Annotated in this window: 62 protein-coding genes and 1 pseudogene (1 of these 63 cut by a window edge); 27 read left to right on the forward strand and 36 right to left on the reverse strand. The window is 58.7% G+C overall.

Annotated features, from left to right (window positions below; genetic code table 11):
- The coding region (locus ASC90_RS29705; RefSeq protein ID WP_244480338.1) for a transposase domain-containing protein at positions 1–231 on the forward strand (231 nt) is incomplete at its 5' end.
- 382 nt (positions 232–613) lie between these two features.
- On the opposite strand, the gene ASC90_RS07215 is transcribed toward ASC90_RS29705, so the two are convergent.
- The 4 genes from ASC90_RS07215 to ASC90_RS07230 form a co-directional block, all read right to left on the reverse strand.
- On the reverse strand, positions 614–4,195 hold the full coding sequence (locus tag ASC90_RS07215; RefSeq protein WP_056537527.1) for an ATP-binding protein: 3,582 nt from the start codon (positions 4,193–4,195) through the stop codon (positions 614–616).
- A gap of 9 nt (positions 4,196–4,204) precedes the next feature.
- Positions 4,205–5,413, reverse strand: a complete 1,209-nt coding sequence (locus ASC90_RS07220) for a trypsin-like peptidase domain-containing protein (RefSeq protein WP_056537530.1) — start codon at positions 5,411–5,413, stop codon at positions 4,205–4,207.
- Positions 5,414–5,562: 149 nt separating this feature from the next.
- A complete protein-coding gene (locus ASC90_RS07225; protein ID WP_056537533.1) occupies positions 5,563–5,916 on the reverse strand; it encodes a hypothetical protein in 354 nt (117 codons plus the stop codon).
- Positions 5,917–5,931: 15 nt separating this feature from the next.
- Positions 5,932–7,653: a restriction endonuclease gene (locus tag ASC90_RS07230; RefSeq protein ID WP_200950862.1), complete on the reverse strand. Its 1,722-nt coding sequence runs from the start codon at positions 7,651–7,653 to the stop codon at positions 5,932–5,934.
- Positions 7,654–7,909: 256 nt separating this feature from the next.
- On the opposite strand from ASC90_RS07230, the gene ASC90_RS07235 reads away from it, so the two are divergent.
- The 4 genes from ASC90_RS07235 (at position 7,910) to ASC90_RS30240 (ending at position 11,317) form a co-directional block, all read left to right on the forward strand.
- Complete coding sequence (locus tag ASC90_RS07235; protein WP_056537536.1) at positions 7,910–8,815, forward strand: hypothetical protein; 906 nt, start codon at positions 7,910–7,912, stop codon at positions 8,813–8,815.
- Positions 8,816–9,045: 230 nt separating this feature from the next.
- Positions 9,046–10,149, forward strand: a complete 1,104-nt coding sequence (locus ASC90_RS07240; protein WP_056537539.1) for a hypothetical protein — start codon at positions 9,046–9,048, stop codon at positions 10,147–10,149.
- A gap of 212 nt (positions 10,150–10,361) precedes the next feature.
- On the forward strand, positions 10,362–10,928 hold the full coding sequence (locus ASC90_RS29710) for a site-specific DNA-methyltransferase (RefSeq protein WP_244480339.1): 567 nt from the start codon (positions 10,362–10,364) through the stop codon (positions 10,926–10,928).
- On the forward strand, positions 10,925–11,317 hold the full coding sequence (locus ASC90_RS30240) for a site-specific DNA-methyltransferase (protein ID WP_280138314.1): 393 nt from the start codon (positions 10,925–10,927) through the stop codon (positions 11,315–11,317). The genes ASC90_RS29710 and ASC90_RS30240 overlap by 4 nt, the downstream gene beginning before the upstream one ends.
- Here the strand turns inward: ASC90_RS30240 and ASC90_RS07250 are convergent.
- From ASC90_RS07250 to ASC90_RS07270, 5 genes are all read right to left on the reverse strand, one after another.
- A complete protein-coding gene (locus ASC90_RS07250) occupies positions 11,224–11,988 on the reverse strand; it encodes a metallophosphoesterase (protein ID WP_056537542.1) in 765 nt (254 codons plus the stop codon). The genes ASC90_RS30240 and ASC90_RS07250 overlap by 94 nt on opposite strands.
- 89 nt (positions 11,989–12,077) lie before the next feature.
- Positions 12,078–13,061 (reverse strand): hypothetical protein, encoded by a 984-nt coding sequence (locus ASC90_RS07255; RefSeq protein ID WP_056537545.1) that lies wholly within the window; start codon positions 13,059–13,061, stop codon positions 12,078–12,080.
- A 50-nt stretch (positions 13,062–13,111) separates the two neighbouring features.
- Positions 13,112–13,882, reverse strand: a complete 771-nt coding sequence (locus tag ASC90_RS07260; RefSeq protein WP_056537548.1) for a metallophosphoesterase — start codon at positions 13,880–13,882, stop codon at positions 13,112–13,114.
- Positions 13,882–15,816, reverse strand: coding sequence for an AAA family ATPase (locus tag ASC90_RS07265; RefSeq protein ID WP_056537551.1), 1,935 nt, complete (start codon positions 15,814–15,816; stop codon positions 13,882–13,884). Before ASC90_RS07265 ends, ASC90_RS07260 begins: the two co-directional genes overlap by 1 nt.
- A gap of 115 nt (positions 15,817–15,931) precedes the next feature.
- Positions 15,932–16,246, reverse strand: coding sequence for a DUF6634 family protein (locus tag ASC90_RS07270; protein ID WP_056537554.1), 315 nt, complete (start codon positions 16,244–16,246; stop codon positions 15,932–15,934).
- Positions 16,247–16,406: 160 nt separating this feature from the next.
- On the opposite strand from ASC90_RS07270, the gene ASC90_RS07275 reads away from it, so the two are divergent.
- From ASC90_RS07275 to ASC90_RS07290, 4 genes are all read left to right on the forward strand, one after another.
- Entirely contained in the window at positions 16,407–16,688 is a 282-nt protein-coding gene (locus tag ASC90_RS07275; RefSeq protein WP_056537558.1) for a helix-turn-helix transcriptional regulator, read from the forward strand.
- Positions 16,689–17,133: 445 nt separating this feature from the next.
- The gene (locus ASC90_RS07280) at positions 17,134–17,928 is read left to right on the forward strand and encodes a potassium channel family protein (RefSeq protein ID WP_056537561.1); all 795 of its coding nucleotides are present in this window, start codon (positions 17,134–17,136) and stop codon (positions 17,926–17,928) included.
- Between the two features lie 99 nt (positions 17,929–18,027).
- Positions 18,028–18,249 carry a hypothetical protein gene (locus tag ASC90_RS07285; protein ID WP_056537564.1) on the forward strand — a complete coding sequence of 74 codons (222 nt, stop codon included), beginning with the start codon at positions 18,028–18,030 and terminating at the stop codon, positions 18,247–18,249.
- Positions 18,250–18,403: 154 nt separating this feature from the next.
- Positions 18,404–20,617 (forward strand): adenylate/guanylate cyclase domain-containing protein, encoded by a 2,214-nt coding sequence (locus tag ASC90_RS07290; protein WP_056537567.1) that lies wholly within the window; start codon positions 18,404–18,406, stop codon positions 20,615–20,617.
- Positions 20,618–20,621: 4 nt separating this feature from the next.
- On the opposite strand, the gene ASC90_RS07295 is transcribed toward ASC90_RS07290, so the two are convergent.
- From ASC90_RS07295 to ASC90_RS29265, 8 genes and pseudogenes are all read right to left on the reverse strand, one after another.
- Positions 20,622–21,134 carry a YHS domain-containing (seleno)protein gene (locus ASC90_RS07295; protein ID WP_056537571.1) on the reverse strand — a complete coding sequence of 171 codons (513 nt, stop codon included), beginning with the start codon at positions 21,132–21,134 and terminating at the stop codon, positions 20,622–20,624.
- Positions 21,135–21,169: 35 nt separating this feature from the next.
- Complete coding sequence (locus tag ASC90_RS07300; RefSeq protein WP_056537574.1) at positions 21,170–21,760, reverse strand: ankyrin repeat domain-containing protein; 591 nt, start codon at positions 21,758–21,760, stop codon at positions 21,170–21,172.
- Between the two features lie 321 nt (positions 21,761–22,081).
- Entirely contained in the window at positions 22,082–22,393 is a 312-nt protein-coding gene (locus tag ASC90_RS07305; protein WP_056537577.1) for a hypothetical protein, read from the reverse strand.
- 105 nt (positions 22,394–22,498) lie between these two features.
- The gene (locus ASC90_RS07310; RefSeq protein ID WP_056537580.1) at positions 22,499–22,843 is read right to left on the reverse strand and encodes a response regulator; all 345 of its coding nucleotides are present in this window, start codon (positions 22,841–22,843) and stop codon (positions 22,499–22,501) included.
- Entirely contained in the window at positions 22,843–24,348 is a 1,506-nt protein-coding gene (locus tag ASC90_RS07315; protein WP_056537583.1) for an HWE histidine kinase domain-containing protein, read from the reverse strand. Before ASC90_RS07315 ends, ASC90_RS07310 begins: the two co-directional genes overlap by 1 nt.
- A gap of 233 nt (positions 24,349–24,581) precedes the next feature.
- A pseudogene (locus ASC90_RS28700) lies at positions 24,582–24,704 on the reverse strand (regulator); the annotation flags it as partial.
- A gap of 170 nt (positions 24,705–24,874) precedes the next feature.
- A complete protein-coding gene (locus ASC90_RS07325; RefSeq protein ID WP_244480340.1) occupies positions 24,875–25,255 on the reverse strand; it encodes a GFA family protein in 381 nt (126 codons plus the stop codon).
- A gap of 373 nt (positions 25,256–25,628) precedes the next feature.
- Positions 25,629–25,805, reverse strand: coding sequence for a hypothetical protein (locus ASC90_RS29265; RefSeq protein ID WP_200950863.1), 177 nt, complete (start codon positions 25,803–25,805; stop codon positions 25,629–25,631).
- 207 nt (positions 25,806–26,012) lie between these two features.
- Between ASC90_RS29265 and ASC90_RS07330 the strand changes: the two genes are divergently transcribed.
- Both ASC90_RS07330 and ASC90_RS07335 read left to right on the forward strand, forming a co-directional pair.
- Entirely contained in the window at positions 26,013–26,258 is a 246-nt protein-coding gene (locus ASC90_RS07330) for a DUF2188 domain-containing protein (RefSeq protein WP_056537820.1), read from the forward strand.
- Between the two features lie 12 nt (positions 26,259–26,270).
- Positions 26,271–26,597: a hypothetical protein gene (locus ASC90_RS07335; RefSeq protein WP_056537591.1), complete on the forward strand. Its 327-nt coding sequence runs from the start codon at positions 26,271–26,273 to the stop codon at positions 26,595–26,597.
- A gap of 187 nt (positions 26,598–26,784) precedes the next feature.
- Here ASC90_RS07335 and ASC90_RS29525 read toward each other — a convergent pair whose 3' ends face one another.
- The 3 genes from ASC90_RS29525 to ftsZ form a co-directional block, all read right to left on the reverse strand.
- Positions 26,785–26,973, reverse strand: coding sequence for a hypothetical protein (locus ASC90_RS29525; RefSeq protein WP_056537595.1), 189 nt, complete (start codon positions 26,971–26,973; stop codon positions 26,785–26,787).
- Positions 26,973–27,173: a hypothetical protein gene (locus tag ASC90_RS07345; protein ID WP_056537598.1), complete on the reverse strand. Its 201-nt coding sequence runs from the start codon at positions 27,171–27,173 to the stop codon at positions 26,973–26,975. The genes ASC90_RS29525 and ASC90_RS07345 overlap by 1 nt, the downstream gene beginning before the upstream one ends.
- A 238-nt stretch (positions 27,174–27,411) precedes the next feature.
- The gene (ftsZ, locus tag ASC90_RS07350; RefSeq protein WP_056537601.1) at positions 27,412–28,443 is read right to left on the reverse strand and encodes a cell division protein FtsZ; all 1,032 of its coding nucleotides are present in this window, start codon (positions 28,441–28,443) and stop codon (positions 27,412–27,414) included.
- A gap of 199 nt (positions 28,444–28,642) precedes the next feature.
- Between ftsZ and ASC90_RS07355 the strand changes: the two genes are divergently transcribed.
- Complete coding sequence (locus ASC90_RS07355) at positions 28,643–28,855, forward strand: hypothetical protein (RefSeq protein WP_056537604.1); 213 nt, start codon at positions 28,643–28,645, stop codon at positions 28,853–28,855.
- 71 nt (positions 28,856–28,926) lie between these two features.
- Entirely contained in the window at positions 28,927–29,925 is a 999-nt protein-coding gene (locus ASC90_RS07360; RefSeq protein ID WP_056537607.1) for a 2-dehydropantoate 2-reductase, read from the forward strand.
- A 95-nt stretch (positions 29,926–30,020) separates the two neighbouring features.
- Here ASC90_RS07360 and ASC90_RS07365 read toward each other — a convergent pair whose 3' ends face one another.
- A complete protein-coding gene (locus tag ASC90_RS07365; RefSeq protein ID WP_056537610.1) occupies positions 30,021–31,178 on the reverse strand; it encodes an aminotransferase class I/II-fold pyridoxal phosphate-dependent enzyme in 1,158 nt (385 codons plus the stop codon).
- Between the two features lie 210 nt (positions 31,179–31,388).
- Between ASC90_RS07365 and ASC90_RS07370 the strand changes: the two genes are divergently transcribed.
- From ASC90_RS07370 to aat, 5 genes are all read left to right on the forward strand, one after another.
- Positions 31,389–32,147, forward strand: coding sequence for a DsbA family protein (locus ASC90_RS07370; protein ID WP_056537613.1), 759 nt, complete (start codon positions 31,389–31,391; stop codon positions 32,145–32,147).
- Between the two features lie 143 nt (positions 32,148–32,290).
- Entirely contained in the window at positions 32,291–32,728 is a 438-nt protein-coding gene (aroQ, locus tag ASC90_RS07375; RefSeq protein ID WP_056537616.1) for a type II 3-dehydroquinate dehydratase, read from the forward strand.
- A 22-nt stretch (positions 32,729–32,750) separates the two neighbouring features.
- Positions 32,751–33,218, forward strand: a complete 468-nt coding sequence (gene accB / locus ASC90_RS07380) for an acetyl-CoA carboxylase biotin carboxyl carrier protein (RefSeq protein WP_056537619.1) — start codon at positions 32,751–32,753, stop codon at positions 33,216–33,218.
- A 10-nt stretch (positions 33,219–33,228) separates the two neighbouring features.
- Positions 33,229–34,575, forward strand: a complete 1,347-nt coding sequence (gene accC, locus ASC90_RS07385; protein ID WP_056537622.1) for an acetyl-CoA carboxylase biotin carboxylase subunit — start codon at positions 33,229–33,231, stop codon at positions 34,573–34,575.
- A gap of 6 nt (positions 34,576–34,581) precedes the next feature.
- Complete coding sequence (aat, locus tag ASC90_RS07390; RefSeq protein ID WP_056537625.1) at positions 34,582–35,214, forward strand: leucyl/phenylalanyl-tRNA--protein transferase; 633 nt, start codon at positions 34,582–34,584, stop codon at positions 35,212–35,214.
- Between the two features lie 48 nt (positions 35,215–35,262).
- On the opposite strand, the gene ASC90_RS07395 is transcribed toward aat, so the two are convergent.
- The 5 genes from ASC90_RS07395 to gatB all read right to left on the reverse strand — a co-directional run bounded on the left by ASC90_RS07395 (position 35,263) and on the right by gatB (position 38,782).
- Positions 35,263–35,688 carry a DUF2155 domain-containing protein gene (locus ASC90_RS07395; RefSeq protein WP_056537628.1) on the reverse strand — a complete coding sequence of 142 codons (426 nt, stop codon included), beginning with the start codon at positions 35,686–35,688 and terminating at the stop codon, positions 35,263–35,265.
- 102 nt (positions 35,689–35,790) lie between these two features.
- Positions 35,791–36,189, reverse strand: coding sequence for an NADH:ubiquinone oxidoreductase subunit NDUFA12 (locus ASC90_RS07400; protein WP_056537631.1), 399 nt, complete (start codon positions 36,187–36,189; stop codon positions 35,791–35,793).
- A 104-nt stretch (positions 36,190–36,293) separates the two neighbouring features.
- Positions 36,294–36,761, reverse strand: a complete 468-nt coding sequence (locus ASC90_RS07405; protein WP_056537634.1) for a GNAT family N-acetyltransferase — start codon at positions 36,759–36,761, stop codon at positions 36,294–36,296.
- Between the two features lie 9 nt (positions 36,762–36,770).
- Positions 36,771–37,274, reverse strand: coding sequence for a GNAT family N-acetyltransferase (locus tag ASC90_RS07410; RefSeq protein WP_056537637.1), 504 nt, complete (start codon positions 37,272–37,274; stop codon positions 36,771–36,773).
- 5 nt (positions 37,275–37,279) lie between these two features.
- The gene (gene gatB, locus ASC90_RS07415) at positions 37,280–38,782 is read right to left on the reverse strand and encodes an Asp-tRNA(Asn)/Glu-tRNA(Gln) amidotransferase subunit GatB (RefSeq protein ID WP_056537640.1); all 1,503 of its coding nucleotides are present in this window, start codon (positions 38,780–38,782) and stop codon (positions 37,280–37,282) included.
- 145 nt (positions 38,783–38,927) lie between these two features.
- Here gatB and ASC90_RS07420 point away from each other — a divergent pair, with 145 nt between their 5' ends.
- Positions 38,928–39,233 carry a DUF1294 domain-containing protein gene (locus tag ASC90_RS07420; RefSeq protein WP_056537642.1) on the forward strand — a complete coding sequence of 102 codons (306 nt, stop codon included), beginning with the start codon at positions 38,928–38,930 and terminating at the stop codon, positions 39,231–39,233.
- Here ASC90_RS07420 and ASC90_RS07425 read toward each other — a convergent pair.
- Complete coding sequence (locus ASC90_RS07425; protein WP_056537645.1) at positions 39,230–39,736, reverse strand: GNAT family N-acetyltransferase; 507 nt, start codon at positions 39,734–39,736, stop codon at positions 39,230–39,232. The two genes, ASC90_RS07420 and ASC90_RS07425, sit on opposite strands and share 4 nt — an antisense overlap.
- A gap of 291 nt (positions 39,737–40,027) precedes the next feature.
- On the opposite strand from ASC90_RS07425, the gene ASC90_RS07430 reads away from it, so the two are divergent.
- Entirely contained in the window at positions 40,028–40,285 is a 258-nt protein-coding gene (locus ASC90_RS07430) for a YjhX family toxin (protein WP_056537648.1), read from the forward strand.
- A 48-nt stretch (positions 40,286–40,333) separates the two neighbouring features.
- Here ASC90_RS07430 and gatA read toward each other — a convergent pair whose 3' ends face one another.
- The 4 genes from gatA to ASC90_RS07450 form a co-directional block, all read right to left on the reverse strand.
- The gene (gene gatA / locus ASC90_RS07435; protein ID WP_056537823.1) at positions 40,334–41,815 is read right to left on the reverse strand and encodes an Asp-tRNA(Asn)/Glu-tRNA(Gln) amidotransferase subunit GatA; all 1,482 of its coding nucleotides are present in this window, start codon (positions 41,813–41,815) and stop codon (positions 40,334–40,336) included.
- Between the two features lie 54 nt (positions 41,816–41,869).
- On the reverse strand, positions 41,870–42,157 hold the full coding sequence (gatC, locus tag ASC90_RS07440) for an Asp-tRNA(Asn)/Glu-tRNA(Gln) amidotransferase subunit GatC (protein WP_056537651.1): 288 nt from the start codon (positions 42,155–42,157) through the stop codon (positions 41,870–41,872).
- 65 nt (positions 42,158–42,222) lie between these two features.
- A complete protein-coding gene (locus tag ASC90_RS07445; RefSeq protein WP_156392872.1) occupies positions 42,223–42,489 on the reverse strand; it encodes a hypothetical protein in 267 nt (88 codons plus the stop codon).
- Positions 42,490–42,760: 271 nt separating this feature from the next.
- Entirely contained in the window at positions 42,761–43,465 is a 705-nt protein-coding gene (locus ASC90_RS07450) for a metal-dependent hydrolase (RefSeq protein WP_056537656.1), read from the reverse strand.
- 119 nt (positions 43,466–43,584) lie between these two features.
- Between ASC90_RS07450 and ruvX the strand changes: the two genes are divergently transcribed.
- Positions 43,585–44,079 (forward strand): Holliday junction resolvase RuvX, encoded by a 495-nt coding sequence (ruvX, locus tag ASC90_RS07455; RefSeq protein ID WP_056537658.1) that lies wholly within the window; start codon positions 43,585–43,587, stop codon positions 44,077–44,079.
- On the opposite strand, the gene ASC90_RS07460 is transcribed toward ruvX, so the two are convergent.
- From ASC90_RS07460 to ASC90_RS07475, 4 genes are all read right to left on the reverse strand, one after another.
- Positions 44,016–44,348: a DUF6105 family protein gene (locus tag ASC90_RS07460; protein ID WP_056537661.1), complete on the reverse strand. Its 333-nt coding sequence runs from the start codon at positions 44,346–44,348 to the stop codon at positions 44,016–44,018. The genes ruvX and ASC90_RS07460 overlap by 64 nt on opposite strands.
- A gap of 293 nt (positions 44,349–44,641) precedes the next feature.
- Entirely contained in the window at positions 44,642–45,304 is a 663-nt protein-coding gene (locus tag ASC90_RS07465) for a TetR/AcrR family transcriptional regulator (protein ID WP_056537665.1), read from the reverse strand.
- A gap of 119 nt (positions 45,305–45,423) precedes the next feature.
- Positions 45,424–46,071 carry a GNAT family N-acetyltransferase gene (locus tag ASC90_RS07470; protein ID WP_056537668.1) on the reverse strand — a complete coding sequence of 216 codons (648 nt, stop codon included), beginning with the start codon at positions 46,069–46,071 and terminating at the stop codon, positions 45,424–45,426.
- Entirely contained in the window at positions 46,071–47,720 is a 1,650-nt protein-coding gene (locus tag ASC90_RS07475; protein ID WP_056537671.1) for an acyl-CoA dehydrogenase family protein, read from the reverse strand. The genes ASC90_RS07470 and ASC90_RS07475 overlap by 1 nt, the downstream gene beginning before the upstream one ends.
- Before the next feature lie 181 nt (positions 47,721–47,901).
- Between ASC90_RS07475 and ASC90_RS07480 the strand changes: the two genes are divergently transcribed.
- From ASC90_RS07480 to dprA, 4 genes are read left to right on the forward strand one after another with little or no spacing between them, the layout of a single operon-like run.
- A complete protein-coding gene (locus tag ASC90_RS07480; RefSeq protein WP_056537674.1) occupies positions 47,902–48,858 on the forward strand; it encodes an aspartate carbamoyltransferase catalytic subunit in 957 nt (318 codons plus the stop codon).
- Positions 48,855–50,144 (forward strand): dihydroorotase, encoded by a 1,290-nt coding sequence (locus ASC90_RS07485; protein ID WP_056537685.1) that lies wholly within the window; start codon positions 48,855–48,857, stop codon positions 50,142–50,144. Before ASC90_RS07480 ends, ASC90_RS07485 begins: the two co-directional genes overlap by 4 nt.
- 28 nt (positions 50,145–50,172) lie before the next feature.
- The gene (plsY, locus tag ASC90_RS07490; RefSeq protein ID WP_056537687.1) at positions 50,173–50,793 is read left to right on the forward strand and encodes a glycerol-3-phosphate 1-O-acyltransferase PlsY; all 621 of its coding nucleotides are present in this window, start codon (positions 50,173–50,175) and stop codon (positions 50,791–50,793) included.
- 1 nt (position 50,794) lies between these two features.
- Positions 50,795–51,940: a DNA-processing protein DprA gene (dprA, locus tag ASC90_RS07495; RefSeq protein WP_056537690.1), complete on the forward strand. Its 1,146-nt coding sequence runs from the start codon at positions 50,795–50,797 to the stop codon at positions 51,938–51,940.
- Between the two features lie 5 nt (positions 51,941–51,945).
- Here dprA and ASC90_RS07500 read toward each other — a convergent pair whose 3' ends face one another.
- Positions 51,946–52,125, reverse strand: a complete 180-nt coding sequence (locus ASC90_RS07500; protein WP_056537692.1) for a hypothetical protein — start codon at positions 52,123–52,125, stop codon at positions 51,946–51,948.
- A gap of 256 nt (positions 52,126–52,381) precedes the next feature.
- On the opposite strand from ASC90_RS07500, the gene topA reads away from it, so the two are divergent.
- Both topA and rnr read left to right on the forward strand, forming a co-directional pair.
- Complete coding sequence (topA, locus tag ASC90_RS07505) at positions 52,382–55,030, forward strand: type I DNA topoisomerase (RefSeq protein WP_056537695.1); 2,649 nt, start codon at positions 52,382–52,384, stop codon at positions 55,028–55,030.
- 2 nt (positions 55,031–55,032) lie between these two features.
- Positions 55,033–55,553, forward strand: the 5' portion of a protein-coding gene (rnr, locus tag ASC90_RS07510; protein WP_056537698.1) for a ribonuclease R. The gene runs 1,852 nt beyond the window's last position; 521 of the gene's 2,373 nt are visible here — the first part of the coding sequence; it begins with the start codon at positions 55,033–55,035; the stop codon falls past the right edge of the window.

Here is a 55,553-nt window from a genome sequence, read left to right on the forward strand (position 1 = left end):
CGTGACATCAGAGTTTTTGCGACCGGAAGAAAATCGTGGCTGTTCAGTGATACCGCCGACGGAGCCAGGGCCAGCGCCGTGATCTACAGCCTGATGCTRACTTGCCGCGCCTGCGGCGTCGATCCACTCACCTGGCTGCGCCACGTGCTCACTGAGTTGCCTCAGCGCGAAGAAGCCGACGACATCGGCAACCTKTTGCCGTTCAACTTCTCCAAACCCTCCGCCGACTGATAGAGCCGGATATCGCTTCGCAAAAACAGCCGTTTCGGAGATGCCGCCAACGTCAATGTGCATGGAAAATCGCGCTTACGAAGAACTCGCGCTTTTCTCTCGATGTCGACGATCAAGACCTTCCCGGCAATATCGAGACATGTGTCGACGAGCGGTTGCTGACCTCCATCCGCAATGACGGTGTTTCACTTGTCTTTTCGGAATTTGAAAAACTGACTTTTCACTTTGGTGCGTTGCTTCCAAATGGCGCTGTTTAGCCACAGCTACTTTTCCAACCTGAAGCCCATTAGAAACGCTATCAGGGCCCTAGTCTGCTTTCAGCATCACCCACGAGAAAGACTTCGGTGGATGGAATGCACGAGCCCACGCCAGAAACTGCAGCTCAGAGTAGCCTGTCGAGAGACTGGAAAACGCCCGCCTGCTTCCAGAGCTCGCGATTTCCGACCACATAAAGTGACTCCTTCGCCCTTGTTACTGCAACGTTCAACAAATTGGGCCTGCCCCCTGCCCACCCTCGCGCACCGCGATGGGCGGCTTCCGGCGCGCCTAGCACGAAGATAACTGCCTCCGCTTCTCTGCCCTGGACCGTGTGTACGGTGCCAATTCGCTCGCGAACCCAGCTATAAGGATCGTTGACCCAGCCTTCCAACATTCCGTCGCGCCGCAGCAGCTCGCGCAGCCGATCCTGAACCACGACGAACGGCGTCACGATGTAGAGATTGGGAACGGATCCCGATGCCCTCAAGCGCCTCAAGCAGTCGACGACGACATCTCCCTCAGCTTGGCACCACTTGTCTTGCCCCCGGCCTTGCACGTCGATCCAACGTGACGGCCCGAGGCAATCACGGATAGCGGATGTACCTTCTGGTTTCGCCTGAACCATGAGGTTCTCGTAGGCGATCGAATTTGAGATCGCGAACATCGGGTCGCTGCATCGGCGGTGTACAAGCAAAGGCACGCCCACTTCTCGCGCCCCATACTTTGTCTCGAATGTGCCGAAATATTCGGTGGCGCTGTCGGCAAGCGTTTGCGCGGACGCGGCCGGGGCATTGAATAGGGACGGATCGATTCCGAATCTAAGGCAGACGGCATCGGTTAGCCGATCGGGGAGCACAACAACCGGTTCGATCTGGATGGGATCGCCGACAACGACGGCTCGTTTGGTCCTCATAAGCGCGCCGACGGCGGCCTGTGGAAGGGCCTGCCCCGCCTCGTCAATGAGTAGCCACCCGAACTCCGCGGGACCGACTTTGCTGAACATCCGCGCGACCGAGGCAAAAGTCGTGGAAACCGCGGGAACGACTAGAAACAAGGTCGACCACAGATGCGGTATGAGCGCGTCCCGCTCCGGGCTTCCAAGCGACCGCGTTCCGAACCCGTCCATCAGTACGTTAAGATTGTGCCGTATTGGCTTTGATGCCGCGGCGGCAAAGGCCTTGTGAACGGCCATCGCGGCCTCGAAAAGGTCGCTTCGAAGTCGCGCCGTCTCCTCGTTAAGCCACGGTGACGCTTTTTGTCGTTCGGCATGCCCTCGGGCAAAAAAGTCTGAAGTCACAAATGTCCCGCCGAACTCGGCCTGGAGAGACCGAAGGTCTTCCCTGCCCTGATCCAAGGCGGCCCGCTTTGTGGCCACGGTCGTCTGGATATTCCCAAAGGTGGCTACGGCTCCCGAGTAGGCGTCCTTCTTCGCGCTCGCTTCCTGATCTGCGCGAGCCAGATACTCCCTGGAACTCGCGAGTTCGGCTTGCGCAATGTCATTCGTGGCCTGCCAACTTCGCGCCTCTGCGCTGTTGAAAACCCGGCTCAAAATCCCTGGGCGACGGTCCATCGCGTTCTTCAGACGTCGCGCCGCCGCCCCCGATTGCTCGGCGGCGGTCCCCAACGCGGACTTCGCCCGATCGCTTTCAGCCTCTGCCATCTGTAGCGCGACCAGACTTGCCTGCAGCGCGGTTGCCAAGGCTTCTATTTCTGTTTCCAACTTGGGAATTAGGGCCAGCAAATCGCTCGCTCTCTGGAGAGCGGCGAGCTTCACTTTCACGTCGGAACTGATTTTTCGAAACCGCGACCGAGCTGTTTTCCATCTCTTGACAGCCTCGTCATGGTCGGACGGTGGCCGCTCCTCGACGATGATTTTTGGAAGGCGCTGGGTTGTCGTGCCGTCTTCTGCCTTCTCGATTATAACTTGGGAATTCCCACTAGCCTGTTGGAAATAGCGATGCATTCCCAACTCCTCATCCCACCAGAACTTCTGGCGGAATTCGCTACGGTTACGGGCATTGCCCAACACCGCGGCAACCATGCCCCATGTGTCGCGCCCGAGGACATTGTCGGAAACGGATTTGAAATAGCCGGGCGTCGCCACCCCGTCGGCTACCGCCTCGACGCCGGGCAACTCCGCGCTGACGTTCTCGACGGCCTTGTTGTTTGACGACGAAACAACGATCTCATGTCCGCGCAGCGTCTCGCTGACACGGTAAAGGTGAACGAAGGCCTGCCCCTTCTTGATCCGCTGGCCGGAATTCTTGAACGCGTCTTCCGGATCATCGAAGCGGATCATTGCTTCCGCCCGCTTCGTAACGACGCTAGCGATCACATCACGCAGCAGCGTAGTCTTGCCAGTGCCCGGCGGACCGTTGACGGCAAGAATGCCCTCGTGCTCGAGGTCACGATGGGCGAGATTTACCGCACACTGCTGGAGCAAAGCCAACGGATGGCGTCCTGGCGCTGGCCACGAAGACATCGGAAAGAGCTTGGGTTGAAGCGCCTCTGCCAACGCCCCTTGGTCGAACATCAGGTTTTTACGATAGCGAGGCTTGGCGATCTGAAGATATCGCTCGAGCGCGTGCGGTGCATCGCCGGTGCCTACAAGAGCCCCGGCTGTTGCGAGATCACCGAGGAAAAACGAGTTCAGCAGCACCGCTTCAGGCGGGTCAGGAAATTTGTAGTACTGATATGAGCGCAAGACGATCGAAGGCGGCTTGGCGAACTCCGCGCCAAGACCTATCCGTTGCGTCAACCACTGATACCCGGAGGCCATGACTTCACGTGTCAGCGGAAGCGGGTTTCCATCCTTGTCTTCCCTCGAGAGCTTCGCCAGAAGGCCCTCAAGGAGACCGCGCTCGACCTCCGGCCATCTCTTCAAGTCCCCGAGCTTGCCCGAAAGAGCCACGGGGACACCCCACCCGAAGCTTGAGATAGCGATCGGATCAGCATCGACCAGCCTTCCTTCGCGATCGACCATGATCGTTGCCAACACGGCCGCTCCGGAAGCCGCGGGCCTCTCATCCCGAGTGTCGGTGTAGGCCGCGAGCAGCGCGCCGACAGCTTTTTCCATGTCAACCGTCCCAAGAATGACCTGGTAATAGAGCCGTTGATTGGGCCGGCTCTTTTCGCCGCCATTCTCCCAGGGAAGCGGTTTGTCAACGATGCTGGCAACTCTAACGCGCTCGCCACCCACCATATCCTCGGGCCGCCGGAAGGTCGGCGGCGACAATACCTCCATCGCCGTCCAAGCGGACAGGACGCTTTGGGGATCATTCGAAATCGGAATGTTGTCGCCGCGGTCAAACAGGGACGCCGCTGTCGCTACGACGTCGTTCTCGACCATATCCGCGTGCGCGCCCCCGGCCTCACCGGAGGTGAATGGGTCATCGATGCGATCCTCGCGCGTTGCTGGCGGGACGACAATTGGACTGGGATCATTTGATGGGGCAGCGTCAGGCACCGCTTCCGCGGATTCGGAACGCACCTTGGGTGGCTCGGGCTTTCTTGACGTCGTTGGTCTGCCCTTTGGCAGAGCACCGAGACTGGCCACGGCGCGAGCTTGAAGGGCTTTTGCTCGCTGGGTCTCGCGCTTCTTCAGCTCGGCAACCAGTGTGTTGAGGAACGTACGATCGTCGCGCTTCTCGTCGAATAGTCGTTCGAGTTCCGCGATGCTCGAATTGAAATACGGCCTCCTGTTCATAGCTAAAGTCTACTTCACACCCAATTCGACGCCCTTTGCAGCGCGCGGTTTCCCAAGTGCGTCCTTCAACCAGCATTCTGACTTCTTTGGAACGTATGAAAACGCCTTGCAGGAGTTGTCCCCAATGCATGCTGTGAAGCACTGCAGATAGTTGCTACCCCTCAGACGCTTGTAGTCTCCACCTGGCAGGTCCATCCCGGAATAGCTGGTGAAGTCAGACACTATGACGTCGGCCGCCTTGCTCGATGCATACGACGCGACGGCGTCACCGTTCCTGATCAAGGCGACGACATTGTTCTTGAGGAAGCAGACGCCGTATTTGGTGTTGTAGGTGATAGCCTTGCACTGACCGTCGCCTTCGCAGGTCACATGGCATTCCGAGAACGACACGTCTTTCACCGCGCGGTAGTCGAAACCGATCGCGTCATAGCCACGAGCGTCTATCAAGGAAGCAGTAATCGACGGTTGGGGCGAACTCGTGGGCATCTCCGCGGGTTTGACCGAGGCTTCGGCATCTGGCTTCCCGTAACAAAGAACCTGGAAGACCGAGGGAGTGATCTTGTCGGCCAAATCCGCCGTTGTCAGCGCCGGCTGTTCCTTGTCGACGTCGCCCGACTGGGCCGAGATGCCCTGGGACTGCAAAAAGAGGTCAGCGACCGATGCTCGAATGGCGAAATTCACGTTTTGAGCCGTGATCCCGATCGCATCAGCGGTTTGCTTAGAAAGGGTGGCACTGGTGATACCCATTAGAAATCCTGCCCGATCCACGACAGGGCCACCCGAATTACCCGGCTGGATCGGCGTCGAAATCTGGAGATACCTAGTGTCATTCCGTAGCCCAGCGAGCGCATTGACGTTGCCCGTCGTGACCTTCACGGAATCTGCGAGCAGTGTCGCAAGCGGATACCCGATGGCGACGAGGTCTTCGCCGAGCCGCGTCGGGGCGCGACGGAACACGATCGGTTTCAAAGGTTCCGGGCTTGCGATCTTCAGCAAGGCAAGATCGTTGGTCTCGTCAACACGAGGATCGGAGGCATCCCCTTTTCCTTTGACTTCAATCCTCTGGCACCCCTCGACCACATGGGCATTGGTCATAAGCCACCCATCGGGCGTCACGGCAAAACCCGTGCCCGAAGACGTGGGGCTCTCTGCGAGGCAATTGAAACCGAAGGATGCCGAGAAAACGGCGGCGAGAAGGACGCGAGACGCTGCTGACATTGGATTTTCCCCAGATGCCAGACAGTAAAACCCTTACGCAAAACTGCGCAACCCAGTATTGAAACTAGCGTTAAATTCCGACGGTTATTCAAAACGTGCAATGACGGGATCACGCCATTGGTCGCCCGCCGGCACCCGTCATCTCTAAGCTATCGTCGGCTCTTTCCACGTCGTCGATCCAAATCCTCGATCGCCGTTGCAATCCGAGGATCATCCAGTGGTCGCAGGTCGGCGAAAGCCGCCCAGTCAGGCGGGCTGACCGATCTCCAGGTCTTGTAGGTGCCAGGCGCTGGAACAGCAGCGAGCACGTCTTTGGGCGCGCCGTCGTGACCGTAGACGTCCATCAGCATCGACGGATTTCCGAAGTAGGGAGGCGCGGCGGTGAACGCCCCTGCCCCGACCACCCGTGCTACGGTGTTTCCCCAAGTCGTGCGCCGAATCCAAAAACCCGGGCCGCCAGCCTCCTTGTACATCTCGAACACGTTCGAAGGACCGTCAGCCACAACGATCGCCCTCTCCTAGTTGAACTCTCGGAGGTTCAGGTCCTTGCGGGCTTCGCGCAAATCGATCTTCGCCTGGATGCCATGCTTCGCAAGAAGATGAAGCAGGTTTGCTCCGGAAATGAGAGTAATCGGCTTGCCCGAGGCGAACTTGTGAGCGTCCGGGCCATAATCGGCCGTCGTTACGAGAAGCCCCTTCGAGGCACCTTCATTCAGGACGGTCCCGTAGAGATCGCGGACCGCTGAAACGCCGACGGTTCGCGTGTAGCGTTTGGCCTGGATCACGATTTTGCCACCGCTGATCGGATCGGGATCGAAAGCGATCGCATCCACGCCGCCATCGTTGCTCGCCTGCGTGACGCGAACCTCGCCTCCCCGCGATGCAAATTCCTTTTCGAAAAGTTCGCGAACCAGGTGCTCGAAATCCTCCCAGCTCATGGAAGCCAGGTTTGTTTCGTTGCTGACCGCATCGACCGTCGCTCGGCCCTCCACGAAGCGCCTGTCGTTTCGATCCATCTGCATTACCGGAGGGATGGGTGCGAGCGCCGACAATGTGGAAGCTGAGACGCCCTTCAGGCTCTTGAAGCAGCTCTTGGGATCGACGCGTGAGAGATCGATAGCCATGAATTCGCCTCTACCCACGAGCACGGACATGATGCAAGCGCGGACGTCCTTCCCTGTGCTGCGGTCGACATATGTCGAGAAGCCGTTGAATAGTACGCGCTCGATGTTTCCGAATTCGTCGGCTTCGAGGAGTTCGTGGATCGTACGTAGACATATCTGGTAGCAGGCGGAATCGAAATTTGCCTTCTGCTCCTTCTCGGTGATGCAGGTTTCCTTCATCTCCCCTGTTGCCTGAATGAAGCGGACTGCTTTGAGCCGCGGCATGTTATCCGGCGACGGCAGTTCGTACTCCACCATCAACGTCTTGTCGGCAGTCAGGTAGTCTATGGAAAACGACTGCTCGAAAAGGTCGCCGTAATCCGAATTGTCGAGGACCAGGGACGCATGCTCGATAACGGCTTGCTGATCGCCGGCTGGCACTGCCTTGGAAAGAGCGTCCACCTTGGCGTTCGCGAATGCCTGATTGTCGATGAAGTCCTGCTTGAGTTGGGCCTGCTGCCGCTCGAAAACACGCTTTCTGTCACCCCACTCGATCAACCGACGATCAACGCTCTCTTGGTCAGCGATATCCTTGGCCTTCCATTCCGCGTGAGTTCGCTCGAAAGCCTCGTAGGCGTCAGCGAGGATGATCTTCTTACGCCCGAAAAGCCCTTGGAAAAATCCGATCCGAGGAGGCTGGAAGACCGGCTCGTCGTAGCGCATCCGATCAGGCTTGTTCTCCGTGAACCATTTCGTCTGCTTCCATTCCGAGAAATCCTTGAGGCTTTCCCAGTTGACGCGGTCGTCCACACGAAGGGTATGGGCCAAGATCGTCGACAACGCATCGATCTTGAGCCCCGCGTCGATAGTGGCTTGGTCCGCGGCGTCCTTGCCTGCGAGTAAAGCGGACTTTCTCAGGTGTTCTGCGTAACGCTTGTCCCAGTCGGACATCAACGCGTCGACCTTGCTCTGGAGCATGAAGAGCTCCGCCGCGCTGACCTCCTTGTGGAGATCAAGGACCTTGTGCCTGAAGTCGATGGAATACCGAAGGATACGTTGTCCGTTGGCGCTGTATTTGGCACGGAGCTCGCCCCCCGCGATAGTCTTTAGGTTCGTAGAAGAATAATTGATTGTCACGTCCGCCTCCAGCCTCACTCGCAAACTGCTACACCTGAGATTGCGGCGCAAGCGTCGTCCAGCGGCAATTTTTGGTATCGGCCGAACTAGCGACAGATTTCTACAGATGGAAAAGGCAAGGCAAATTCGTCGGCAAACTTTCGTGAGAAGAGTGGCCACCTCACGCGCGTCCAGCGGAGAGACAAACAGTTACGGCAATGACTTGATCAAGGCGGCTTCCAATGCTCAAAAGCTTCGAGCACGCCGGGGGAAATTCATGCACCGCTATATCTTTCTCGCTCTCATGGGCTGGGCGCTCCCGACTTCGGCCGCCGATGTCGTTCGACAGCCGGGTCAAAACGGGATCGACATCGTTTCCGTTCGGGGAACCTTCAACGAAGGCGACGACGCGCTATTCAGGAAGTTGGCTGCGACCATCGACCGGGCCTTGGTCGTCTTGGATAGCGGCGGCGGCAATCTTCGAGCTGGCCTCGAAATCGGCAGAGCTATCAGACTCCGTGGCTTCGCGACGGCAGTCCCGCCGACCACGCTCTGCGCTTCCGCCTGTGCTCTCGCCTGGCTTGCGGGATCACCCCGTCTCCTCGACCCGACATCCAAGCTCGGGTTCCATGCGGCCTACCGAATTGTGGACGGCAAGGCCTCCGAGTCCGGATCGGCGAATGCGGTCGTCGGGGCTTACCTCAATCAGCTCGGGATGAGCGAGAAAGCCGTCATCTACGTAACGTCCGCTCCACCCGAAGGCATTGAATGGCTGACTTCGGACACGGCTGATCAAGTCGGCATATCGTTCGAAGCCAATAATGCACAAGCGCCCGCCATCCAGCAGCAATCGACGCCGGAACCGCACGACCCGATGTCGGCTGTCGCGACATTCTACTCCTCACTAGCAAGCGCCGACGGCGAAGCGGCGGCCTCACTCGTTGTCCCCGAGAAACGCGGAAAAGGCCCGTTCAACGAAGCCTCGATCCATGCGTTCTTTGGTTCGATGTCGGCTCCGCTGAAGTTGACGGGGACTACGCTACGCGGCGACAATCAGGTCCGAGTCTCCTACACCTACGAGACCGACAAGGGCCGCCGATGCCAAGGACGCGCAGACGTCGAAACGGTCTATCTCTACGGCCGCACGCTGATTTCGCGTATCAAGGCCTTGGACGGCTGCTGAGGAACGCGCCGGCGCGCTTTCCATGGCGGATAGAACTTTGCCAAGTCTAAGAGGGTCGCTCTGCGCGATCAGCAAAATCGCCCGTAGCGATTTTCACCCCTTGCAGCCAGTCGAAATCCACGGAACACTTTATCCAGAAGCCGCTCGCGGCAATCACCCGATCAATCACGATCCGAATGGCCAGTAGCACTGGCCAGAACGGTATCGCATGCTCAACTGGATATCAATTCATGGCCGATTACGACCTATACCGCCTCTCGCGCTACAGCAAACCGGACTTCAAATTGGAGGAACGCAAAAACACCAACCCCGATCCTGCTCGCCGCGCTTTTATTGCACCCAACCTATCCGCTCGCCCGGTCTTCGTGGGACCGGATGCGGCGATCGAAATCCAAGGCGACGCTGTCCGGGGGTATATCAACGGTGATCCATCCGCGGCCGGAGGCCAGCTGGCTCAGCTGATCGACCGCTATAGGGAGCGGATCGTTGGCGCGGCCTCGACCTATATCGATAACAGCGCGTTGAAGATCGTGATTGCCGGCACATGGCATCACATCGACTTCAGTTCGGCCCCGAGGTTCGAGGGCTGTTTGACACACATCGTCGCAAACGACGGCTCGGTGACAACGAAGCTGTATGACGAGCGCGTGTTCGAATGGGACGAGACGCCCTACCGAGCTGGTCATGGCTTCATCACCTCGACGTTTGGCGAACTGGCCGATTTCGCCGAAGACCTGCACGAGATCGCCGATTATAAAGTCTGCCAAGCGCGGGGGCGATACATTGGCACTAGCGGCCTCCCCGCTGTAGGCGGAATGATATGGGTCACCGATGATGATACGCAGACCCCGGTCCTCTATTCTGCAGCGACGTGCACCTCCGAGGTCGAGTTCGAGGCTGACTATGAAGAAGAGGAGTATCTCGCCGGCCAGCCGATCATCGGCGACGGCACACTGGCGACAGCCGTCGCCTCGAAGCTGAATGACCTCGAGACCGAACTAGGCTGGTTCCGAGGACAGGACGTAGACAGGTCCTCCCACCGACCGCGGAAACTCAAACTTCGGGAAGCTCCGGAGGCGATCGAGGCGATCGGCTATTGGGTTCAGGTCCGCTCCGGCGAAGACGAACCCAGGTCCGAATTTCGCCTGTTTGGCGGCGTTTCGGAGTGGAAGCACGAGGTGCTGGAAAAGACCGCCGACGCCGATGCGGACGAATACCTCGGCAACCTTTATGCGAGCGACTGGATTTACGACCCCACACACCAGGAGCCGGATCGCGAAGTACGTCTTCTGGCATTGGGGCCGCTTCCCGCTCTTTCCTCTCAGCCTCTCTAAAGCCGACAACCGCGGAGACCCTCGCCGTCCGCCTTCGGCGGCGGCGAGGCTATCCCCTACCGGGAAGACCGCATCTCGCTGTCCTACGCCACCGCCCCAAACTATTTTGCGAAATCCCTTCCGAAGGCCTTGAGCGTCGCAAAAATTCAGATGACCATGGATCTATCAACTCGTTGGGACGAGCGTCCCAACTCAAGGAAAATCAGATATCCATGCATTTCCAACCTGTTCGCGGGAACGCGGAGGCTATCGGTCTGTGCGAAATCCACACGGCCGACTGTGTCGAAGTACTGCCCGAGATTCCGGATGGATCGATCGACCTTATCGTCACGAGTCCGCCCTACAATGTCGGCAAACCCTATGAACCGCGCTCGGCGCTAGACACCTACGTCGACTTTCAGGCGACGGTCATCAACGAATGCTTTCGCGTCCTCAGCGCGAACGGTTCGATCTGTTGGCAAGTGGGAAACTGGGTCGATGCCGCTGAAATCATACCGCTCGACAGCATCTTCATTCCCATCTTCCGCCGCCTCGGCATGAAAATCAGAAGCAGGATAGTCTGGACGTTTGGTCACGGGCTGCATTGCACAAAACGGTTTTCCGGACGACACGAAACCGTTATTTGGGCCACCAAGTCCGACGACTACCACTTCGATTTGGACAGCATTCGCGTTCCGCAGAAATATCCCAACAAGCGCCATTTCAAGGGCCCCAAGAAAGGTGAACTCAGCGGAAACCCGCTTGGGAAGAACCCGACGTGTGGGACATTTCCAATGTGAAGAACCGGCATCCCGAAAAAACAAGCCATCCTTGTCAGTTCCCGGAAGACCTCGTCGAGCGCCTTGTCATTGGTATGTCCAAGCCAGGTCAGACGGTTCTCGATCCATTCGCGGGATCGGGGACTGTCGGCGCGGTGTGCAATCGGCTTGAACGGAGATCGGTTCTCATCGAGCGTGCCCCGGAATACGTCTATATCATTCGCAATCGGCTCGGCGGAGCAAACCCGCAAACTCGCACGCAGGTAAACGAGGAAATCACTCTGGATCCGTCTATCAACGATGTGTTCTCGGTCGATCAAACATCGACGGTAAATCCGGGATCGAACCCCGTCCCCTCGCCTGGATATCCTCGGGCGTTCGAGACTATCCTCGTCGAGCCGACCTTGTAGTCGCTTCGACGGTGAATGTGCCCGTGCACCCACAATGTCGGTGCCGTCTCGCAAATGAGGTCTTCTAAATCTGACGCATAGCAGGCCGAAAGCGGATCGTGCCGAAACCAGTCGGCGACGGAACGTGGCGAAGGCGCGTGGTGCGTTACGACGACAGTCTTTTGACCAGCGCGTCTCCGGAGTTCTGCCGCGATGAAATCCCTCGTTTCGGCGTGCTTGCGATAGGCGTCAATCGGCTTGAACTTCTGAAACGGCACCTTCGACAATTTGATCTTCTTGTAGTCGTTCATCCCGCTTCGCGCATACGACATCGCGACTTCAGGATCGCGGCCGAACAGCCGAAAATCGGACCATAAGGTCCCACCGACGAAGACCACGCCTCCGATCTCCACCGTGTTGTTTTCGAGAAAATGAAAGCTTTGAAAGCCGGCCGCCCGCTCGAGCTCGCGCAAACTTTCGTTGATGGACGAACTGTAGAACTCGTGGTTGCCCGCCACGAACACGACCGGAATTCTCCGAGCGACGTTCTCGGTGAACCACTTTATGCTGGGGGTAATACCTCGCGTCAGAACATCGCCCGCGCACACCACCACGTCAACGTCCTTCGGCGGATCGGCTTTAAACGGAACACCGAATTCAAGATGCAGGTCGGAAAACACCCAAATTTTCATTCTGTCACCATGGGATCACGCGTGTGAAGCAGGCGACGCACGAGCCGGCTGCCTGAGTTCTGGCCACTACCGCAAGGAACGGACGTCCTTCAGTCCCTGACGTCACATCCGAGCTCCTGAGGAATGACAATTCTGCCAAATTCCATGCTCATCTGGATCGAAAGAGGTTCTAGCTCGAGAAACAGCGCGCGTCTGCTTTCCTCCGCGGAAAGCCATCCGTCTCCCAGCCGCCATCGTTTTGCGAACAGTTCAGACAACAAGCGGCGACTTCGGTCTTGCAGGAACACCAAGGCTTCATGTCTCGTCGCATTGGGGTGTACGTTCCGCCTTGCGAAGCCCACCAGCCCAGCGGCCTCATTTGCGGGCATCGCCGCGATGTCCCTGATTTTCGCCGCGATATCCTCGGGAACGCTCGATATCGCAGCATCGAGCGCCTCGATGAAACGCTCGTCCTCCGCGAAATTCATTCCGGCCTCGAAAGGGTTATCGCGCCATAGGATCGTTTCAGCGGCAGCTGTCCAACTACGATACGAAATCAGTCCCAGACTCTGGAAGGCCGGAAACGCCTCCGCCCCCAGGTGGGCCGGAGGGCATCCGTATCCAGCCCGTATGTTGGCTTTTGGACGCCGTACCGATCTTTTCTTGCCTGTTCTCCCACGTCGCCGATATCTCAGCAGTCCGGACTGGCCCGCCGCCCAGACCACAGCCGTGGCTATGTCGTCCCATCGCGGAAGTGTCGCTGGCAATGTGGGATCGGAGAGCGGCCTCGCACCGCCGTCTATAACGGTGGCCTGACCCAGCATCGCCATAGCTTGGCAAGCGACCTCGTAAGCAGCGATAAAGAGATGTTCCCAGTCGCCGTTCGGGGCGCGCGGTAGCGTGAACCGGAAGAACTCAATCACGGAAACCGCCCAGTCGGTCGAAGTCCTGGGATGCCTTTCGGTCTGCTTGACAACAACGATCCGGCGACCTAGCGGCTGAAACCCGATCTCGTCGAGTGCCTCCCCCAGAGAACCCGGCAAGGCAGTCTGTATTTTCTCGCCTTCCGATGAAGACCGCGAGCGTTTTGCCATGATATCCGCCCTTCCCTACAACGATGCGGTGGAGCCAGGTTTCCCACGGGTCAGACTTCGGTGACGAAACCTCGGTCGAATTGCCGATAGCACTCCTCCCCGGGATACCCTCTCGGATTGGCAATCACTCGCGTGTCGTTGACGGTGTAATCGACGAAATGGTGGACGTGCCCATGTATCCAGAGAGCCGGGCCGCCCGGAGCCATCAAGTCATCGAGGTTCGATGCGAACGCGGTCGTCGGCAGATCGGTCCGATATTTTTCCTCGACCGACAACATGCTCGGAGCATGATGTGTCACGAAGACAACTTTTTGATCTCGATAGTTCGCGAGGACACCTTCCAGAAAACGTCGGCTTTCCTGGTGGATTTTCAGCGAATGTATAGGCTTGAATCGCTGCGACGGTTCATCACCGAAGGCGATCAGCCGGAAATCGTTCATCGCTTCGGCGGCATTTTGCATCCCCTTTTGCGACCACTCCGGTCCAAACAGGTCGAAATCCGTCCAGAGCGTTGCGCCGGCGAAAACAACCCCGTCGATCTCCACGCAGCCGTTCTCGAGATAGTAGAGCTCTCCCCTTGCATCGTAGCGGGTCGCGGCAATGTGACCCTGCACGATCTCGCCGTGATAGAACTCGTGGTTGCCGGCGACGAAAACGACCGGCATGTGGGCGGTGATGCGGTCGTCGAGCCAACGGAGGCTCGGAACGACACCCCGAGTGAAAACATCGCCAGCGACGACGCAGACGTCGGCCTCTGGAATATCGAGTTTGGCAAGCTCGCTCATGTCGAGGTGGAGATCGGACAGAATCCATAGCTTCATCAGTTTACCCTCTCCAGTCGTGGTTGCCGCGCACTTGTGTCGTCGCGGTTTTCTTCTGCGAATTCCGTCGCGGCGGCGACCACGTAGGCTGCCGACTTCAGGAACTCCGAGACCTCCGTCCCGGTCATCGTTTTTCGAACGGTGAGCTCGGCCGCGAGCGCCTCGATCGCCGACCTATTTTCAGCGACGATCCTTCGCGTTTCACGCATCCGGGATGCAAGCAATCGGTCCACGCGCGCCCATAAGTGTGGGCTTCTCAGTCGTAGCCTTGAAAGCTCGTCGTAATCGAAGCGGCTGTGCTCGACGACAAGCGTCTCACCGAAACCGAGGACGCCCTCGACGAGGGTGGCCAGATATGTTGCCTTGTTAATATCCGCATCTGGATGGCCGGACGCGCCATCGCCGTGCTCGCCCAAGAGCTCGATCTCTGCAGCCACTCCTGCCAAAGCGACACATATGTCCCCGTGATAGGATCGGGCGGTGCGGCGGGGGCCGGCGTTTTCAAGGCGGACGGTTCCCAAGTCGAAGCCTTGACCTGAGTCCAATCGATAGCGGTCCGCGATCCTGATGCTTTCGATAGTCCGGCCGAAAGCAAGGGCAACGATTGCATGCCCGACCTCGTGAATTGAAAGTATTGCCAGTCGGTCTGGAGGGACGACCTGCGTCTCCGGCAGACATGCGAGCACATCGTCGGCAACAACTGCCCGGTTCAAGCCTCGTGCGCGACGGCGGGTTTCCCGTGCCAGCTGCTCGAGCTCCGCGCCGGACATCCCTCCCGTCTCGTCTGTCAATCGCGTCTCTTGCGAACTCGGGATGACCGCCGGGATGTACTGTCGCAAGATGGCAAGCCGGGCCGTTGCGTCCGGAAGAGTAAGTGCGATGTGCCGATCAAACCTCCCTGGTCGAAGGACCGCGGGGTCTATCATTTCGGGATGGTTCGTGGTGCCGATGACGATAACACCTGATCTCTGGGCCGCTCCGTCCAGGCACTCGAGGAAGCCGTTCACGACCTGGCGGGTATAGGTGCGCGAGTGAGTATCCCCGATCGTGCGCGACTCGAAGCTGTCGAGCTCATCGACGAGCAAGATAGCCGGTGCGGCGGCCTTCGCCATTTCGAAGGCTTCGCGCATCGCGGCAAGCATTTCCCCTTGATGCCCTGCGCTTTGCCATCGTGCGTAGGAGCCGTGGATCAGCGGCACGCCACAAGTGGTCGCAAGAGCCTCGGCGAACCTCGTCTTCCCGACACCGGATGGACCGGACAGCAACAGTCCTGGCTCGACGTCCGTCCACGCGATCTCCCCACGTCGATAGCGAGCGAGGTCGCGGGCTAATTCAAGACCCCAAAGCTTGGCCTGCCCGTAACCATGGAGTTCCTCCAGACGGATCGACTTCGTTCTCCTTGCCGCGGCTTGTCGCTTCTCATCCATTTCCGTCAACAGTCGCAGCGACCGCTCGACCGGCCGCCCGCTCCGAAACGCCACCAAGAAATCGTCGAGCGGTTGTTTGGCGATGAATTGTGCGTCTCTAAACGAGACCTTGGTCGCAAACGCTTGGTAGATCGCGGCCTTCACCACGCGTGGGTCAAGCTCGTCGATGACGTGGTACACGTCGGCGAATTCTCGAATTTGATAGGGGACCTGCTTCTCGTCCCTGAATATCAGTACGAGCGCTTTGGGCTCTTGAGCACGGGCCAACAGGGCTCGTTGCTTTTTCGGTTCCGTGATCTGCTCCACGACCGCATTGCGTCCGCCAGGGAAATTCCCGGTTCTCGAGTCACCGTGCAGGAAGACTTCGCAAGCCGCCTCGATAGCGTCCGCCAATCCTTCAATTGCGACAACGATGGTAGCCAGGAACTTGGCATCCGCCTGATCGCTGAACGGTCTGAGAAGTCGGTTGACGATGCAGAGCGCCAAAGCGTGCTTTAATGTCGGCAAGCGTTCAACTCCTTTGAAACACGGCAATGCATCCCGAGACGCATCGGTTGCTGAGAGGTAATCCAACGATCGAAATTAAGGACCCCGCACCGAAAGGCGGCCGGGCAAAGGATCGCTATATTTGCGGATTGGAAGGTGTGCCGAGGCGATACCATCGCGAGATTGTTCGAGCGATCCCGCGTTCGGGATCGAAGTAGAAAAGCTCAGACGAAATCGACGCGTGGCCGTCGATGATTTTGGGATGGCCAAATGCGTTTCCCAAAAGACACGGCACTTCCCGCCTGCTGACTTTGTATTTGTCGATCATGACTGGAATGCTCGAAGGCTGCGGAAAGTTAGGTGCCGACAGATCGATTACCAGAGACTCCAGCTTCTCGAGCAACGCCCGACGATCGTCGCCGAGGTAGATACCGTTCTGGGTCGCCCTCATGTGTGTCTCCGTAATCCAGCATCTGAAGCTATTAAGAATCGGCAGTCGATCCCGACCTGTCGATGCCTTTGATTACATCTTTATTAACGTATTTCAAGTCATTTAAAACGTATTTTACGTCTTTTTTGACTTGCCTCGCGATAACCCGTTTTTGCAGGTAATGACGACTTTGTTGACAGGCGATCTGATACGGGCCGCGCGAGCGCTCATTGGGATGAGTCAAGTGGATCTCGCCAAGAAGGCGGGTATCACCCAGAAGGCGTTGAGCGATTTCGAATTAGGAAAACAGCAGATCACGGCAAGAGCAAACGAGAAGCTCCGCCGGGTTTTCGATGAACAGAAAATTCAGTTTATTGCGGCGAACGTCGAATCCAGCCACCTCGAAGGGGCCGGCGTCCGGTGGAAACCGTCGCAGCCGAATTCCGGGATCAAGACTCTATAGTACGCGAGCGCGCAATCCGGCTGACTGATCGCCGATCGAGGCCATCGCGCATGGAACAACGGTATCCGCGTCACTACGTTGCCTTACCGGACGAGTTTTTCAGGCTGCGAGGCCCCAGGTCAAAGATGGCCCAGATCCGCCTGAGCGAGGAGTAACTTTTAGGAGTAAGAAAGGCTAAGAGGCTGATTTCGCTTCCTTCTAGGAAAGGTTTTTTTCCTCCTTCGGCGCGACGAGCGGTTGCTCGTGACTATAACTGGCCGAACAGCAGCAGCAGCCGGCGGATTTCTCGCTGCTGCTGCAACAAACTGGCCAGCGTGGTTCTGAACTCAAACAACTAGGCAGAGGCCGTGACCGTTGGCCGTCCGCTGTTGGCGAATCGTCGGTTTTCGCGCAGCCGCGCTGGCCCTGCCCTTGATGAGCGACGCGAGCGATCTAACTCGACTGCATGGATATTCTCGGAACAAGCGACGGTGCAGGTGTAAAAGGCCTGCGGCACGGGTTACAACAACTGGAAAGGGCCGAGAGCAGACGCAGCTTCTTGCTCCAAGCATTGTTTGCGATCGTTGACGTTGCCATCCTCGCCTTCTTCGTTCTTGGTCCATACCTGCGCTCGGGGCCGTCCTATTTGATCATCGACTATGCGATCGCGCTCTGGATTGCCGTGGAGATGGTAGGGCGCGCGATTGCGGCACCGTCATTCCGCCGCTGGATGGTGCGCCCGATGACGTTGATCGATCTGGTCGTGCTCGGGACGCTGCTGTTCCCCAACGCGTTGTTCAACTTCGCCTTCCTACGGGTGATGAGGCTGTGGGCGATCGGCCGCAGTCCCCTGTTGACAGAGGGGCTTCGACGCATGAGTTGCACACAGCATCTCGACGTTGTCCGGGCCGTGCTCAACTTCCTCGTCTTCCTCTTTCTGATAACCGGGTTCGTCTACACAGCTTTCTTCTACGGCCGGAATGGCAGCGAAGGCTTCGTCGACGCTCTGTATTTTACCGTGGCGACCGTGACGACGACTGGGTTCGGCGATATCACGCTTCCCGGAACACTGGGAAAGCTGACATCCGTCGTGACAATGATCGTCGGAATCTCGCTGTTCGTGCGGCTCGCACAGACAGTGGTTCGCCCGCACAAAGTGACCTTCCCCTGCCACCGCTGCGGCCTGCAGCGCCATGACGCCGACGCGGTCCATTGCAAAGCCTGCGGGGAAATTCTGAACATCCCCGACGAGGGGTCGTAAAGAGGCCGCTGGAGAATTGCCCCGCCTCTGTCTCGATATCCAGCCGAAGCCCAGCCCACGTATTCCGGCAATCTGCGCGCCGAAAGGACGCCGCTTTCCGTGCACGACTATTTTGCCAAATCGCAAACCTGCGTTGCTGATCGACGAGGCATGACCAACGCCAAGGTCGTTGTTGGTTTTCCGACGACCCCGGCAGGTGAACTGCGATCCATCGCCCGGCCAAGGCCCTTTAATGCGGCGCTCGGCTCGAGGCTGACGCACGTTCCATCCGGCTGGTCGATTTGCATCGATCTTTTAATGTTTGAACACGATCCCGAATGAGAGCATCATTCTCCATCGCCACGGGTGATGGCGATGAAAACTCTCGATATTTCCGGGGAGCTTAAGGCGACCGAATGTCTCGAAGTCGCCATCGTATTTTCGACATCCGGTCATTTTTTAGAAACGTCACCGGTAGAGTTTGCGTGGGGAAGGCATGGAGCGCCGTCTTGCAGCCATTCTGATCGCTGACGTCGCTGGCTATAGCCGCCTGAGCCAGATCGACGAGGAGGCAACTCGTCGCGCGTTCCAGGTTGATATGGACGAGGTCATCCGGCCAAAGATCGCTGATCACCACGGGCGTTTGGTCAAGACCATGGGTGACGGTGTGCTCGTGGAATTTCACAGCGTGGTGAACGCCCTTCAGTGTGCAACGGAAATACAGCGCGAGAAGGCTGCCCGCAAACCATCCGCTCCCCCCAACGGTCGACTTGAGTTCCGCATCGGCGTCAATCTCGGCGACGTCATCGTTGAAGACGACGACATCAACGGCGATGGTGTCAATATCGCCCATCGCATACAGACGCTGGCGCAGCCGGGCGGCATTGCGATTTCGGGCACTACCTATGACCAAGTGAAATCGAAACTGAACGTGGGCTACGTCTCGCTCGGCAAACAGAAGGTGCGAAGCATCGCCGAGCCCATACGCGTCTACCGCGTCGTTATCGATCCGGCCGTCGCCCGATCGAGCTCACGCCGGTTTAAGATTTCATCTCGCAAGGTCGCGGCCATTGCCGCCATCCTGTTGATTTTCATAGGGTCGGCGATCGCCTACCGATGGCGCGTCTGGGACTTTGCTCAGACACAGAAAGCCGTTGAGCGCTTTGCCTATCCCCTTCCCGAGAAGCCGTCGGTGGCGGTCCTGCCGTTCATCAACGTCAGTGGAGACTCGGAACAGGATCATCTGGCTGAAGGGTTGACCGACGACCTTATCACTGAACTATCCAAAGTTTCTGGCCTCTTTGTCATTGCCAGACACACTGTCTTCGCCATGAAAAACGGTGCGGCCAAAATACAGGACGTAGCCGCTGAATTGGGCGTGCACTATGTGCTCGAAGGCACTCTGCAGCGGGCTGGGCCAAGATTGCGCATCAACGTCAAGCTCATCGATGCGCTGACGGGGCTTTCCATGTGGGCCGAGCGTTATGACCGCCAGTTTGCGGATCTGTTCGCTGTTCAGGACGATGTGACTGGAAAGATCATCTCCGCGCTCGAGGTGGAACTCAGCGACGGTGAACGCAGCCAGATCGAGCGGATACCCAGCGACAATCTTGAAGCCTACGACTACTACATGAGGGCCGAACACGAGGGGCTGATTTACGGCGATGTCGATACCTATCGCCGAACGCTGTCGTATTACCAGAAGGCGATCGACCTCGATCCGAACTTTGCCGATGCGCATGCGGGTATCGCGCGCGTCGCAGTCGACGTCTGGCGCAACGACTACAACTTCCTTTGGTCGGCGGCAGTTGCCCGCAAAATCGCGTATGACGCCGCCGGGCAAGCGCTCAAGCTGGATCCGGACAATGCGCGTGCCCACACCGTCCTTGCCCTTCTTCAACTTGTCGATGGCCGGGACGCGGAAGCACGCGAATCGGCGAAGCGCGCGGTGGAAGTGCAACCGAACAGTGCGGAGGCCGCCGGCAATCTAGCATTGATTCTCGCCCAAACGGGAGATCATGAGAATGCGATTAGCGAGATAGAAAGGGCGTTGCGGCTCGACCCGTCGCCGTCGCCGAGCTTTCGGTTGCTCGCAGGCATTGTGTTCTACACGGCGCAGGACAACGAGCGGGCCATCCCCCTGATACAGGTGGCCAGTGACGCGCTTCCGAACGCCGAGGCCGCGCAGGAATACCTTACGGCAGCCTATAGCTTCCAAGGCGATAGCGTTCGTGCAGGGCAAGCGAAGGCAAGGCTATTGGCGCAATTCCCGGAAAGCAACCTGACGTATTATGGCTATCTCTACGATTACTGGCGCAAGGTTGACCTGGAGCGCCATCTGACAGGATTGAGATCGGCAGGCGTTCCCGAGTGGCCGTTCGGCTTCGTGGGCGAGAAGGCCGATCAGATTGTCGGCGACGCCCTGCGCGATCTCATCAATGACAAGAGCTGGGTGGGAAAGCACAAGAACGGGACCGCCTTCGTCCAGTTCTTTGACCAGGCGGGAAACACCGCCTACCGGAGCGCAAACACGAACATCACCGGGACCGTCGAAGTGCAGGGAGACAGCCTGTGCGAGAGGTTTGGCGGGTACTTCCTAGATCGGATGGTCTGCGGACGCGTCTACAAGAACCGGGACACAGACTATCCCGATTCCCAATATGTCCACGTTACCCCGCAGGCGCTGAAGTTCTTCTCCCCTGCCCCCTGACGGCCTACTCGGCCGGCACGTGCTGCCAATCCTTGTGCACTTTATCGGAGATCAGCGTGCTCTGAACCTCCGACCAGTGCTTCTGCGAATCAACGACCTTGGTCGGCTTCTTCTCAAAACCATCAGCAGCGCCGGGATCATAGCTGAGATAGAGCTTCCCATCGATGATCCGCCAGGCTTGGGGATCGATATTGGTCGTGACCGTTCCGAACGAAACGCCATCGGCACAATAGCCACCATACTGAGGGGCATACTTACCGGGATCGGCAATAAAGAGGTCGCGGTTTTTTGCGCTGGTGAAATGCCACTCCGCACCCAGCCACCGGTGTGTGAATGTTGGCGATCCCTCGATAGCCTTGCTATCGGTGAAATACGCCACGGGATCATAGCCCTTTATCGCGACGTCCCCGAAATATCCGGTATTCACGGTTTCCTCAGCTGATCCCTGCGGAGCGACCGCGAAAGCAGCGACGGCGATGATACAGGCACCAAGCCCTGCCCTCGTTTTGTAAAACATGATCTCCTACCTTTCCTGCCAGACGGCGGGCAGCCTTACTTCCGTTTGGTGCATTCGCCGTATAGCCAGTCGCCAACCAGGGCGGCTTCCTGACAAACAGCGCCCGCTTTCAGCATCAATTCCGCAGCATCCCAGTGAGAGCGCCAGCCGGCTTGTGTCAGCGGCGTGTAGCCATTGCGCTCCTTTGCTTCGATATCCGCCTTGTTTGCCAGCAGGAAGGCGACTACGTCGGCGTGGCCTTCCTCGGCCGCGGCGTGCAACGGCGACATATGGTAAAAATTCTTGTCGTCGTTCACGAGCGCCCCTTTCGCGACCAGCATCTCGACAATATCGAGATGACCGCCGTAGGCAGCTGCATGCAACGCGGTCAGTCCGCCCTTGTTCCGAAGGTTGATATCTCCACCGTCCTCAAGCAGAAGCAGAACGACATCCTTGTGGCCTGCAAGAGCCGCGATGATCAACGCCGGTTCACCAGCATCATTTAGCTCGCCGATATTGGCATGCGACGCAACAGCCTGCTTTGCACCCTCAACGTCTCCGCTTTTGGCCGCATCATGCAGTGGCCCCGCCGCAGCGGCGGAGATTCCGAATACAAGTCCGAGAAAAACTGTGCTGGCAATTCTCATCGCATGCCCCGGCGCATCTCAGCGGCCATATCAGCGCGAAACTATATTTAAGTTATCACGAATATTCTCACTTCATCAAGAAGAAGTGGAGCCGCCATCCACGTTTAACGGGAAAAGGGCAGCGGGACAGCATCCGGCAGCGTGTAAATTGGCAATTCAACGTCAAAGCCGGTGAAGCGGGATCGCAGCTACCGGCCTGGCGCCGGATACCTCCCTACCAAACGTGAACCAACTGATAGGTTCCGGCTGGTTGTGTACAAACACAAGAGCGGCAAACCGTTGCGGGTATCGGATCCCCGCAACCGAGCCTGCCTGCTGGCTTCACCTCCCCAGCCAACGGTATTCCTCGATGGAGGCACGGCCAGTCTTCTTGTCATAGAGGCACATGAGGTTGACGTTGTTGACTTTCGCCTTCCCTTTTCCGAGGGACCCCCGCAACAGTACCGCAATCTTGCCGGTCGCATCATCGAACACGATCGGTGCCGAGGCCTCGGGAGTGTCCATTCCAGACTGACCAATGCAGGTACCGTTCACTTTGGCGAAGAGCGCATCCCACGACTTGCCGCTGGAGGCCTCGACACTGACAGCTGACGCCAATACCAGCGATGTCGCGAAGGCAAATTTCCTGATCATAAGAATTCCTGTGTTTGTATGAAATGAATCACCGCTTTTATGCGCCGTCCGGTTTTGGTGTGGCAGAAGGGCCGAAAGATGGCGGGATGGAGGTGGCTTCGATCACTAGCGTCGCAGGTCTCGCAACGCCCTGGCCAATTGATCCGGCGAGAACGGCTTTTGCAAAATTGGGCTGTCACGGTAGCGATCAACTAGCCCTGCAACGCCGTAACCGCTGGCAAACAGAAAGGGGATTCCGCGCTCGCTGAGGCGATCGGCGACGGGAAATGATTGCTTGCCGGCCAGGTTGATGTCCAAGATCGCGAAATCGAAATCTTCGCGTTCGACAGTGCTCAATGCCGTCTCGAGACGCATTGCCGGGCCGACGACGACGTGGCCAAGATCGCTGATCGCGTCTTCGATGAGCATCGCTACAAGCATTTCGTCTTCGACCACGAGTATACGGGCCATCACGCGCCGTCTACTTTCGGCCGATCACTGATCGCCTCCAGAGAAGTTGAAAGAGTGAACACCGCACCGGTTGGCGGGTATTCGATATTGGCCGTTCCCTGAAGCTCCCGAGGGAGCACCTCCAGGATCAGCCGAGACCCAAAACCCCTGCGATCTTTCGCCGCGACGGTTGGCCCCCCCTCTTCGGCCCATCGAAGCGTGAAGACGCCGTCAGGCTCGATCGACCAGCGAACATCCACAATTCCCGTCGGACTTGAGAGAGCGCCATATTTGGCTGCATTGGTCGCAAGCTCGTGCATCGCGAGAGCAACCGACAGAGCGGCGTGCGGGCCAACGCGAAGCTTCGGCCCCATGATCTGGATCGCCTTTCGACCAGCATGCTGGAATGCGTCGAGGGAGTTCTCCACCATGGTGCGAAGGTCTGCTCCATCCCAATTTTCGTTGGTGAGCACATTGTGTGCGCGAGAGAGTGCCAGGATTCGGTCGGTGATGGCAGCCGAGGCTTCTTCCTTGGTTTGAACGCCTCGCAAAGTCTGGCTGACAATCGACTGGATCGACGCAAGCGTGTTCTTCACACGATGATTGAGTTCGTTGACCAGAAGCTTTTGGTGGTTCTCCGCCCTCACCCGCTCGGTCACATCCGATCCCTGAACGAAGATATGCGTGACGATTCCCCGCTCGTCGCGGATGGGTTGATAGACGAAATCGACAAACCGCTCTTCCATCGAGCCGTCTTCGGCCCTCTTTAGTAACAGGCGCTCGGACATCTTCTTCACCGGCTCTCCCGACTGGAAGACCCGGTCCAGCAACGCCACATAACCTTGGTTGGCAACTTCAGGAAGAGCCTTCGCGATAGGCAGACCAACGACACTGCGGTTTCCGATCAGCTTGCTGTACTCAGGGTTCACCAGTTCGAAACGATGATCGGCACCGCTGAGCATCGCCATGAATGTGGGAGCCTGCTCGAACAGATTTTGCAGGCGCTGGGATTCCTCTCTGTTCCTCTGCTCCGCCAGCACGCGCTCGGTGGTTTCGACAACGATGGCGATGACGCCGACCGGCTTCCCGCTCTCGTCCAGAACCGGCGAATAGTCGAGATCCATCCACACCCGCTCCGGAACGCCTTTTCTTGAAAGGGTCAGTTCCTGATCACGATACGCGAGCGTTCCGCCTGCCAGGCCGACTTTCATCACGTTGCTATTGAAGTCGGCAATCTCGGGCCATCCCTCGAGCACCCTGGAACCAAAAAGCGCGGGATGGCGGCGGCCAGCGAACGCCGAATATGCATCGTTGTAGATCATCACTCCGTCTTCACCCCAAAGCATGACGATCGGTACGGGGGAGTGAAGCAATATTGCGGTTGAGGTCTTCAGTGAAGGCGACCAGGTTTCGACGCATCCCAAAGGCGTTGCCGACCAGTCGTAATCACGGATCAGACCCGCAACTTCTCCGTGATGGCCCAAAAACCTGAAGGGATCGGCTCCGTCGGAGATGTCATGAATCATGGAAACCTTGATGAATGATGCAGAACTTCGCCGGATATATCGCAGGTAAGCATGTCTGCAAGGCTCTCCGGCACAGGATTTTGCCAACTGGTCGCAATTTCGGCGTCGACAGGATTTTCGCGCACCGTCGCGCCATGAAACGGCATGTCGAAAACGTGCGCCGGTTCAATCGTCCACCTCCGACAGGTCGTTGCGGAACTGGATTTTCGAAAGTGGCATTGCCGCTGTAAGGACCAAGCGGTGACGAGGCCATCAAGGTCCATGGAAATTATCGCGTAGTCTATCGCGCTTTGGACGATTGCCTCCAGGAAACGCTCTCGGGAGGAAATCTTGTCAGTCGCAAGTTCGATTTTCATTTCAGTTCTTATCGGAAGCTCGTCGCTCCCGAGCCAAGTTGGCACGCTCACGATGCCGACGTGGGGCTACGCTTCAGTACCCGTCGATGTCGCAGTCACAATCCCGCGAAACCTGCGCAAAATCCGGCGACATGAGACGCTTGTCTTTGTGGCGTCCGGTCCCCTGCTTTTTATGGCGTCCGGTCCTCTTCGAATTGTTCCGCGCCTTCGATGGGGTGCAGCCAGGTCTCCCGGCGCTTAATCCAAAGTTCGTAGGTCGGTGAGAGCGGCGTCGGCGCTTCGGTAAGGGTGCCAAGCTTGATCTCGGCTTCCTTGTCATCCACGGAAAACATACGCGAGCCACACTCCGGACAGAAACGACGGCCGGAATGCTCCTTGGTATCTCCGTTGGTTTCAAACTTCTCGACCGGCCACATTGCGAAATAGGTGAAGGCCGATCCGCTTTCCTGCCTGCAATCCGTGCAGTGGCAAATGCCGATCCGCGTTGGTTTCCCGCGGACTGCTATCTGGACACGGCCACAGCGACACGATCCGGTCAACAGCATGCTCATAATGCGAAACCTTTCCTGATATCGAAAGCTAGCGTTTCCAGGCGATTTGCTTTAGGCGGTTGGCCGGTTTACCAAAACCCGCGACAAGCCGATACGAGTGTCAGGCGCACGCGGCTGCCGACTTAATTGCTCGTTTCATCGGGTTCTCCAGCATCGACCTAGGCTTCACCTAGGGCGTATTTCCTCCATTCCAATGCGTCCTCGCCTGCGCGATGCATGGAATGGGATTGATACCGCACGGATCGAGGAAGGTCTCGTCCCTCTCGGTCTCGACGAACACTGTGCTTGCGGCAACGGGACTCGTGAAGCGCCATCATCCGGTAAGGACGCCCACACGATCCAAAGGACTACCTAGACCGAACGATCGGTGCTGCTAACGGCCGTTCGTCGTGTCGGCGGATACCGGATTTGGGTTTACCTGGTTATCTTCGGCCACGTCCTCGGCGACAGCCGTCAGATCGAGATTGCCCCAGATTGATTTAGGTTGGCTTCGATCGGGGCGACGGGATGTCTTGATTTCGACAATGAACGGCTTCGATTGAGCGCGCATAGAATTCCTATTGAAAAGCGTTGAACGAATCCATCAACGTCGAGAGCCTATGAAGCGTTCCATGTCCGCGCAAGGGCGTCCGACAAACTGAATCCAGCTTCACACAGGCCATGCACGCGGAACAGGCGTGCCGTCGTGGCGTTATCGTCACTAACGTCCTGACTGCGATGTACTGATTTCCGCGAAAAATCCTTGAAGGAACCGTCGATGTCGATTACGTACCACGTCGCCGAACATGATGACGCCCGGGCTTACCGCTTGGACGACGTCTGGTCGGAAACCTTCCCAACTCACGACAAAGCACTGGCAGCGGCCAAAAACGCCGCAGAGCGGCAACAGCTCGGTGGCCAGGATGCGGAAATCACATATCAGCGTGCGGACGGCACCTGGACAACGGAACGGTCGAGAGGCGATCGCCCCGAGGCCGATGTCGTCGATGACGCCAAGGAATGAAAAAGACTGCGTATGACAATCAAAGAACGTTTTTTAAAGCAGCAGCACACCTGGATGATGGGTGCGTGCTATTCCCGGAAGCATCCCGATTTTCATCGCTACGGCGGCGTCGACGTATCGGTCTCGCCCCGCTGGAAAGAAAGCCTCGACACCTTCGTCAACGATATGGTGGATTCACTGCCACGCAGCCTTGCCGAGCGGCGTCTGGCACTGGTCAATCCACGTCGCCCGTTCGAACTGGGCAATGTCGAGTGGATATTCATCAGCAAGCATCGTGGGCTCCGCGCGCCGGATGGCACACATCCCGATATGGCCGAAGCGCGCTCGCGCCGGGCCTGAGCCGTTATTCATCCGTTTGCCGGCTGCAACGGGAAAACGGAGCAAACACGATGCTCCTGCCTTACCCGGCCAACGCTGGGGAGCGCTATTTGTATAACTCTTGAAGGGCGGCTATGGAGAACGACGACCCGGATTGCGACACGATCAGCAATCCGCGTCATCGTTCCGCGAGGCTCGCACAGCCGGGCTAGTAACAGAGCGTCCGAACCATACCCTCGGCATTCGGCTTCGAGCGGCAATCCTGGACTGGCTGCCTTGAATTCTGCTTCAGTTGGTTGACGGTTCCGCTGTCCCCGACTTCGCGATCATTGCGGGCGCTGCAGGCGACTGACAATGTTGCGACCGCGACAAGCAACCAGCGAATGAGCGCCGTCATCACTGCCGGCCTTTCGCCTTGCTGGTCAGCACAACGATGATCAGGCCGGCCGCAGCCACGACAGCGCCCCAGTAAATCCAGGGTGTCTGGTCAATCATGAAGCTCGTTTCCGGGTATGGGAAGTAACCACTGCCCTGCCCCATCCAGACGAGACCTATCAGGATGAGCAAGCCCCCAAAACCATATGAAAACTTCCTCATCAAATGTCCTCCATGCATTCGCAAATTTGTGGCCGAATATTTGCTACGAGCGCTACGGGCCGCCGGATCAGGATCGCAGCGCCGAGTTCAGTCGTTGATACCCAGTCGCGCGCAGCCTTCGATCGAACAGAAGCGATCGGTTACTCGTACCCCGATCGCAGGCGATGACCGTTATCACAACCCACGAAACCGCGCGCTGTGGAAAGCGCGCGGCTCAGCCGAACAACCAATCCAGATGCTATTGCAGTGTGCGTGTCGGAGTGCCCTGGCCGGGTGCGGCGCCAGGATGAACCGCAGCAGCGCCGGCGCCTGCACCATCAAGGCCGGTGGCTACGACAGCTACGCGGAACTTGCCATCGAGATTTCGGTCGAAGATTGCGCCGACGACGATATCGGCATCGTCCTGGACTTCGTCACGGATGCGGCTGGCCGCCTCGTCGACTTCGAAAAGAGTCATGTCGGAGCCGCCCGAGATCGAGATCAGCACGCCCCGGGCGCCCCTCATCGAGATGTCGTCGAGCAGCGGATTGGCGATAGCGGCTTCCGCTGCCTTCATTGCACGTTCTTCGCCTGATGCTTCGCCCGTACCCATCATCGCCCGGCCCATGCCGCGCATGACCGATTTCACATCGGCGAAATCGAGGTTGATCAGGCCTTCCTTGACGATCAGGTCGGTGATGCAGCCAACTCCTGCATAGAGTACACGGTCGGCCGTCATGAAGGCATCGGCGAAGGTGGTCTTTGCATCGGCGATCCGAAACAGGTTCTGGTTCGGGATGACGATGACGGTGTCCGCCGCCTGCCGGAGCGCTTCGATACCGACATCGGCCGTCTTCATGCGACGGTTGCCTTCAAAGGTGAATGGCTTGGTAACGACACCGACGGTGAGGATGCCGGCATTTCGAGCGGCCTGCGCAATGACGGGCGCTGCGCCAGTGCCCGTGCCTCCGCCCATACCAGCGGTGACGAAGCACATATGCGAGCCAGCCAGATGGTCCATGATTTCGTCGATCGACTCTTCTGCAGCGGCACGCCCGATCTCGGGCAGCGAACCGGCACCGAGGCCTTCGGTCACATGCGCGCCGAGCTGGATGCGGCGCGAGGCCTTGGAGGTCGCAAGCACCTGCGCGTCGGTATTGGCGGCAATGAAATCCACGCCTTCGAGGTTTTCCGAAATCATGTTATTAATGGCATTGCCACCGCCACCGCCGACACCGATCACTGTAATTCTCGGCCGCATTTCGGAAATCCCGTTCTTGGCGTTCGTCATTGCAATCTCCTTCGTGCGCGTTTGCTGGCGGCTCCGCCTCTGTATCGGGAACCGAATCGAGCACAAGCCTAGGGGCGCAAGAAGGCAGAGCCGGGGCGAAAGAACAAGATGAAGGCTTTTCGAAACTTTATCCGGAACCTTTTTTACACCTCGTGCATTTCGTTGAGTCACACCAAATCATCAGAGGAGTACTGCGCAGATGCCTGTTTTAGTCACCCGCCAATCCGTTGCACCTCCGAATGATCACATCCTTACGGCCCAGGAAGCACTCGAGCCGCTGTTCCTCAAGATCGAGGAAGAAGCCGAGGTCAGGATGATCGCCGCAGCGTTGCGCGCCGGTTGGTCTGCGGACGATGCAATGTCCGCGATCGACGAATTGCGCCGCAACGAACTCCTGCCGCGTGGGCACTAAACTCCTTAAAAATTAATCGCCGATCGGCCGCCATCACCCAGCGCGATCAAGTGATCGCTGAGAGCGATTTCATGACAGTGAAAAATATCTGCATCTTTGGCGCCGGGGCGCTCGGCGGCGCAGTTGCAGCCAAGCTCGCGTCCTCGACAAGCGCCGAGACGAATGTATCGGTCGTCGCGCGCGGTGCACATCTGAACGCCATCCGGGAGAGTGGTCTTTGCCTGTTGGAAGCTGGCATCGAGCACCCGCTCAAAGTGCGCGTGAATGCGACCGACCGGCCACAGGATCTTCCGCCACAGGATCTCGTCATTACCGGCCTGAAAGGCCACCAACTCGGTCCCGCCGCAGAGGGAATTGCATCGCTTCTCAAAGAGAGCACGCGCGTCGTGATGATCCTTAACGGCATTCCATGGTGGTATTTCCATCGCGACAAAAGCGCAAATGCGGAGCTGCAGTTCGATGAACTGGACCCGGGCGGGAAACTATGGCGGCTGGTCGGCCCGGAGCGCGTCATAGGGTGCGTTGCTCATCAAGGCGCGGAAGTAAGCCGGCCAGGCGAGATCCGGCTCAGCAACAAGGGCCACTTCATTCTTGGAGAACCGTCCGGGGAAACCAGCACGGACCTTCGGAATATCGCGGCGCTTTTGGAGGGATCGGACATCGGCGTGAAGCTCTCCTTGCGCATCCGCGACGACATATGGAGCAAACTCATGGGCAATGCTTCTTTCAATCCGATCAGCGCGCTGACGCGCTCGCTCATGTCCGAGCTTATGGCGGATGCGGCAATCAGCGATCAGGTTGGAAAGGTCATGAAGGAAGTGAAGGCCGTCGGCGCCCTTGGCGCAAATGTCGGAATGTCGGTCGAGCAACGACTGGAACAGGCTCAGCAGGTGGGACCCGTGCGCACGTCGATGCTGCAGGATCTCCTTGGCGGCAAGGCGATGGAAATCACGCCCATGGTCGGCATGGTCGTTGCGCTCGGTCGATTGGCGGCTGTACCGACGCCGGTTTCGGAGACGCTTCTCGCGCTCGTTTCCCGGCTCGACAGGGAAAACTTCAGCGGAACGTGATGAACGCCAGTATCGTCAGATCCAGCATCAAAAGTGAGCAAGATAGCTCTTGGGGTGAGTCAGGAAGAGAGCGCAAGCACCTGAGCGGAATGAATTTACTTCAGCCAGCGCGCCATCCGCTCGATGGCTTCGACAATCTCCGCTTCTGAGCCGGCATAGGATATCCGCATGGACCGGTTGCCTTCCAGCGGATCGAAATCCAGCCCTGGCGTTGCCGCAACGTCGATCTCCGACAGCATCCTTTTTGCGAAGGTCATGCTGTCATTGGTAAAGCGCGTAACGTCGACATAGGCATAGAATGCGCCATCCATCGGCGAGGCGATCGACAATCCGATCTGAGGCAGCCGGCGCATGAGGAAATCACGATTGGCGGCGTAGCTCGCCTTGTAGACATCGAGTTCGGCGGTAGCCCCCAGAGCAGCGGTCGCAGCAATCTGCGACAGTTCGGGCGGCGAAATATAGAGGCTCTGCGCCACGCGCTCGATCGGACGCACAAGCCGGTCCGGCAGCACCATCCAGCCGATACGCCAGCCGGTCATGCAATAATATTTCGAGAACGAGTTGATGACGATCGCCTCGTCCGTCAGTTCGAGTGCGCTCGCTTCTTCGCCGGCGAAGGTCAAACCGTGATAGATTTCGTCGGAGATAAAGGCGATGGAGTTGGCCGCGCAATAATCGGCGAGCGCTCGCAAGCTTTCGCGGCCGGTCACCGTTCCGGTCGGATTGGCGGGGCTCGCCAGAAGGACGCCCTTCAGTCGTAGATTGTGTTTCGCCTGCTCGGCCTCGAGGCTCTCCGGCGTCAGGGTGAAATGCGTCTCCGCCGTGACCGGAATTTCGAGCACTTTCAATCCAAGAGCGGCGAGGATGTTGCGGTAAGCGGGATAGCCCGGACAGGCGATCGCTACCGCATCTCCGGTGTCGAAGAGCGAAAGGAAAGCCAGATTGAATCCGGCGGATGAGCCGGTCGTGATCGCGATGCGCGCCGGATCGATGTCGAGGCCGTGCCGATCCCTGTAGTGCCAGGCAAGCGCATGCTTCAGCCGCGCCGTGCCGAGCGCGTCGGTATAACCGATCTTGCCCTCCGTCAGCGCCGCGCGGGCTGCGTCCAAAGCGGCCCGGGGAGCAGGATGCGACGGCTGTCCGACCGCCATCGAGATGACCGGATTGCCTTCGGCCCGCCGCTTCGTCGCTTCCGCCAGGACGTCCATGGCGTGAAATGGTTCGACTTCGCTGCGTTTGGAAATGGAAAACAAGATCGCTTCTCTCTCGAATTGTGGCGGTGGCCAGACAATTGCCGCAATAATCGGCTCATCACAATCCCGCGACTAAACTGTGGATGCTAAAATTTCTGTTTCACGACAGTCTTCCGGACCGTAATTTGCAGCTTCGCACTGTCGCTGTTAACTCGGCGGTGGTATCCGCATCGGCAAAGATGCATATCACCCGCCAAAGACGAGGACATAATGGCCATTCTTCCGAAAATCTTCACAGCGCTGGCGCTCACGGCTTCGGTTGCAACAGCTTACCCCGCATCGGCACTCGATGACGCGCAGAAGAAGGAGTTCGGCGAATTCATCAAGCAGTACCTGATCGAAAATCCCGAGATCATGCTCGATGTCCAGACGGCTCTGCAGAAAAAGCAGGATCAGGCCCGACTTGTCAAAGCGGATGCGACGATTGCAGACAACAAATCGACCATCTTCGATTCGAAGTATGACGTGACAATTGGCAATCCAAAGGGTGACATCACGATTGTCGAATTCTTCGACTACAATTGCGGTTATTGCCGACACGCTCTAACCGACATGCAGACCATGCTGGAAAAGGACAAGAACGTTCGTTTCGTGCTCAAGGAATTTCCCATTCTCGGACCGGAATCGGTTGCGGCGCACAAAGTATCCGACGCCTTCCGCAAGCTGGCCCCCGAGAAGTACAGCGAATTTCACATAGCACTGCTCAGCAGCGAAGGTCGTGCGGATGAAGCCAGCGCGATCGAAGTCGCGCAATCGCTCGGGATCAACGAAAAGCAGATCCGCGACGAGATGGCCAAGAGTTCCAGCGACGATTCCGTCAAGGAAACCTACCAACTCGCCCAGAGCCTCGGTATCACCGGCACCCCCTCCTATGTTATCGGCAATGAATTGGTTCAGGGCGCTGTCGGCTTTGATGACCTGGAGACCAAGGTCAAGAATATGCGCAGTTGCGGCAAGACCAGTTGCTGAACCGACACCCATCAAATCGACAAAATCGAAGCGTTTCAGCCATGTGGACAAATATGGCGCGACATCGGCTGCCTTTCCAAAGGGCTTTCTTTAAGCCTTTGGTGAGTCTATAGGTTGCCCTCGCACATTTGACGGAACATTCGATGACGCAGACTATTTTCGTCCTGAACGGGCCCAACCTGAACATGCTCGGCAAAAGAGAGCCCGGCATCTACGGTGGCAAGACGCTCAAAGACATAGAACAGGATTGCAAGGTAGCCGGGCGCGAGCTGGGCTTCGAGATCGATTTCCGCCAAAGCAATCATGAAGGTGCTCTCATCGACTGGTTTCACGAGGCAGACGAAAAGGCTGCCGGGGTCGCAATCAATGCTGGTGCGTACACGCACACATCGGTCGCGCTGCACGATGCAATTCGTGCTATTTCCATTCCGGTTATAGAGCTCCATATCTCCAATGTTCACGCGCGGGAAGACTTCCGCCACAAGTCGATGATTGCGCCTGCGGTTAAGGGCGTCATCTGCGGTTTTGGACCATACAGCTACATTCTGGCGCTACAGGCGCTGAAGAACATAACGGCATAAGAAGAAGACAGGGCAAACACTCATGGCTGAGAAGAAAAACGGAATCGATCAGGCGCTGATCCGCGATCTCGCGAACATCCTCAACGACACGGACCTGACGGAAATTGAGGTTGAGCAGGATGATATGCGTATCCGCGTCTCGCGCGCCGGCACGCCGCAGTACGTTCAGGCGCCGATGATGGCTCCCACCTACGCGGCACCTGCTCCGGCAGCCGCGGCAACCATGGCGGCTCCCGCAGCACCGGTTCGCAATCCTGCAAACACCGTCAGCGCACCGATGGTCGGCACCGTCTACATGGCACCCGCGCCGGGTGCTCGCGCCTTCATCGAAGTCGGAGCCACCGTCAAGGAAGGCCAGACGCTCCTCATCATCGAGGCGATGAAGACCATGAACCAGATTCCGTCGCCGAAATCCGGCAAGGTCACCGAAATTCTTGTCGAGGACGGCAGCCCCGTCGAATACGGCCAAGCCCTCGTCGTCGTCGAATAAGGCGGGCATCATGGTCTCGAAAATCCTCATAGCAAACCGCGGCGAAATCGCGCTGCGCGTACTGCGAGCTTGCAAGGAACTTGGCATTCCGTGTGTCGCGGTTCATTCGACCGCTGACGCCGACGCGATGCATGTCCGCCTTGCCGACGAGAGCGTGTGTATCGGTCCGCCTCCTTCGCGCGAGAGCTACCTGAACATTCATCAGATCGTTGCCGCCTGCGAGATCACTGGCGCCGATGCGGTTCATCCGGGCTACGGCTTCCTTTCGGAAAATGCCAAGTTCTCGGAAATCCTGGAGGCGCACGGCATCACCTTCATCGGCCCGACGGCTGAACATATCCGTATCATGGGTGACAAGATCACCGCCAAGACCACGGCACAGGAACTCGGCATTCCCGTTGTTCCGGGCTCTGATGGCGAAGTGGCGACCGAAGCGGATGCTTTGAAGACTGCCGCCGAGATCGGGTATCCGGTGTTGATCAAGGCGACGGCAGGTGGCGGTGGACGCGGCATGAAGGTCGCGAAATCCGAGGCCGATGTCATCGAGGCCTGGTCGACAGCTCGAACAGAGGCCGCTGCTGCTTTCGGTAACGAAGCCGTCTACATGGAAAAGTATCTCGGCAAGCCGCGCCATATCGAAATTCAGGTTTTCGGTGACGGCGAAGGCAATGCGATCCATCTCGGCGAACGCGACTGCTCGCTGCAGCGTCGCCACCAAAAGGTTTGGGAGGAGGCGAATTCTCCGGCTCTCAACGTCGAGCAACGCATGAAGATCGGTGAAGTTTGCGCCGATGCGATGCGCAAGCTGAAGTATCGCGGCGCCGGTACAATCGAGTTCCTTTACGAGAACGGCGAGTTCTATTTCATTGAAATGAACACCCGTCTGCAGGTAGAGCACCCGATCACCGAGGCAATTACTGGTATCGATCTGGTTCACGAGCAGATCCGGGTTGCCTCCGGTGGCGGCCTCTCCGTCACGCAGGACGAGGTCCATTTCCACGGCCACGCGATCGAATGCCGTATCAACGCCGAGGATGCACGCACATTCGTGCCCTCGCCCGGCACGATCACGCATTTCCATGCGCCCGGTGGCCTTGGCGTGCGTGTCGACAGCGGCGCCTATCAGGGCTACAAGATCCCTCCTTACTACGACAGCCTCATCGGCAAGCTCATCGTTTTCGGCCGCACGCGCGTGGAATGCATGATGCGCCTTCGCCGTGCGCTCGACGAATTCGTCGTCGATGGGATCAAAACCACGCTGCCGTTGTTTCAGGACCTGGTCGATAATCAGGATATTGCCAACGGTGAATACGACATCCACTGGCTGGAAGAATACCTGGCCAGCAAAACGGCGTAAGCAAGAATGGCAGGATCGCGCAGGAAGTCTCCAGGCATTACACCGGAAATCCTCCTGCGCGCCTACTCTATCGGGCTTTTCCCGATGGCAGAGTCAGCTGACGATCCAGAAATATTTTGGGTCGAGCCCGACCTTCGCGGCGTGCTGCCGCTCGATGATTTCCACATCTCCAAAAGCCTGGCGAAGACGATCCGGCGAAAGCCGTTCGACATTCGCTTCAACTACGATTTTAGTTCGGTGATTGCTGCCTGCGCGGCGGAGACGGGCGACAGGCCAAGCACCTGGATAAACCAGACGATCAGATCTTTATACTCGACGCTGCACCGGATGGGGCATGCCCACTCGGTCGAAGCGTGGGATGGCGACGAGTTGGTCGGAGGCCTCTACGGCGTTTCTCTCGGATCGGCGTTTTTCGGCGAGAGCATGTTCTCACGACGAACGGACGCATCCAAGATATGCCTTGTTCACCTGGTCGAACGTTTACAGGCCAAGGGCTTTAAATTGCTCGATACGCAATTTACGACGGAACATCTGAAGACGTTTGGCGCCATAGATGTTCCCAAGGACGAATATACGCACATTTTGCAAGCGGCGATGGATTCGCCTCACCTGCCGTTCTCTGAACCCAAAGACGAGTGAACTGCCTGCGGCTCGAATGGGTGCCGTGGAGCAAACAGGGTCGAAGCGCTACTTCGCGTCCGGTGCGGGTACGTTCGAAGTCGCCTTGCAGTCCTTCAGCCAGACGTCGTAGATCGGGTGCTCGACAGCATTCAACCCTGGGCTATCGGCAAACATCCAGCCAGTGAAAATGCGGCGAATCTTGCGGTCCAGGGTGATCTCGTCGACCTCGACAAATCCATCGATCTTCTGTGCCTCTGCCTGGTCCCGAGAATAGCAGGCTTTGGGCGTCACCTGCAGGGCGCCGAACTGGACCGTCTCGTTCACATACACGTCGAATGTGGTGATACGGCCGGTAATCTTGTCCAGGCCGGAGAAAACGGCCACAGCGTTGTCGATACGAGCCGCGGAGGCTGGCTGCGGCAGGTAGAAAGGCGCAAGCGTCAGCGCCACCCCAACGGCACGCAGGATAGGGTTCCGCGTGAAAAGCTTCATATCTAGCCGTCTCCACCGCATCTCAAATCGAAGGCCGCCGTTTATGCGGCCAACCTGCGGGTAAAGGTCAATTGTGGCCAAAAGCGGAGCCGGACGGCCTGCTTAGTTTCCGGGCGTCCATGCGTCATAGTCGCCGGTCACACGCGGACGCTCGCCCGCGGCAGCCAGCGAACCCGGCGGACGATAGGCCTGCGGAGTACCCGTCGGATTGGCGCGATGTCCAACCTGCCAATCCTTCGCGATGTAGTTTTCCCTGGACGGCGGGACATCGGTGCGGTGATGCATCCAGCCGTGCCAGCCTGGCGGAATGGCCGAAGCCTCGGCGTAGCCCTTGTAGATCACCCAGCGCTTGGGGAGGCCATAGGAAGACATACCGCCTTCATAGTACACATTGCCCAATTCATCTTCACCGACGCGCTTGCCGAAACGCCAGGTCGCGAAACGCGTCCCCATCGTCTGACCGTTCCACCATGTGAAGATTTGCAGCAGGAGATTCTTCATGTCTTTTCCTTGAGCTAGCCAGACGGCAAGCGGGACCAGATTTCGATCCCCCGCTTATGCCGCCGGCAGAGGGCATTGTCCAGTGATTCCAGAGCGGCAACGGGTCATTTAAGTGCCATCTTGAAACCGAGATGAGAGGGTTGGAAGCCGAGTCGCTCGTAGAATCGGTGGGCATCCTTGCGCCTGGCATTTGATGTCAGCTGGACAAGGCGAACGCCGCGCTCTTTTGCCTCAGCGATCGCGAACGCAATCATCAGCGCTCCGATACCCTGCCCGCGCATGTCGCTTCTGGTTTGAACTGCCTCGATAATCATTGACGACGAGCCGCGCCCCGTCAGCGAAGTCGTCGTCATCGTCTGAAAAGTCCCGACCACTTCGCCGTCACGGTCGCAGACATAGATATCCTGGTCGGGCGATGCTTCGATCGCCGCAAAAGCACGTGCATAGTCGGCGAAGGCGTCTGCTACAACGGTATCGCCGTGTCCGCCCACGTCATCGGCGGCAAACATCGCGATCAGGGCAGCAAGATCGCCTTCCCGCGCCGTGCGGATGGTCGTCTGAATGCTTTTCATGACTGTGTATCAATGCGCTTCGAGAGGCTTTTCAAGGATCAGGGTGGCGATACCAGATTGCCCCGGCGCGTCATTCTCGTTGCGGCCGACGTCGGCAAATCCATGCGCGTGATAGAACGCGATCGCTGCCGTATTCCGTGGCTCGACTTCCAGACGCATGACTTCAGCATCGGGAAAACATGTTTCCAGCTCGGAGAATATGTCTCGCCCGATGCCCTGGCGATGAAGCTTGGGCAAGACGTACAGCAGGTGCAACACGACTGTTTTCGTCATCTCGTCCGACATGGCAGCGTAGCCGACTCCGCCAATCGCCTTGCCATTGTCCGCGATGAGAAACTCGGCGTTCTCCTTCGCCAACCGCGCTTGCAGCGCAGCAGGCGAGAACAGGTGCGCGATGAGGTCGTTCACCTTTGCATCGCCGTAGAGTTCGGCGTAGGCGGCACGAAAAGCCTCGACCAGCATCGTGCGAACTTTGTCCAGATCCCGCTCACTGGCAGTGCGCACAAAATACACGAGCCTTACTCCTCGATGCCAAGCTTCGTCTTGACGAGTGCCTGGACTGCCTGCGGATTGGCTTTCCCACCGGTTGCCTTCATCACCTGGCCGACGAACCAGCCGGCGAGCGCCGGCTTGGCCTGGACCTTGGCGACCTGGTCCGGGTTGGCGGCGATAATCTCGTCGACGGCGGCTTCGATGGCGCCGGTGTCGGTCACCTGCTTCATGCCGCGGGTCTCGACGATCTCGGCCGGGTCGCCGCCTTCGGCAAGCACGATCTCAAAGACGTCCTTGGCAATCTTGCCGGAGATCGTCTCGGCCTTGATGAGGTCGATGATCGCGCCAAGCTGGCTCGGAGAAACCGGCGTCGATTCAATATCTTTGCCTACCCTGTTCAACGCGCCCAAGAGGTCGTTGATGACCCAGTTGGCAGCCATCTTGCCATCACGACCCGCGGCAACCGCCTCGAAATAATCGGCGATCGCCTTCTCCGATACGAGCACAGAAGCGTCGTAGATGGAGAGACCGAGTTCGCGTACGAAGCGCTCCTTCTTGTCGTCGGGCAGTTCCGGCAGATCGGCCTTCAGTGCGGCCACGAAGGCATCGTCGAATTCAAGTGGCAGCAGATCGGGATCGGGGAAGTAACGATAGTCGTGCGCATCTTCCTTGGAGCGCATCGAGCGCGTCTCGCCCTTGCCGGCGTCAAACAGGCGAGTTTCCTGGTCAATGGTGCCGCCATCCTCGAGAATTGCGATCTGGCGACGGGCTTCGTATTCGATTGCCTGACCGATGAAGCGGATGGAGTTGACGTTCTTGATCTCGCAGCGCGTGCCGAAGTCCTCGCCCGGACGGCGAACGGAAACGTTGACGTCGGCGCGCATCGAGCCTTCGTCCATGTTGCCGTCGCAGGTGCCAAGGTAGCGCACGATCGAACGCAGTTTGGTCATGTAGGCCTTGGCCTCATCGGACGAGCGCATATCGGGCTTGGAGACGATTTCCATGAGCGCCACGCCCGAACGGTTCAGGTCGACATAGGACATGGTCGCGTGCTGATCGTGCAACGACTTGCCTGCATCCTGTTCCAGATGCAGGCGCTCGATACCGATCTCGACATCCTCGAATTGGCCTTGACGATCCGGGCCAAGCGAGATCACGATCTGTCCTTCGCCGACGATTGGATCCTTGAACTGCGAGATCTGATAGCCCTGCGGCAGGTCGGGATAGAAATAGTTCTTGCGGTCGAAGATCGAGCGTTTGTTGATCTGCGCCTTCAGGCCGAGACCAGTGCGCACGGCCTGACGGACGCATTCCTCGTTGATGACGGGCAGCATGCCCGGCATGGCGGCATCGACCAGCGAGACATTGGAATTCTGCGGCTTGCCGAATTCGGTCGACGCGCCCGAAAACAGCTTCGAATTGGACAGCACCTGAGCATGAACCTCCATGCCGATGATGACTTCCCAGTCACCAGTGGCACCGGGAATGAAGCGCTTCGGATCAGGCGTGCGAACGTCGACAAGGGTCATGAGATGCTCTTTTTAGGCTGTTCTTTTCAACTGGTGAGGTAACGGAAATGGCCAGCCTGTGCAAGGCTTTCGGCGCCCGGCACCCCTTGTCCGGCCAACGTCGCGGATTTTTCGGTTGTTAACGCGATGGTGCTAGAAAACCCCGATGCTAGCAACAGACATCATGAAATCCGTCGCATTGTTCACAGCGTGGAACGTCTTCGTGTTCTCGATCTATTTCGTTGACAAACAAGCAGCGCGCTACGGGCGTTGGCGGGTCAGCGAAGGCACCCTGCTGACGCTCGCATTTTTCTGCGGAAGTATCGGCGCGGTGAGCGCACAGCAGCTCCTGCGCCACAAAACGCGCAAGGAGCCTTTTCGATCAATCCTTTTCGGAATAACGGTGCTTCATCTATCGATTGCCGTTCTGTTCGTCTGTGCCCTGCTCGCGGTAACGCTAGGCCTCCTCTAGAAGGCGCCATAGGTGCCGTCGCCTTCAGTTTCGATAGGCTTCGATAACCCTACCGAAGGCACGTCGCGATCGAGCTTGGGATTGTAGGCGATTGAAAGCCAGTGGATCGCGTAGCCGTGCTTCTGGAAAAAGCCGATCGCTTCTACATTTCCAGAATGCGTCTGCATCATCGCTGTTGCAAAGCCGTGATCGGAAATATCCCTCTCAATCGAACCGAGAAGCGCCGAACCCAACCCATGCCCGGCAAAGGCAGGATCGATCCAGAAATCGGAAATGGTCTCGTCAAATCTTTCGCGGGCCGCCCAGCCCGCGACATGCCCGTTGCATTCGACGACCGTTATCGTCAGCCAGCTGCTCTCGACGAAATTGAAGAAAGCGCTACGCGCCGCGTCGACCATGGCGTCGGATTCGCCGATCGATGCCATCGCCTTCTGCCAGGCCCTCAGCCCGATCTCGCTCAAAAGTGCCGCTTCGCCGTCACGTGCATTGCGAATGTGGATCAATCAGACCTCCGCGCTACACAGCCAAGTAAATCATCGAACGACTGCTTTTTCAAAACATTGCGCGTCACCACACAGCTTTCTATACAACCGCCTACCGCCTACTGTCTTGACGTGTATTCCGCTACGCACTATCAAAATCGGATGTTGAGCTCGTCATCAGAGACCCGGTAGAGGCCCTGCCCGCAGGTTCGCTTGCGCGCATGGGCCCGAAAAACGAAGCCCTGACGTCCGACCCGGACGCCAGATCGTTTTTGTGCGCCTTGCCAAGGCGCGAGACCGGATCAACATTCCATGGACATTTCACGCACGGAGCAGCGTATCCTGCACCTGCTGGCCCAAGGCGGCCGCATCGAAATCGAACGCGACGACAGAAAGAAGATCGAGGCAGTCAGTTGTTTCACCCGTGACGGTTGGGTCTATCCCGGCTTCGACATCGAACTCTTCCGCAAACTCAAAAGACTGAGAGCGATCAAGAAATCGACGGGGCAACCCTACCGGATCACCGAACACGGGTTGCGACTGGTCAGATCGCAGCTCGACAACCGATAAATCAGAGACGGCGCCTCAACGGGCGCCGTTTTTGTCTTTCGAAGAAGCCTACCACCACTTGGCCGGCGTGAATTTTCCAGCGGCCTGCTCGATTACGTGGGCCGTCCTGAAGAGCGTCTCTTCGTCGAACGGTTTGCCGATCAGCTGCAGGCCAAGCGGCAGGCCCTTGTGGTCGAGGCCGGCCGGGACGGCGATGCCCGGCAAACCGGCCATGTTGACCGTTACAGTGAAGATGTCATTCAGGTACATCTTCACTGGATCAGATGCGAGATCCTCGTCGGCGACGCCGAAGGCGGATGACGGCGTTGCCGGTGTGAGGATCGCATCGACGCCTGCATGGAAGGCGAGATCAAAGTCGCGCTTGATCAGCGTGCGGACCTTTTGCGCCTGGATGTAATATGCGTCGTAATACCCGGCCGACAGAACGTAGGTGCCGATCATGATGCGCCGCTTGACTTCCTTGCCGAAGCCGGCGGCGCGGGTCTTCTCGTACATGTCGGCAATGTCCTTGCCGTCGACGCGCAGACCGTAGCGAACGCCGTCATAGCGAGCAAGGTTGGACGACGCTTCGGCGGGCGCGACGATGTAGTAGGCCGGCAGCGCGTATTTCGTGTGCGGCAGCGAGATGTTGACGATCTCAGCACCTGCGTCCCTGAGCCAGGCGATGCCCTGCTGCCAGAGGGTTTCGATCTCCTCCGGCATGCCGTCGATACGGTATTCGTTCGGAATGCCGATCTTCATGCCCTTCAGCGACTGACCGAGGACGGCTTCATAATCCGGCACGGGCAGATCGACCGAAGTGGTGTCCTTGGCATCGACTGATGCCATCGACTTCAGCAGGATCGCGGCATCGCGAACATCGCGGGCGATTGGACCGGCCTGGTCGAGCGAGGATGCGAAGGCGACGGTGCCCCAGCGCGAGCAGCGGCCATAGGTCGGCTTGATGCCGACGGTGCCGGTGAAGGCGGCAGGCTGGCGGATCGAACCGCCGGTGTCGGTGGCCGTGGCCCCGGCGCAGAGATGGGCCGCAACGGCAGCCGCAGAGCCGCCGGAGGAGCCGCCCGGTACCAGCTGCTGGTTGGAACCAGCCGCACGCCACGGATTGATGACGGCGCCGTAGTGTGAGGTTTCGTTGGAAGAGCCCATGGCGAACTCGTCCATGTTGAGCTTGCCGAGCATGACGGCGCCGTCATCCCAGAGGTTCTGGGTGACAGTCGATTCATAGTGCGGCTTGAAGCCGTCCAGGATGTGGCTGCAGGCCTGGGTGTGGATGCCTTCGGTGGCGAAGAGGTCCTTGATGCCGAGCGGAATGCCTTCCAGCTCGCCGCCCTTGCCACCGGCAAGACGCGCATCGGAGGCTTCGGCCATCTGCAACGCCTTTTCCGGCGTGACCTTGATATAGGCATTGAGCTTGTCGTTGGCCGCGTCGATCGCCGAGATATAGGCCTCGGTGAGCTCGGTCGCTTTGATTTCCCTGGCACGCAGCTTGGTGCGGGCTTCGGCAATGGTCAGGCTGGTGAGTTCGCTCATGATGTTTCGCTTCAAATCTGGAATGGCAACGGAGTCGGAAAGCGGCAACAGGCTCTATTCGACGACTTTGGGTACCAGGAAGAAATTCTGATCTGTGACCGGGGCGTTGGAAACGATGTCCGCTGCCTTGCTGCCGTCCGTCACTTGGTCCGTTCGTTTTTTCATCTCCATCGGCGTAACCGAGGTCATGGCTTCGACGCCCTCGACATTCACTTCCGAGAGTTGCTCGACGAAGCCGAGGATGCCATTCAACTCGCCAACCATGCGGTTTGCTTCGTCTTCGGAGACGGCAATACGGGCAAGGCGCGCAACGCGCTTAACGGTGGCAAGGTCGACGGACATGGTCTTCTCCGGATGGGATTTCCCACCCGCTATAAAGGCCATGCCCGCTGTGTGCAACGGGCCAATTAGTTCAAAATCGCATTGCCCAGCAGACGCCTCAGCAGATCATCCATACCGTTAATGATGTCGAAGTTGCTTTGCCTGATAACCCGGTGGCCTTGTCGTTCGCTCTTAGTGCCTCGGGCGTTGCCTTTGGTATGCTTGAGGACCTTCATGTCGGCGATGTTCGGCAGCGGGCGTGCTTCGCGACCACGAAACCAACGGAACGCTTTGAGATTCAAAGCGTCATCGACGAAAATCCAGACAACGCAACCGCTTGGCTTTTCTGCCAATCGCATGCCCTCGCGACTGACTTTCAATATGCCGAGTGACGCTATGATGAGTCGAAACCAGGTCGTACCCTCCCGCGTCAGATTCGCTCTTCAATAACTCCGCATCAAAAATGTTTTGTCGCCAGAGCCTCCGCAGCAGCCCCCTGGCAAAAGGATGCCCGATGATGTTTTCACGCAGCGTCGAGTGAATTGGGTGCTTCGCTCTATCGTCCATAAGAAATGTCCCGCGGCAAGCAGCCACGGGACACAAGCAACGACGAGAAGCGACAATTCAAACCGAAAGGCTGCCGCCCGATTTCATAACCTCAACGGCGGTCTTCGAGCCTTCCATGCCATGGACGAACTTTTCCGGCGTCTGGTCAAGCAGACCGAACGTGCCGAAGTGGCAGGGAATGACCTGCTTGAAGTTGAAGAACCGCTGGCAGGAAAGTGCCGCAACAGCACCTCCCATGGTAAACCGATCGCCAACCGGCACGATGCCGATATCGGGCTGGTGAAGTTCGTTGATCAGGCCCATGTCGGTGAAGATATCGGTGTCACCCATGTGCAGAACCGACATCTCGCCATCGAAATGCATCATCAGACCATTGGCGCTGCCGAGCGAATGGGAAACGCCGTCCTCGGTGATCTGGGCAGAGGAGTGATGCGCCTGCGTCAGGGTTACGCTAAAGCCATCGAAGCCAACCGTGCCGCCGGTTCCGGCCATTTCGAGTTTTTCGACACCGCGATGCCCGAGCCACGCACAGAGGTCGGCATTGGCCAGAACGACTGCGCCGGTCTCCTTGGCGATTTCGACCGTATCGCCGACATGGTCGCCGTGGCCGTGGGTGAGCAGGATGTGCGTGACGCCCTTGATCGCCTCCTTGATGTCCTGACCAGCGAAGCTCGGATTGTGTGTCAGAAACGGGTCGAGGAGGATTTTCGCCTTTCCAGTCTCGATACGGAAAGCCGAGTGACCAAGCCAAGTGATCTTCATGGAGTTTCTCCTTTTATTATGTGATGCAAAAGACTGCTTCGATCGGTATGGACATAACCGATGCAGCCGCAAAGAAAAGCGGCAGCGGCTTCAAATTCTCTTGACGGGATGAAACGACGATGACGGTGCTGACGATCGAGGAACTGGCCGCGGCGCTTCGACCGGGAGAGGCAATTGCCGGCCTCGATCTCGGCACGAAAACGATCGGGCTCTCCATGTCCGATCTCGGACGGCGGTTCTCGACGCCGAGGCCGGTCATCAAGCGGGAGAAATTCACGATCGACGCCGAAACGCTGCTGGCGTTTGCGGCCAAGGAAAAGGTCTCCGGCTTCATCATAGGCTTGCCGATGAACATGGATGGATCGGCCGGGCCGCGTGTCCAGGCAACACGAGCGTTCGTGCGGAACATGGAGCAGAAGACCGCCCTTCCCTTTACCTATTGGGACGAGCGGCTGTCGACGGTTGCCGCCGAACGGGCGCTACTGGAGATGGACGTGTCGCGTGCCAAGCGGGCCGAGCGCATCGATTCGGCAGCTGCGAGCTTTATCCTTCAGGGGGCTCTGGACAGGTTGTCCTTGTTATCGAGAACAGCGCCGGACGACTTCGAGGCCTGACGCGACTGCCACCAGGCGATAATCCTCTTCCGCTTGCGAAATGCAAGAATGGCGAAGACGACCAGACTATCAACGGCGATAGCACGCGCGACCAGTGGCGGAATAGTTTCAGGAGGAATACCGAGAACCTTGCCGTAGATCTGGAACGTCAAATCGTGCACCTGCCGGCTCAGCATGAAGATGCCGAAATTCATGTCGTAGTAGGAAAGCCAGTACCAGCCCGCCAAAAAAGCAATCGGCCCGGCCCAGAAGATCAGGAACCACTTCATGCGGTCGCCCCTCTTTCTCGTTTGGCGAATGTCGGCTCAAGCGAGACCAGCCACGTCGACAACGCCATGAAACCAAGAACCAGCGCTGGCACTGCGATATCCAACGCGAGTACAGCGAAAAACATCATCGCGGCTACAAGGAACGCGATTCTCGCGATTTTGGTTCCCATAGTTCCAGACACTCTAAACCCTTGGACTGGCTTGCACCGTGTCTTCTTAACGTCTGAGGCGCAACGTAAACCATTTGTTAAGGTTAACAGCCGTGCCGCCGTCTGTGGAAAGGTGATCCTTCTCTAGCCGTAGACACCGCGAACGATCCGCTTCAGCGCGGTGGCAGCCTTTTCCCAATCCTTCGGCGTCTTCAGCGAGAGGCCGGCGCACTGCCCTCCGGCTGATGCCGAAAGCACGAGGTGCTGGATCGCGGCAATTACAATTGCGTTGACCGCAACGGCATCGATGCCTTTTGGCGGCGCCAGCGATCCGCGCATGCGCTCCAGCCAGTTGGCCAGGGCTTTCGAGCGAGCCTCGGAAAGCCGCCGCACCTGCTCGGTATTCTCCGACACTTCCCAGGCGACGATGCGCCGGACCAGTGGGTCGTCGCGCAAAGCTTCGAGAAAGAGCAGTGAAAGGCGCTCCATCAGATCGCCATAGGTCAACAAGAACATACCGCCGGTATCTTCGGGGATGCGATCCTTGACCCAGGTGCCGAGATCCGCGCCGATTGCCTCCACGAGCCCGTTCAATCCTCCGTAATAGCGGTAGATCAACTGCTTGTCGCAACCGGCACGACGGGCGACCGCATTGATGCCGAAATTCTGGAAACCTTCCTCTGCCAGCAACGACTTCGCCGCTTTCAGGATTGCCTTTTCCGTCGCACCGCGGTCGCGCACACGCTTTTCGGGCTCGGCGCGCGTCGCACCGGCAATCGGAGTCAAAACCAGAGGATCATTCAGCATCAGGGATTCGGTCCGAATTGTCACTTGCCGGTGAGTAGCAACGCCATTTCGAACCGGCAACGCGCAAGCGCCGGAAAGATTGTGGACAGTTCATTTGCGTGCACGGCAATTCGACATTGTCACCAATTGGCGACAGCGTGCGGGCAGCCTCGGAGCACCTGCCCAAACCAGACTGTTCGATCGGAAGCCGCAACCAGCGGCGGTTCCAGTCGCGTGAATCCGCGCGAGCCCCAGAAGCGCAACGCGTTGTGATTGCCAGCATTTGCGCCGAGATGCACGCCCTTGACGCCGGCCTTGCGAGCTTTCGACAGCCACAGATCGAGAAGCTTCGTTCCCATCCCCTGCCCTTGCAATCGCGGTAACAGGTTCATATGGATATGGGCGGGAAAGGCGACTACCACTGCGGCCGGTACCTGAGAGGGATGGTGGATTGCGGCGATACGCTTCTGATCCTCATCCCAAAGCGCCGGGTCGCCCTGCGGATCCGGATAGGTATTGCGCAGCGCCGGCCACCAGTCGCGTTCAAGCTGCGCCTCGAAAGCAGTCGTGTCGAAAACGCCGACAACATATCCCGCTACGCCTTCGGCATCCTCAGCCACAAAGGCTGTCTGCGGACTGAGCCGCACATAGGGAGCGGAATAGATGTGGCCGATCAGTTTGCCGTCGCGATGCAGCGCAGACGCATCCCTGCCGGAATCACCCGTCACCAGCGAGATTTCGTAGATCTGCTCGAGATCGCCAGCCTCAACCGCACGCAACGTCGTCATCATGTCGCCGGCGGGTAGAGCAGGTCGACGATGTAGCTGGCGTCGAAGCGCGAATCGAGCATACCGTAGGTCGAACGCCAACCGCCTGCGAGGCGAGTTTCGATGAAGGCGTCGGCGATGCGCCCTGCGCCAAGGCGATAGAGTTCCGCGGCTCCGGCTGCGAGCGCCAGCTGTTCCACGAGAAGGCGGGCAGCCCCTTCGTCACGCTCGCAGAGCGCCATTGCGGCACGCAGCACGTCGATGGTCTTCTTGCCCGCCGGGCCGAGATCCCGTGCCAGACCTGCAAAGACCGTTTCGAAGAGATCCTTTCCACGGTTCAGGATGCGCAGCACATCGAGCGCCATGACATTGCCGGAGCCTTCCCAGATCGCATTGACCGGAGCCTCACGATAATGCCGGGCAATCGGGCGCTCCTCGATGTAGCCACTACCGCCGATGCACTCCATCGCCTCATAGATCAGCGCCGGTGCGATCTTGCAGCACCAGTACTTGGCAACCGGCGTCATGACCCTGGCATAGGCCGCCTCTTCGGCGCTGCCGCGTGCCTTGTCGAAGGCATCGGCAAGTCGGAAAGAAAGCGCCGTCGCGGCTGCGACGTCGAGGGCCATGTCGGCAAGCACGCGCGTCATGATCGGCTGGCTGACGAGCATCTTGCCGAAGACGCTGCGGCCGCGGGTGTGGTGGACGGCTTCCGCCAGCGATGCGCGCATGATGCCGGACGAGGCCAGCGCGCAGTCGAGGCGCGTCAACGTCACCATGTCGAGAATGGTGCGGATGCCGGCGTCAGAACCGCCGAGCAGGAAACCGAAGGTGTCGCTGAATTCGACTTCGGCCGAAGCGTTGGAGCGGTTGCCGACTTTGTCCTTGAGCCGCTGGAACTGCAGGCCGTTTGCGGAGCCGTCCTCCAGCAGCCGAGGTACGAGGAAGCAACCCATGCCGTCCTTGGTCTGCGCCAGCATGATGAATGCGTCGCTCATGGGCGCCGACATGAACCATTTGTGGCCGGACAGGCGGTAGATGCCTTCGCTTACCTTCTCGGCGCTCGTCGTGTTCGAGCGGACATCGGTACCGCCCTGTTTTTCCGTCATACCCATGCCGATCGTCACGGCCGACTTCTGCATGGCGGGCTTGTTGGCCGAATCGTATTTGCGAGAGAGAATCTTTGGCGCCCAGTCCTTCTGCACGGCAGGCGAGGCCGAAAGCGCGGCAACCGATGCGCTGGTCATTGTAAGCGGGCAAAGGTGACCGGTTTCCAGCTGCGCCGTCAGATAGAAACGCGCCGCGCGAATCTTGTGGGCCTGATCCTTCGCTTCGGGATCCGCCTGCGGATCCCATACCGAGGAATGGAGACCAACCGACATCGAGCGACGCATGAGAGCGTGCCAGGCCGGATGGAACTCGACGACGTCAAGCCGCTCGCCGCGCGGGCCGTGCGTGCGCAGCTGCGGCGCGCCCTGATTGGCCATTCTGGCCAATTCCTGCGCCTCCGGCGAGGTTGCGTAGCGACCCATGTTGTCCAAGTCGTCACGGATGCCGCGCGGCAATGCGCCAGTCAGGTCGACGATCAGCGGATCGGACCTGTAGGCGTTGATACCAGACCAAAGGCTAGGCTGGTTGAGTTTAGCGAGTTTCTCTTCGGCGGGGGTCATGAATCGCTTCTAGTGCAAGAGACAGGCAAAAGGAAACCGGAAGTTACGATTTCGAGTCACCCTGCTTTAGCGGAATTCCGGCAAAATTGCAGTGGGACAGAGGCCTTTGCCCACAGCGCATGCTTGCCGCCGCCTCGCTCACTCTTTATAGAGCCCGCTGACGACAGCAAGAGGCAGGTTCATGGTCTTCTTCCCCCACCGCCACCTCATCGGTATCAAAGGGCTCACAGAGCAGGATATCACCCTTCTCCTCGATAAAGCCGACGAGGCCGTCAAGATCAGCCGGCAGAGAGAAAAGAAGACGTCGACGCTGAGAGGCCTGACGCAAATCAATCTGTTCTTCGAGGCCTCGACGCGCACGCAAGCTTCGTTCGAGTTGGCCGGTAAGCGGCTCGGCGCCGACGTCATGAACATGTCGGTCGGCAATTCGTCGGTGAAAAAGGGCGAGACGCTGATCGATACGGCGATGACGCTCAACGCCATGCGGCCGGACGTGCTGGTGATCCGCCATTCGAGCGCCGGTGCTGCCGCCCTGCTCGCCCAGAAGGTCTCCTGCTCGGTGATCAATGCCGGCGACGGCCAGCACGAGCATCCGACCCAGGCGCTGCTCGACGCCCTGACGATCCGCCGTGCCAGGGGCAAGCTCTCCCGCATCATCGTCGCAATCTGCGGCGACGTGCTGCATTCGCGCGTGGCGCGGTCGAACATCCTGCTCCTCAACGCGATGGGCGCACGCGTCCGCGTCGTCGCGCCCGCAACCCTGCTACCGGCAGGCATCGCCGACATGGGCGTCGAGGTCTTTCATTCGATGAAGGAAGGCCTGAAGGACGCGGACGTGGTGATGATGCTGCGCCTGCAGCGCGAGCGCATGTCCGGCGCTTTCGTGCCTTCGGTACGGGAATACTTCCACTTCTACGGGCTCGACGCCGAGACGCTGAAGGCGGCGAAGGATGATGCGCTGGTCATGCATCCGGGGCCGATGAACCGCGGCGTCGAGATTGCCTCCGAGGTCGCGGACGGGCCGCAGAGCGTGATTGCCGAACAGGTGGAAATGGGTGTCGCGGTCCGCATGGCCGTGATGGAGACGTTGCTTGTCTCGCAAAATCAGGGTCCTCGCACCGAAGGAGCCGGCGCATGAGCAACTCGATCGTCCTCAAGAACGTTCGCATTGTCGACCCGTCGCGGAACCTCGATGAAATGGGAACGATCGTCGTCAAGGATGGCGTGATCATCGCGTCGGGCAAGGACGCGCAGAACCAGCAAGCACCCGAAGGTGCGACGGTTCGTGACTGCACGGGGCTCGTCGCAGCGCCGGGCCTTGTCGATGCACGCGTGCATATTGGCGAACCTGGTGCCGAGCATCGCGAGACCATCGCGTCGGCAAGTCGGGCAGCAGCGACCGGCGGTGTCACCTCGATCATCATGATGCCGGATACAGATCCCGTCATTGACGACATCGCGCTCGTGGAGTTCGTCAAGAAGACGGCGAAGGACAAGGCGCTGGTGAACGTCTATCCGGCGGCGGCGATCACCAAGCATCTGGCCGGTGAAGAGATGACCGAGATCGGCATGCTGATGGAAGCAGGCGCTGTCGCATTCACCGACGGCAGGTCCAGTGTGCACGACACGCAGGTTCTGCGCCGCGTCATGACCTACGCGCGCGAATTTGGCGCCGTGATCTCGTGCGAGACTCGAGACAAGTATCTCGGTGCTACCGGCGTCATGCACGAGGGACTGTTTGCAAGCTGGCTTGGGTTGGGGGGCATTCCCAAGGAAGCAGAATTGATACCGCTCGAACGTGACCTTCGCATCGCCAAGCTGACACGCGGCAATTATCACGCCGCCATGATCTCGGTACCGGAATCGGTCGAGGCGATCGAACTCGCCAAGAGCCGCGGCGCGACTGTCACCTGCGGCATCTCCATCAACAATCTGGCGCTCAACGAGAACGACATCGGCGAGTATCGCACCTTCTTCAAGCTCTACCCGCCGCTGCGCTCGGAAGATGATCGCGTAGCGATGGTGGATGCACTGGCAAGGGGCGCAATCGACATCATCGTGTCGTCACATGATCCGCAGGACGTCGACACGAAGCGCCTGCCCTTCGGCGAGGCAGCGGATGGCGCAGTCGGTCTTGAGACGATGCTGGCGGCCGCCCTTCGTCTCTATCACAGCGATCAGGTGAGCTTGATGCGCCTTATCGACGCGATGTCGACACGTCCTGCTCAGATCTTCGGGCTCGATGCAGGAACGCTAAAGCCGGGTGCCAAGGCGGACATCGCATTGATAGACTTGGACGAACCATGGCTTGTCTCAAAAGAGACGCTCCTGTCACGATCGAAGAATACACCCTTCGAGGATGCGCGCTTTAGCGGACGGGCCGTTGCGACCTACGTCGCCGGCGAGCTCGTTCATCAGATATAAGGCACAGAAGACGGACTAAGAGGGGAATATGGTCTCTGATCTCATGACGTGGCAGATCACGCTGCCGATCGCACTCGTCGCAGCCGTTATCGGGTATCTGCTCGGCTCCATCCCCTTTGGACTGTTGCTGACCCGTGCGGCCGGTCTTGGCGATGTGCGCAGCATCGGTTCCGGCAATATCGGCGCAACCAACGTGCTGCGAACCGGCAACAAGAAGCTTGCCGCCGCGACCCTGTTGCTTGATGCGCTGAAAGCATCCGCTGCAGCATGGATCGTCGGCTATCTCTTCGGTGCTGAAGCGGCGCTGATCGCCGGCTTGTTCGCGTTCCTGGGGCACCTGTTCCCGGTGTGGATCGGTTTCAAGGGCGGCAAGGGTGTGGCAACCTATATCGGCACGCTGCTTGGCGTTGCGCCGGTTATGGTGCTTGTCTTCGCCGCGGTCTGGCTCGCGACGGCGTTGACGACGCGGTACTCGTCGCTTTCAGCGCTGGTTGCAATGCTTGTCATTCCGGTTGCATTGTGGATACTAGGCGCAGAAAAGGTTGCAGCTGTGATGGCGATCATGAGTGCAATTTCCTACTGGAAGCACAAAGCCAACATCGCCCGCCTGATGAGCGGGACTGAAAGCAAGATCGGGGCTAAGGGATAGAATGGACGCACTCAGCGCAAGGCCAAGAGGAATTGCGCTGACGGAACGGCAACGGATCGCGTGGCTGCGCCTCATCCGTTCAGACAACGTCGGGCCCGCGACCTTTCGCGATCTGATCAACCATTTCGGTTCAGCGGAGGCAGCCTTGGCGGCACTTCCCGAGCTTTCGGCACGAGGCGGTGCCACACGGGCGATCAGGATCGCAACCGACGGCGAGGCGCACCGGGAATTGGAAATCGCCAACAAATTCGGCGCGCGTTTCGTCGGCATCGGCGAACCCGAATATCCGACAACATTAAAGCAGATCGACGGCGCACCACCCCTCCTCGCGGTCAAGGGCGACCTCGCGATATCGTCGCAACCGGCAGCCGGTGTTGTGGGCTCCCGAAATGCATCCATCAGCGGCGCCAAGTTTGCAGCGATGATTGCACGCGACTGCGGGCGCGCAGGCTACGCGATCGTATCCGGTCTTGCCCGCGGCATAGATACGGCGGCCCATCGGGCGAGCCTCGATACAGGAACGATCGCCGCGATGGCCGGCGGACTGGACCAGCCATACCCGCCGGAAAATGCCGGCTTGCTCGAAGAGATCTGGAGCGGCAACGGCCTGGCCGTCAGTGAGATGCCGTTTGGGTGGGAACCCCGCGCACGTGACTTTCCTCGTCGAAACCGGCTGATAGCGGGCATTGCGCTCGGCGTTGTTGTCGTGGAAGCGGCGACACGCTCTGGTTCCCTGATCACCGCAAGGCTCGCGGGCGATTTTGGACGGCTGGTGTTTGCCGTGCCGGGTTCACCGCTCGATCCGCGCTGTCACGGCACCAACGGTCTGCTGAAGGACGGCGCAATGATTGTCACGGCGGCGGGCGATGTCGTAGAGGCTCTCGCGCCGATTTCACAGCTCGAGCTGTTTTCGATGCCCGTTGCCGAAGAGCCGGAACGCGGCGGCGCGCCGATCATGCCGGCCGTTGAATCCGATCGCGCCAGGATCGCCGACGCGCTTGGCCCAACTCCCGTCGAGATTGACGACATCATCCGCCATACCGGCATTGCAGCATCGTCTGTCTATCTTGTGCTTCTGGAACTTGATCTTGCCGGCCGTCTGCATCGGCACGCTGGCGGGTTCGTCTCCCTTGCGATGGACGCATGAGCCATTTACATGCGGGCATGCAGATCACCCGCCTCGACATAGGCCATTTCTATCAGATAGCAAAGCATGTCGGCGTTCTCCCTTTCCGCCACCTGCCGCAACTCAGCGAGCATCTGCTTGACGAAAGCGATGTTCTCACGAGCGCTCGAGCGCCCGGTATCCTTCTTTGCGAACTTCGCCACCATGGATTAATCTCTGGGAAGGAGAAAAGCTGGCTTGCGGCCAACACGAACCTAACTCAGAAAACGATAACGCATTTATCATAAATTGCAATATGTCTTATATCTCGCATTGGTTGCATCACGTTGCAAACCGTAAAAATGCTAGCAAGCCACTTGACCGAAACGATTTCACTGTCCATGTCGGAGAACCGGTTAGCATGACACGGCGGCGTTTTTGTCTGCTTATCCGCCTGCCGACACCCTTTTTTAGAGAATCATGATGAATGTTGTAGTGGTGGAATCGCCTGCCAAGGCAAAGACGATCAACAAGTATCTGGGACCCGGATACAAGGTGCTCGCCTCCTTCGGCCACGTTCGCGATCTACCTGCCAAGGACGGTTCGGTACTTCCCGACCAGGATTTCGAAATGCTCTGGGAGGTCGACAGCGCCTCGGCCAAGCGCATGAAGGATATCGCCGACGCGGTGAAATCCTCCGACGGCCTGTTCCTTGCGACCGACCCGGATCGCGAAGGTGAAGCGATTTCATGGCACGTGCTAGACATGCTGAACAAGAAGCGCGTCCTGAACGGCAAAACCGTCAAACGGGTGGTTTTCAACGCGATCACCAAGAAGGCCGTGCTCGATGCGATGGCCGACCCGCGTGATATCGACGTGCCACTGGTCGACGCCTACCTTGCGCGACGCGCCCTCGACTACCTCGTCGGCTTCAACCTGTCTCCCGTGCTTTGGCGCAAGCTGCCCGGCGCACGCTCGGCGGGACGTGTCCAGTCCGTTGCCCTGCGCCTTGTCTGCGACCGTGAGTCGGAGATCGAACGCTTCATATCCGAAGAATACTGGAACATCTCGGCGCTGCTGAAGACGCCGCGCGGTGACGAATTCCAAGCCAAGCTGGTTGCGGCAAATGGCAAGCGGTTGCAGGCGCGTTCGATCGGGAACGGCGACGATGCCGGCAGTCTGAAGGCCCTGCTTGAAGGCGCTTCCTATGTCGTCGATACGGTCGAGGCAAAGCCCGTAAAACGCAACCCCGGACCACCGTTCACCACCTCCACATTGCAGCAGGCCGCCTCGTCCAAGCTGGGCTTTTCGGCTTCGCGCACAATGCAGGTCGCACAGAAGCTTTACGAAGGCTTCGACATCGGCGGCGAGACCGTCGGTTTGATCACCTATATGAGAACCGACGGCGTACAGATGGCGCCCGAAGCGATCGATGCGGCGCGAGACGCCATTGTCGATCAGTTCGGCCAGCGTTATCTGCCGGAGAAAGCGCGTTTCTATTCGACCAAGGCCAAGAATGCACAGGAAGCCCACGAGGCGATCCGTCCGACGGATTTCAATCGCTCTCCGGATCGTGTGCGTCAGTATCTCGATGCCGACCAGGTCAGGCTTTATGACCTGATCTGGAAGCGCGGCATTGCCAGCCAGATGGCGTCGGCCGAGATCGAGCGCACTACGGCCGAGATCACTGCTGACAACAACGGCGAGAAGGCCGGCCTTCGCGCTGTCGGTTCGGTCATTCGCTTCGATGGCTTCATTGCCGCCTACACAGACCAGAAGGAAGACGGCGAACAGAGCGACGATGGCGACGAGGATGGCCGCCTGCCGGAGATCAATGCCCGCGAAAACCTTGCCAAGCAGAAGATCAATTCGACACAGCACTTCACCGAACCGCCGCCGCGCTATTCGGAAGCCACCCTTATCAAGAAGATGGAAGAACTCGGCATCGGTCGCCCTTCCACTTACGCGGCTACGCTGGCAACACTGCGTGACCGAGAGTATGTGACAATCGACAAGCGCAAGCTGATCCCGCAAGCCAAGGGCCGACTGGTGACGGCTTTCCTCGAAAGCTTCTTCACCAAGTACGTCGAGTACGACTTCACGGCCGATCTGGAGGAGAAGCTCGACCGGATTTCGGCTGGCGAACTGAACTGGAAGCAGGTGCTGCGCGATTTCTGGAAGGATTTCTTCTCCCAGATCGAAGACACCAAGGAACTGCGCGTCACCAACGTTCTCGACTCGCTCAACGAAGCGCTGGCACCCCTTGTCTTCCCGAAGCGCGAGGATGGCGGCGATCCGCGAATCTGTCAGGTTTGCGGCACCGGCAACCTTTCGTTGAAGCTTGGCAAATACGGCGCGTTCGTCGGTTGCTCGAACTATCCTGAGTGCAATTATACGCGGCAGCTTTCTTCAGAGGGTGGCGCGGAGGCCGACGGCGGAGGCCTCAACGAACCAAAGAACCTGGGCACCGACCCGGTGACTGGCGAGGAACTGACGCTGCGCTCAGGCCGCTTCGGTCCTTATATCCAGCGCGGCGACGGCAAAGAGGCGAAGCGCGCCTCGTTGCCGAAGGGGTGGAAACCTGAAGACATCGACTACGAAAAGGCGATGGCGCTGATTTCGCTACCCCGCGATATCGGCAAGCATCCGGAATCAGGCAAGATGATCTCGTCGGGAATCGGGCGCTACGGACCGTTCCTTTTGCACGACGGCTCATACGCCAATCTCGAGACAGTCGAGGACGTCTTCTCGGTCGGGCTCAACCGTGCGGTGACCGTGATCGCCGAGAAGGCGAGCAAAGGGCCAGGTGGACGAACGGCTGCTGTTGCGTTGAAGGAACTCGGCGACCATCCGGATGGCGGCGGCGCAATTACCGTGCGCGACGGCAAATACGGCCCCTACGTCAACTGGGGCAAGGTCAATGCAACGCTGCCGAAGGGCACCGACCCGCAAGGCCTGACCGTCGAGGAGGCACTGGTGCTGATCGCTGCCAAGGCCGGCAAGCCGCCTGTTGCCAAGGGCAAAGCGAAGCCCAAAGCCAAGGCGGCGGCAACCGACACCAAAGCCACGAAGACGGCGGCAAAACCCAAAGCGACGAAAGCCAAGGCGCCCGCGAAATCGAAGAAGAGCTGAGAGTGAGCAGGATCCCGCGCGAAAAGACAGGAAGCATGGGCAAGCGTCCCGCCAAGATCGGGCGTGCCGGCAGCGAGCCTGCTGTCGAGACGCTGATCAGTGCCCATGGCGCCCTGCCGTCACGAGAAGTGATCCTGCGTTTCATCGCCGATCACCCGCAGAAGGCCTCGAAGCGCGAACTCGCCAAGGCTTTTGGGCTTAAGGGCGAGAGCCGCGTGGAACTCAAGCACATCCTGCGTGAGCTTGAACAAGAGGGCATGCTTCAGAAGACGCGCAAATCGCTAATCCGGCCGGGCGCACTGCCACCGGTAACGGTGCTAGATATCACGACGCGCGACAAGGACGGCGAACTGATCGGCCGTCCGGCTGAATGGCCGGATGAGCAGGGCGTGGCTCCGGCGGTTGCCATCCGGCAGTCGAGTTCTCCCGCAGGACGCAACGGCAAGGGCAAAGCGCCCGTTGCGGGCATGGGCGATCGGGTCCTCGCGAAGATCTTCCCGGCTACCGATCGCGGCGGCCCGGC

Source organism: Rhizobium sp. Root1220, assembly GCF_001426265.1.
Lineage (GTDB): Bacteria > Pseudomonadota > Alphaproteobacteria > Rhizobiales > Rhizobiaceae > Rhizobium.

Coding starts and splice junctions, on each gene's coding strand:
- ASC90_RS07215 (WP_056537527.1), bottom strand. CDS start 4,195: ATGAACAGGAGGCCGTATTTCAATTCGAGCATCGCGGAACTCGAACGA.
- ASC90_RS07220 (WP_056537530.1), bottom strand. CDS start 5,413: ATGTCAGCAGCGTCTCGCGTCCTTCTCGCCGCCGTTTTCTCGGCATCC.
- ASC90_RS07235 (WP_056537536.1), top strand. CDS start 7,910: ATGCACCGCTATATCTTTCTCGCTCTCATGGGCTGGGCGCTCCCGACT.
- ASC90_RS07240 (WP_056537539.1), top strand. CDS start 9,046: ATGGCCGATTACGACCTATACCGCCTCTCGCGCTACAGCAAACCGGAC.
- ASC90_RS29710 (WP_244480339.1), top strand. CDS start 10,362: ATGCATTTCCAACCTGTTCGCGGGAACGCGGAGGCTATCGGTCTGTGC.
- ASC90_RS07250 (WP_056537542.1), bottom strand. CDS start 11,988: ATGAAAATTTGGGTGTTTTCCGACCTGCATCTTGAATTCGGTGTTCCG.
- ASC90_RS07255 (WP_056537545.1), bottom strand. CDS start 13,061: ATGGCAAAACGCTCGCGGTCTTCATCGGAAGGCGAGAAAATACAGACT.
- ASC90_RS07260 (WP_056537548.1), bottom strand. CDS start 13,882: ATGAAGCTATGGATTCTGTCCGATCTCCACCTCGACATGAGCGAGCTT.
- ASC90_RS07270 (WP_056537554.1), bottom strand. CDS start 16,246: ATGAGGGCGACCCAGAACGGTATCTACCTCGGCGACGATCGTCGGGCG.
- ASC90_RS07275 (WP_056537558.1), top strand. CDS start 16,407: ATGACGACTTTGTTGACAGGCGATCTGATACGGGCCGCGCGAGCGCTC.
- ASC90_RS07280 (WP_056537561.1), top strand. CDS start 17,134: ATGGATATTCTCGGAACAAGCGACGGTGCAGGTGTAAAAGGCCTGCGG.
- ASC90_RS07290 (WP_056537567.1), top strand. CDS start 18,404: ATGGAGCGCCGTCTTGCAGCCATTCTGATCGCTGACGTCGCTGGCTAT.
- ASC90_RS07295 (WP_056537571.1), bottom strand. CDS start 21,134: ATGTTTTACAAAACGAGGGCAGGGCTTGGTGCCTGTATCATCGCCGTC.
- ASC90_RS07300 (WP_056537574.1), bottom strand. CDS start 21,760: ATGAGAATTGCCAGCACAGTTTTTCTCGGACTTGTATTCGGAATCTCC.
- ASC90_RS07305 (WP_056537577.1), bottom strand. CDS start 22,393: ATGATCAGGAAATTTGCCTTCGCGACATCGCTGGTATTGGCGTCAGCT.
- ASC90_RS07310 (WP_056537580.1), bottom strand. CDS start 22,843: ATGGCCCGTATACTCGTGGTCGAAGACGAAATGCTTGTAGCGATGCTC.
- ASC90_RS07315 (WP_056537583.1), bottom strand. CDS start 24,348: ATGATTCATGACATCTCCGACGGAGCCGATCCCTTCAGGTTTTTGGGC.
- ASC90_RS07325 (WP_244480340.1), bottom strand. CDS start 25,255: ATGAGCATGCTGTTGACCGGATCGTGTCGCTGTGGCCGTGTCCAGATA.
- ASC90_RS29265 (WP_200950863.1), bottom strand. CDS start 25,805: ATGCGCGCTCAATCGAAGCCGTTCATTGTCGAAATCAAGACATCCCGT.
- ASC90_RS07330 (WP_056537820.1), top strand. CDS start 26,013: ATGTCGATTACGTACCACGTCGCCGAACATGATGACGCCCGGGCTTAC.
- ASC90_RS07335 (WP_056537591.1), top strand. CDS start 26,271: ATGACAATCAAAGAACGTTTTTTAAAGCAGCAGCACACCTGGATGATG.
- ASC90_RS29525 (WP_056537595.1), bottom strand. CDS start 26,973: ATGACGGCGCTCATTCGCTGGTTGCTTGTCGCGGTCGCAACATTGTCA.
- ASC90_RS07345 (WP_056537598.1), bottom strand. CDS start 27,173: ATGAGGAAGTTTTCATATGGTTTTGGGGGCTTGCTCATCCTGATAGGT.
- ftsZ (WP_056537601.1), bottom strand. CDS start 28,443: ATGACGAACGCCAAGAACGGGATTTCCGAAATGCGGCCGAGAATTACA.
- ASC90_RS07355 (WP_056537604.1), top strand. CDS start 28,643: ATGCCTGTTTTAGTCACCCGCCAATCCGTTGCACCTCCGAATGATCAC.
- ASC90_RS07360 (WP_056537607.1), top strand. CDS start 28,927: ATGACAGTGAAAAATATCTGCATCTTTGGCGCCGGGGCGCTCGGCGGC.
- ASC90_RS07370 (WP_056537613.1), top strand. CDS start 31,389: ATGGCCATTCTTCCGAAAATCTTCACAGCGCTGGCGCTCACGGCTTCG.
- aroQ (WP_056537616.1), top strand. CDS start 32,291: ATGACGCAGACTATTTTCGTCCTGAACGGGCCCAACCTGAACATGCTC.
- accB (WP_056537619.1), top strand. CDS start 32,751: ATGGCTGAGAAGAAAAACGGAATCGATCAGGCGCTGATCCGCGATCTC.
- accC (WP_056537622.1), top strand. CDS start 33,229: ATGGTCTCGAAAATCCTCATAGCAAACCGCGGCGAAATCGCGCTGCGC.
- aat (WP_056537625.1), top strand. CDS start 34,582: ATGGCAGGATCGCGCAGGAAGTCTCCAGGCATTACACCGGAAATCCTC.
- ASC90_RS07395 (WP_056537628.1), bottom strand. CDS start 35,688: ATGAAGCTTTTCACGCGGAACCCTATCCTGCGTGCCGTTGGGGTGGCG.
- ASC90_RS07400 (WP_056537631.1), bottom strand. CDS start 36,189: ATGAAGAATCTCCTGCTGCAAATCTTCACATGGTGGAACGGTCAGACG.
- ASC90_RS07405 (WP_056537634.1), bottom strand. CDS start 36,761: ATGAAAAGCATTCAGACGACCATCCGCACGGCGCGGGAAGGCGATCTT.
- gatB (WP_056537640.1), bottom strand. CDS start 38,782: ATGACCCTTGTCGACGTTCGCACGCCTGATCCGAAGCGCTTCATTCCC.
- ASC90_RS07420 (WP_056537642.1), top strand. CDS start 38,928: ATGCTAGCAACAGACATCATGAAATCCGTCGCATTGTTCACAGCGTGG.
- ASC90_RS07430 (WP_056537648.1), top strand. CDS start 40,028: ATGGACATTTCACGCACGGAGCAGCGTATCCTGCACCTGCTGGCCCAA.
- gatA (WP_056537823.1), bottom strand. CDS start 41,815: ATGAGCGAACTCACCAGCCTGACCATTGCCGAAGCCCGCACCAAGCTG.
- gatC (WP_056537651.1), bottom strand. CDS start 42,157: ATGTCCGTCGACCTTGCCACCGTTAAGCGCGTTGCGCGCCTTGCCCGT.
- ASC90_RS07450 (WP_056537656.1), bottom strand. CDS start 43,465: ATGAAGATCACTTGGCTTGGTCACTCGGCTTTCCGTATCGAGACTGGA.
- ruvX (WP_056537658.1), top strand. CDS start 43,585: ATGACGGTGCTGACGATCGAGGAACTGGCCGCGGCGCTTCGACCGGGA.
- ASC90_RS07460 (WP_056537661.1), bottom strand. CDS start 44,348: ATGAAGTGGTTCCTGATCTTCTGGGCCGGGCCGATTGCTTTTTTGGCG.
- ASC90_RS07465 (WP_056537665.1), bottom strand. CDS start 45,304: ATGCTGAATGATCCTCTGGTTTTGACTCCGATTGCCGGTGCGACGCGC.
- ASC90_RS07470 (WP_056537668.1), bottom strand. CDS start 46,071: ATGACGACGTTGCGTGCGGTTGAGGCTGGCGATCTCGAGCAGATCTAC.
- ASC90_RS07475 (WP_056537671.1), bottom strand. CDS start 47,720: ATGACCCCCGCCGAAGAGAAACTCGCTAAACTCAACCAGCCTAGCCTT.
- ASC90_RS07480 (WP_056537674.1), top strand. CDS start 47,902: ATGGTCTTCTTCCCCCACCGCCACCTCATCGGTATCAAAGGGCTCACA.
- ASC90_RS07485 (WP_056537685.1), top strand. CDS start 48,855: ATGAGCAACTCGATCGTCCTCAAGAACGTTCGCATTGTCGACCCGTCG.
- plsY (WP_056537687.1), top strand. CDS start 50,173: ATGGTCTCTGATCTCATGACGTGGCAGATCACGCTGCCGATCGCACTC.
- dprA (WP_056537690.1), top strand. CDS start 50,795: ATGGACGCACTCAGCGCAAGGCCAAGAGGAATTGCGCTGACGGAACGG.
- ASC90_RS07500 (WP_056537692.1), bottom strand. CDS start 52,125: ATGGTGGCGAAGTTCGCAAAGAAGGATACCGGGCGCTCGAGCGCTCGT.
- topA (WP_056537695.1), top strand. CDS start 52,382: ATGAATGTTGTAGTGGTGGAATCGCCTGCCAAGGCAAAGACGATCAAC.